General features: G+C 54.8%; 54 protein-coding genes and 1 riboswitch. Of the genes, 35 read left to right on the top strand and 19 right to left on the bottom strand.

The window, feature by feature from the left end; genetic code table 11:
• Positions 1–76 precede the first annotated feature (76 nt).
• Both C9I92_RS22855 and rarD read right to left on the bottom strand, forming a co-directional pair.
• Positions 77–871: an AraC family transcriptional regulator gene (locus C9I92_RS22855; protein WP_047887067.1), complete on the bottom strand. Its 795-nt coding sequence runs from the start codon at positions 869–871 to the stop codon at positions 77–79.
• 150 nt (positions 872–1,021) lie between these two features.
• Entirely contained in the window at positions 1,022–1,963 is a 942-nt protein-coding gene (gene rarD / locus C9I92_RS22850; protein ID WP_047887068.1) for an EamA family transporter RarD, read from the bottom strand.
• Positions 1,964–2,227: 264 nt separating this feature from the next.
• Between rarD and recQ the strand changes: the two genes are divergently transcribed.
• From recQ to C9I92_RS22830, 4 genes are all read left to right on the top strand, one after another.
• Positions 2,228–4,084 carry an ATP-dependent DNA helicase RecQ gene (recQ, locus tag C9I92_RS22845; protein ID WP_047887069.1) on the top strand — a complete coding sequence of 619 codons (1,857 nt, stop codon included), beginning with the start codon at positions 2,228–2,230 and terminating at the stop codon, positions 4,082–4,084.
• 389 nt (positions 4,085–4,473) lie between these two features.
• Entirely contained in the window at positions 4,474–4,776 is a 303-nt protein-coding gene (locus C9I92_RS22840; RefSeq protein WP_053061927.1) for a DUF3630 family protein, read from the top strand.
• A gap of 183 nt (positions 4,777–4,959) precedes the next feature.
• A complete protein-coding gene (locus C9I92_RS22835) occupies positions 4,960–5,640 on the top strand; it encodes a 7-cyano-7-deazaguanine/7-aminomethyl-7-deazaguanine transporter (protein ID WP_047887070.1) in 681 nt (226 codons plus the stop codon).
• Between the two features lie 127 nt (positions 5,641–5,767).
• Entirely contained in the window at positions 5,768–6,220 is a 453-nt protein-coding gene (locus C9I92_RS22830) for a GNAT family N-acetyltransferase (RefSeq protein ID WP_047887071.1), read from the top strand.
• 246 nt (positions 6,221–6,466) lie between these two features.
• Here C9I92_RS22830 and elbB read toward each other — a convergent pair whose 3' ends face one another.
• Complete coding sequence (elbB, locus tag C9I92_RS22825) at positions 6,467–7,117, bottom strand: isoprenoid biosynthesis glyoxalase ElbB (protein ID WP_047887072.1); 651 nt, start codon at positions 7,115–7,117, stop codon at positions 6,467–6,469.
• 407 nt (positions 7,118–7,524) lie between these two features.
• Between elbB and polA the strand changes: the two genes are divergently transcribed.
• The gene (polA, locus tag C9I92_RS22820) at positions 7,525–10,296 is read left to right on the top strand and encodes a DNA polymerase I (protein WP_047887073.1); all 2,772 of its coding nucleotides are present in this window, start codon (positions 7,525–7,527) and stop codon (positions 10,294–10,296) included.
• Between the two features lie 192 nt (positions 10,297–10,488).
• The gene (gene spfP / locus C9I92_RS25935) at positions 10,489–10,536 is read left to right on the top strand and encodes a small protein SpfP (RefSeq protein WP_438616993.1); all 48 of its coding nucleotides are present in this window, start codon (positions 10,489–10,491) and stop codon (positions 10,534–10,536) included.
• 791 nt (positions 10,537–11,327) lie between these two features.
• Here the strand turns inward: spfP and yihA are convergent.
• On the bottom strand, positions 11,328–11,987 hold the full coding sequence (yihA, locus tag C9I92_RS22815; RefSeq protein ID WP_047887075.1) for a ribosome biogenesis GTP-binding protein YihA/YsxC: 660 nt from the start codon (positions 11,985–11,987) through the stop codon (positions 11,328–11,330).
• A 158-nt stretch (positions 11,988–12,145) separates the two neighbouring features.
• On the opposite strand from yihA, the gene C9I92_RS22810 reads away from it, so the two are divergent.
• A complete protein-coding gene (locus C9I92_RS22810; protein WP_047887076.1) occupies positions 12,146–12,763 on the top strand; it encodes a c-type cytochrome in 618 nt (205 codons plus the stop codon).
• Between the two features lie 300 nt (positions 12,764–13,063).
• Here C9I92_RS22810 and C9I92_RS22805 read toward each other — a convergent pair whose 3' ends face one another.
• Positions 13,064–13,387 carry a hypothetical protein gene (locus C9I92_RS22805; protein ID WP_047887077.1) on the bottom strand — a complete coding sequence of 108 codons (324 nt, stop codon included), beginning with the start codon at positions 13,385–13,387 and terminating at the stop codon, positions 13,064–13,066.
• Positions 13,388–13,546: 159 nt separating this feature from the next.
• On the opposite strand from C9I92_RS22805, the gene C9I92_RS22800 reads away from it, so the two are divergent.
• The 4 genes from C9I92_RS22800 (at position 13,547) to hemN (ending at position 16,733) form a co-directional block, all read left to right on the top strand.
• Positions 13,547–14,188: a class I SAM-dependent methyltransferase gene (locus C9I92_RS22800; RefSeq protein ID WP_047887078.1), complete on the top strand. Its 642-nt coding sequence runs from the start codon at positions 13,547–13,549 to the stop codon at positions 14,186–14,188.
• On the top strand, positions 14,188–14,724 hold the full coding sequence (gene yihI / locus C9I92_RS22795) for a Der GTPase-activating protein YihI (protein WP_047887079.1): 537 nt from the start codon (positions 14,188–14,190) through the stop codon (positions 14,722–14,724). Before C9I92_RS22800 ends, yihI begins: the two co-directional genes overlap by 1 nt.
• Positions 14,725–14,736: 12 nt before the next feature.
• Positions 14,737–15,213, top strand: a complete 477-nt coding sequence (locus C9I92_RS22790) for a DUF2489 domain-containing protein (RefSeq protein WP_047887118.1) — start codon at positions 14,737–14,739, stop codon at positions 15,211–15,213.
• 146 nt (positions 15,214–15,359) lie between these two features.
• Entirely contained in the window at positions 15,360–16,733 is a 1,374-nt protein-coding gene (gene hemN / locus C9I92_RS22785) for an oxygen-independent coproporphyrinogen III oxidase (RefSeq protein ID WP_047887080.1), read from the top strand.
• Positions 16,734–16,799: 66 nt separating this feature from the next.
• On the opposite strand, the gene C9I92_RS25825 is transcribed toward hemN, so the two are convergent.
• The 6 genes from C9I92_RS25825 to glnA form a co-directional block, all read right to left on the bottom strand.
• The gene (locus C9I92_RS25825; protein WP_273858125.1) at positions 16,800–16,928 is read right to left on the bottom strand and encodes a hypothetical protein; all 129 of its coding nucleotides are present in this window, start codon (positions 16,926–16,928) and stop codon (positions 16,800–16,802) included.
• 265 nt (positions 16,929–17,193) lie between these two features.
• Positions 17,194–18,195, bottom strand: a complete 1,002-nt coding sequence (gene add, locus C9I92_RS22780) for an adenosine deaminase (protein ID WP_047887081.1) — start codon at positions 18,193–18,195, stop codon at positions 17,194–17,196.
• Between the two features lie 235 nt (positions 18,196–18,430).
• Positions 18,431–19,846 carry a nitrogen regulation protein NR(I) gene (glnG, locus tag C9I92_RS22775; RefSeq protein ID WP_047887082.1) on the bottom strand — a complete coding sequence of 472 codons (1,416 nt, stop codon included), beginning with the start codon at positions 19,844–19,846 and terminating at the stop codon, positions 18,431–18,433.
• A 39-nt stretch (positions 19,847–19,885) separates the two neighbouring features.
• Entirely contained in the window at positions 19,886–20,938 is a 1,053-nt protein-coding gene (glnL, locus tag C9I92_RS22770) for a nitrogen regulation protein NR(II) (protein ID WP_047887119.1), read from the bottom strand.
• Between the two features lie 119 nt (positions 20,939–21,057).
• A complete protein-coding gene (locus tag C9I92_RS22765; RefSeq protein ID WP_053061928.1) occupies positions 21,058–21,687 on the bottom strand; it encodes a DUF4124 domain-containing protein in 630 nt (209 codons plus the stop codon).
• Positions 21,688–21,785: 98 nt separating this feature from the next.
• A complete protein-coding gene (gene glnA / locus C9I92_RS22760; RefSeq protein ID WP_047887083.1) occupies positions 21,786–23,195 on the bottom strand; it encodes a glutamate--ammonia ligase in 1,410 nt (469 codons plus the stop codon).
• Positions 23,196–23,729: 534 nt separating this feature from the next.
• Here glnA and typA point away from each other — a divergent pair.
• Positions 23,730–25,559: a translational GTPase TypA gene (gene typA / locus C9I92_RS22755; protein WP_047887085.1), complete on the top strand. Its 1,830-nt coding sequence runs from the start codon at positions 23,730–23,732 to the stop codon at positions 25,557–25,559.
• A gap of 88 nt (positions 25,560–25,647) precedes the next feature.
• Complete coding sequence (locus tag C9I92_RS22750; RefSeq protein ID WP_047887086.1) at positions 25,648–26,190, top strand: AAA family ATPase; 543 nt, start codon at positions 25,648–25,650, stop codon at positions 26,188–26,190.
• Positions 26,191–26,194: 4 nt separating this feature from the next.
• On the opposite strand, the gene C9I92_RS22745 is transcribed toward C9I92_RS22750, so the two are convergent.
• The gene (locus tag C9I92_RS22745; protein ID WP_047887087.1) at positions 26,195–26,836 is read right to left on the bottom strand and encodes a DUF2959 domain-containing protein; all 642 of its coding nucleotides are present in this window, start codon (positions 26,834–26,836) and stop codon (positions 26,195–26,197) included.
• A gap of 77 nt (positions 26,837–26,913) precedes the next feature.
• Here C9I92_RS22745 and C9I92_RS22740 point away from each other — a divergent pair, with 77 nt between their 5' ends.
• The 3 genes from C9I92_RS22740 to C9I92_RS22730 are packed head-to-tail and all read left to right on the top strand — an operon-like array spanning position 26,914 to position 29,280.
• Positions 26,914–27,876, top strand: a complete 963-nt coding sequence (locus tag C9I92_RS22740; protein ID WP_047887121.1) for a virulence factor BrkB family protein — start codon at positions 26,914–26,916, stop codon at positions 27,874–27,876.
• Positions 27,876–28,313: a D-aminoacyl-tRNA deacylase gene (gene dtd / locus C9I92_RS22735; protein WP_047887088.1), complete on the top strand. Its 438-nt coding sequence runs from the start codon at positions 27,876–27,878 to the stop codon at positions 28,311–28,313. Before C9I92_RS22740 ends, dtd begins: the two co-directional genes overlap by 1 nt.
• Before the next feature lie 46 nt (positions 28,314–28,359).
• On the top strand, positions 28,360–29,280 hold the full coding sequence (locus C9I92_RS22730; protein ID WP_047887089.1) for a bifunctional GNAT family N-acetyltransferase/hotdog fold thioesterase: 921 nt from the start codon (positions 28,360–28,362) through the stop codon (positions 29,278–29,280).
• On the opposite strand, the gene C9I92_RS22725 is transcribed toward C9I92_RS22730, so the two are convergent.
• The 4 genes from C9I92_RS22725 to hslR form a co-directional block, all read right to left on the bottom strand.
• A complete protein-coding gene (locus C9I92_RS22725; RefSeq protein WP_047887090.1) occupies positions 29,235–31,373 on the bottom strand; it encodes an AsmA family protein in 2,139 nt (712 codons plus the stop codon). The two genes, C9I92_RS22730 and C9I92_RS22725, sit on opposite strands and share 46 nt — an antisense overlap.
• A 149-nt stretch (positions 31,374–31,522) precedes the next feature.
• The gene (gene pckA, locus C9I92_RS22720; protein WP_047887091.1) at positions 31,523–33,154 is read right to left on the bottom strand and encodes a phosphoenolpyruvate carboxykinase (ATP); all 1,632 of its coding nucleotides are present in this window, start codon (positions 33,152–33,154) and stop codon (positions 31,523–31,525) included.
• 319 nt (positions 33,155–33,473) lie between these two features.
• On the bottom strand, positions 33,474–34,352 hold the full coding sequence (gene hslO / locus C9I92_RS22715) for an Hsp33 family molecular chaperone HslO (RefSeq protein ID WP_047887092.1): 879 nt from the start codon (positions 34,350–34,352) through the stop codon (positions 33,474–33,476).
• A 95-nt stretch (positions 34,353–34,447) separates the two neighbouring features.
• Positions 34,448–34,858, bottom strand: coding sequence for a ribosome-associated heat shock protein Hsp15 (gene hslR, locus C9I92_RS22710; protein WP_047887093.1), 411 nt, complete (start codon positions 34,856–34,858; stop codon positions 34,448–34,450).
• Between the two features lie 295 nt (positions 34,859–35,153).
• Between hslR and gspC the strand changes: the two genes are divergently transcribed.
• From gspC to cysQ, 14 genes are all read left to right on the top strand, one after another.
• A complete protein-coding gene (gene gspC, locus C9I92_RS22705; RefSeq protein ID WP_047887094.1) occupies positions 35,154–36,083 on the top strand; it encodes a type II secretion system protein GspC in 930 nt (309 codons plus the stop codon).
• 38 nt (positions 36,084–36,121) lie between these two features.
• A complete protein-coding gene (gene gspD, locus C9I92_RS22700; protein WP_047887095.1) occupies positions 36,122–38,137 on the top strand; it encodes a type II secretion system secretin GspD in 2,016 nt (671 codons plus the stop codon).
• A complete protein-coding gene (gspE, locus tag C9I92_RS22695) occupies positions 38,137–39,639 on the top strand; it encodes a type II secretion system ATPase GspE (RefSeq protein ID WP_047887096.1) in 1,503 nt (500 codons plus the stop codon). Before gspD ends, gspE begins: the two co-directional genes overlap by 1 nt.
• A 3-nt stretch (positions 39,640–39,642) precedes the next feature.
• The gene (gspF, locus tag C9I92_RS22690; RefSeq protein WP_047887097.1) at positions 39,643–40,863 is read left to right on the top strand and encodes a type II secretion system inner membrane protein GspF; all 1,221 of its coding nucleotides are present in this window, start codon (positions 39,643–39,645) and stop codon (positions 40,861–40,863) included.
• A gap of 18 nt (positions 40,864–40,881) precedes the next feature.
• A complete protein-coding gene (gene gspG, locus C9I92_RS22685) occupies positions 40,882–41,316 on the top strand; it encodes a type II secretion system major pseudopilin GspG (RefSeq protein WP_047887098.1) in 435 nt (144 codons plus the stop codon).
• A 5-nt stretch (positions 41,317–41,321) separates the two neighbouring features.
• On the top strand, positions 41,322–41,915 hold the full coding sequence (gene gspH, locus C9I92_RS22680) for a type II secretion system minor pseudopilin GspH (RefSeq protein ID WP_047887099.1): 594 nt from the start codon (positions 41,322–41,324) through the stop codon (positions 41,913–41,915).
• A complete protein-coding gene (gene gspI / locus C9I92_RS22675) occupies positions 41,912–42,286 on the top strand; it encodes a type II secretion system minor pseudopilin GspI (protein ID WP_047887100.1) in 375 nt (124 codons plus the stop codon). Before gspH ends, gspI begins: the two co-directional genes overlap by 4 nt.
• Complete coding sequence (gene gspJ, locus C9I92_RS22670; RefSeq protein ID WP_047887101.1) at positions 42,273–42,926, top strand: type II secretion system minor pseudopilin GspJ; 654 nt, start codon at positions 42,273–42,275, stop codon at positions 42,924–42,926. Before gspI ends, gspJ begins: the two co-directional genes overlap by 14 nt.
• Before the next feature lie 9 nt (positions 42,927–42,935).
• Positions 42,936–43,943 (top strand): type II secretion system minor pseudopilin GspK, encoded by a 1,008-nt coding sequence (gspK, locus tag C9I92_RS22665; protein WP_047887102.1) that lies wholly within the window; start codon positions 42,936–42,938, stop codon positions 43,941–43,943.
• Complete coding sequence (gene gspL, locus C9I92_RS22660) at positions 43,912–45,219, top strand: type II secretion system protein GspL (RefSeq protein WP_248827396.1); 1,308 nt, start codon at positions 43,912–43,914, stop codon at positions 45,217–45,219. The genes gspK and gspL overlap by 32 nt, the downstream gene beginning before the upstream one ends.
• The gene (locus C9I92_RS22655) at positions 45,216–45,692 is read left to right on the top strand and encodes a type II secretion system protein M (RefSeq protein ID WP_047887104.1); all 477 of its coding nucleotides are present in this window, start codon (positions 45,216–45,218) and stop codon (positions 45,690–45,692) included. Before gspL ends, C9I92_RS22655 begins: the two co-directional genes overlap by 4 nt.
• A gap of 2 nt (positions 45,693–45,694) precedes the next feature.
• Positions 45,695–46,453, top strand: a complete 759-nt coding sequence (locus C9I92_RS22650; RefSeq protein ID WP_047887105.1) for a type II secretion system protein N — start codon at positions 45,695–45,697, stop codon at positions 46,451–46,453.
• Positions 46,454–46,589: 136 nt separating this feature from the next.
• The gene (gene nudE / locus C9I92_RS22645) at positions 46,590–47,141 is read left to right on the top strand and encodes an ADP compounds hydrolase NudE (RefSeq protein ID WP_047887106.1); all 552 of its coding nucleotides are present in this window, start codon (positions 46,590–46,592) and stop codon (positions 47,139–47,141) included.
• An 8-nt stretch (positions 47,142–47,149) separates the two neighbouring features.
• Positions 47,150–47,983 carry a 3'(2'),5'-bisphosphate nucleotidase CysQ gene (cysQ, locus tag C9I92_RS22640; RefSeq protein ID WP_047887107.1) on the top strand — a complete coding sequence of 278 codons (834 nt, stop codon included), beginning with the start codon at positions 47,150–47,152 and terminating at the stop codon, positions 47,981–47,983.
• A gap of 153 nt (positions 47,984–48,136) precedes the next feature.
• Here the strand turns inward: cysQ and sthA are convergent, their stop codons facing one another.
• Positions 48,137–49,552: a Si-specific NAD(P)(+) transhydrogenase gene (gene sthA, locus C9I92_RS22635; protein WP_047887108.1), complete on the bottom strand. Its 1,416-nt coding sequence runs from the start codon at positions 49,550–49,552 to the stop codon at positions 48,137–48,139.
• Between the two features lie 318 nt (positions 49,553–49,870).
• On the opposite strand from sthA, the gene fabR reads away from it, so the two are divergent.
• Both fabR and C9I92_RS22625 read left to right on the top strand, forming a co-directional pair.
• Positions 49,871–50,503: an HTH-type transcriptional repressor FabR gene (gene fabR / locus C9I92_RS22630; protein ID WP_047887109.1), complete on the top strand. Its 633-nt coding sequence runs from the start codon at positions 49,871–49,873 to the stop codon at positions 50,501–50,503.
• A 23-nt stretch (positions 50,504–50,526) separates the two neighbouring features.
• The gene (locus C9I92_RS22625) at positions 50,527–50,910 is read left to right on the top strand and encodes a YijD family membrane protein (RefSeq protein ID WP_047887110.1); all 384 of its coding nucleotides are present in this window, start codon (positions 50,527–50,529) and stop codon (positions 50,908–50,910) included.
• Positions 50,911–51,016: 106 nt separating this feature from the next.
• Here the strand turns inward: C9I92_RS22625 and trmA are convergent, their stop codons facing one another.
• Positions 51,017–52,123, bottom strand: a complete 1,107-nt coding sequence (gene trmA, locus C9I92_RS22620) for a tRNA (uridine(54)-C5)-methyltransferase TrmA (RefSeq protein ID WP_047887111.1) — start codon at positions 52,121–52,123, stop codon at positions 51,017–51,019.
• A gap of 149 nt (positions 52,124–52,272) precedes the next feature.
• Positions 52,273–52,497: riboswitch (cobalamin riboswitch) on the top strand.
• A 39-nt stretch (positions 52,498–52,536) separates the two neighbouring features.
• Here trmA and C9I92_RS22615 point away from each other — a divergent pair.
• The 3 genes from C9I92_RS22615 to murI all read left to right on the top strand — a co-directional run bounded on the left by C9I92_RS22615 (position 52,537) and on the right by murI (position 55,948).
• Positions 52,537–54,375, top strand: a complete 1,839-nt coding sequence (locus C9I92_RS22615) for a TonB-dependent receptor domain-containing protein (RefSeq protein WP_047887112.1) — start codon at positions 52,537–52,539, stop codon at positions 54,373–54,375.
• 37 nt (positions 54,376–54,412) lie between these two features.
• Complete coding sequence (locus tag C9I92_RS22610) at positions 54,413–55,078, top strand: Dph6-related ATP pyrophosphatase (RefSeq protein ID WP_047887122.1); 666 nt, start codon at positions 54,413–54,415, stop codon at positions 55,076–55,078.
• An 84-nt stretch (positions 55,079–55,162) separates the two neighbouring features.
• A complete protein-coding gene (gene murI, locus C9I92_RS22605; protein WP_047887113.1) occupies positions 55,163–55,948 on the top strand; it encodes a glutamate racemase in 786 nt (261 codons plus the stop codon).
• On the opposite strand, the gene C9I92_RS22600 is transcribed toward murI, so the two are convergent.
• On the bottom strand, positions 55,920–56,366 hold the full coding sequence (locus C9I92_RS22600; RefSeq protein WP_047887114.1) for an RNA recognition motif domain-containing protein: 447 nt from the start codon (positions 56,364–56,366) through the stop codon (positions 55,920–55,922). The genes murI and C9I92_RS22600 overlap by 29 nt on opposite strands.
• Between the last annotated feature and the right edge of the window lie 475 nt (positions 56,367–56,841).

The raw sequence follows: 56,841 nt of genomic DNA, 5'->3' as shown, positions 1-56,841 counted from the left end.
ATCTTGCCGGGTTTGGCCGTACGGCGCTTGTAGAAAATTCACACCGGAGCGAAAAAGTGGGCGGGAGGATGTGGGGCTAGCGGACCTGGGAGGGCGCAATGCCGAAAGTCTGTTTGAAGGTACGGGTGAAGTGCGCCTGATCGTAAAAGCCGACATGAAACGCGACGTCGGTGCTGCGGTAACCGGCCTTGAGCAGCGCCATGGCATGTTCCAGACGCAGCCGGGCGAGCCAGGCATAAGGGGTAAACCCGGTCGCGGCTTTAAACTGGCGCAGCAGTTGGGACGGGCTGAGGTCGCACAGTGACGCTAAATCGGCCAGGCTGATTTTTTCATCCAGGTGCGCCATCACGTAGTCGCGCAGTTGTTGCAGGCTGTAACGTCCAAGCCGATAAACCGGTTGGGGGCTGGTCTGGCCGTAACGGGTCAGCAGCAGCGAAAAGGTTTCCAGCGGCATACTGTCTTTGGCCAGCTGGGAGGTGTGCGGATCGCTCAGGCACTGGTGCAGGGATGTCAGGCGGCCAAACAGCGCCGGGTCGTCAAGGTGGTGGCGGTTAAAGCCAAAGTCGCGGTGACCGGAAACGGCTTCGGCCTGATCGGCCAGCCAGTCCGGGTCGATACTGAACACTTTCACCTGATAGCCGTCGCTGCCGATAGGAGTCCCATCATGCATCACATCCGGCGGCATCAGAATGGTGGCACCGGGACCGGCATAGTGACGGGTGCCGTGGCTGTAAAATGCCTGCTGGCCATGGGTAATCAGGCCGATGTGGTAATCCAGGTGGTAATGGCGTTTGAAGGCGAAGCTCTGGTAATGCCCGTCAATCAGGTTGATCGCCGCAATGTTACTTTTCTGATGGCTGATCTTGTCCATACTTTTTCCTTCATTCTCTGCCCTGTGCCGATGGAGTGATTCCCCCTTCGTCGCACAGCCTACCGCTGTCCTTCAGTCGAACATCATCAGTAGAGCATAATTGGCCGGTGCAGACTTGTAAAAAATTCACAACCGGCCATGGCGGGAAGGTCAGGCTTTGGCAGCCGAGTCGGCAGCGGCCTTGGCGGCGGCTTTCAGGCGTCGCTGGTGGCGGTGGCCTTTAATGCCGTCCACGCTGAACAGCACCAAGGCTGCCCAGATGAAGCCGAAGGTATACACCTTGTCAGCGGTGAACTGCTCACCGTACAGGGTGATGGCCAGCAGGAACATCAGGCTCGGGCCGATGTACTGGAAAAAGCCCAGGGTCGACAGTTTCAGCTTGGTCGCGGCACCGGTAAAGCACAGCAACGGCAGGGTAGTGACAATCCCCGCCGCCATCAGCAACAGGTTGGTGGACGGGGCGTTGGCCGTCCAGTCTGAGGTCGCGCTCTGAGCGATGAACAGGACATAAATGGCTGCCAGCGGCAGCAGCAGGCTGGTTTCCATAAACAGGCCGGTCTGGGCATCCAGGCTGATTTTCTTGCGCAGCAGGCCGTACAGACCGAAGCTGGCGGCCAGGGCCAGAGCAATCCACGGCAGCGAGCCAAACTGGATCAGCTGAACCGCAACGCCAATCCCGGCCAGTGCGACGGCCAGCCATTGCATCGGGCGTAACCGCTCGCCGAGAAACACCATGCCGAGCAGCACGTTCAGCAGCGGGTTAATGTAGTAGCCCAGGCTGGCATCCAGCATGTAGTTGTTGTTGACCGCCCAGATAAACATCAGCCAGTTACCACCGACCAGGGTTGAGGTCGCGACCAGCATCAGCAGGATTTTTTTCTGGCTCAGCACGGCCCGCACCTTGCCCCAGCCTTTACTCAGCATCACTAACCCGGCCAGGAAAAAAAACGACCAGATAATGCGGTGGCTGAGAATTTCCAGCGCGCTGACTTGCTGGAGCGCCTTGAAATAAATCGGTGCGATGCCCCACATGGTGTAAGCCGAAAGCGCGAGGATCACCCCCCGCTGGGTTTGTTTGCTTTGTTCGTCCATGTATTCCTGAGAACCTGAGAAAATTGTGCAGAAGGTAAGGACGGGTAACAGAATGCTTCACCCGTATATGTCAGGGCAGTATAAATCGTGATCGAAATCAATACTATTGTCTTTTTTCTCTGCACGTCTTGCTAAGCTCGGGGCGCGATCCGACCGGGTCTCAGCCGGTAGCTGTGCTCCCAATGGGTGGCGGATTGGTATAGAATAGCCAGCCTTATGACCCCCGCCGCCACGGCGGAAAGCTATCTTCAGTCGAGTCTATCTATGTCAGCCAGCCCAGCCAGTCAGTCCGAACCATCCCGCTCACCGTTAGAGGTGTTGCAGGCGGTATTCGGCTACCAGACATTTCGCTGTGGTCAACAGTCGGTGATAGAAGCGGCAACAGCAGGGCAGGACTGCCTGGTGATCATGCCGACCGGCGGCGGGAAATCGCTTTGCTATCAAATTCCGGCGCTGTTGCGCGAGGGCCTGACGCTGGTGGTGTCGCCCCTGATCTCGCTGATGAAAGATCAGGTGGACCAGCTGCGGGCCAACGGGGTCGCCGCTGCCTGCCTGAACTCGACCCAGTCACGGGAAGAGATGCAGGCGACCCTGGACGCGATGGCCAGTGGGGAGATCAAGTTGGTGTACGTGTCGCCGGAGCGCCTGCTGGGACGGGAATTCACCGAACGGTTGAGCCAGCTGCCGCTGAGCCTGCTGGCGGTGGATGAAGCGCACTGTATTTCCCAGTGGGGACACGATTTCCGGCCGGAGTATGCGGCGCTGGGCTCGATTCGCCAGCACCTGCCGACGGTACCGGTGATCGCTCTGACTGCGACCGCCGATGACACTACCCGCCAGGATATCGTGACGCGCCTGGCGCTGACCGAGCCGCACTCTTACTTGGGTAGCTTCGACCGCCCGAACATCCGCTACACCCTGCAGGAAAAGTACAAGCCGATGGTTCAGCTGATCCAGTATCTCAAGGATGTACGCGGCCAGTCGGGGATTGTGTATTGCAACAGTCGCAAGCGGGTGGAGCAGATCAGCGAAAAGCTCAATGAAAGCGGGATGCGCGCGGCGGCCTATCATGCCGGGATGGAGCATGATGAGCGGGCCTGGGTGCAGGAGGCGTTCCAGCGTGATGATATCCAGATCGTGGTGGCGACTGTAGCGTTCGGGATGGGCATCAACAAGCCCAACGTCCGGTTTGTGGTGCATTTTGATATTCCGCGCAATATTGAGTCGTACTACCAGGAGACAGGCCGGGCCGGCCGTGACGGACTGCCGGCGGAAGCGGTCATGTTCTATGACCCGGCGGATCTGAGCTGGCTGCGCCGCTGTCTCGACGAAAAAGAAGATGGCCCGCAGAAGCAGGTCGAGGGGCACAAACTCAATGCGATGGGGGCGTTTGCTGAAGCGCAGACCTGTCGTCGCCTGGTTCTGCTCAACTATTTTGGTGAAGCTCGGGAAGCCCCGTGCGGTAACTGTGATATCTGCCTTGACCCGCCCAAGCATTTTGATGCCCTGGAAGCGGCCCAGAAAGCCCTGTCCTGCGTGTATCGGGTTAACCAGAGTTTCGGTATCACCCATGTGGTGGAAGTGCTGCGTGGGATGCAAAACCAGCGTATCCGTGAACACGGCCATGACAAGTTGTCGACCTATGGCATCGGCCGCGAGCACAGCCATGAATTCTGGGTCAGCATTTTGCGCCAGCTGATCCATCGGGGCTTTCTCACCCAGAGTATTCTGCACAGTTCGACGTTGCAGCTGACCGAAAAGGCGCGCAGCGTGTTACGGGGAGATATCGCGCTGGAACTGGCCGTCCCGCGGTTGGATACCGCGGTGCGCAGTGCCAAAAGCAGCAAACTGGCTAACCGTCAGTACGATAAAAAGCTGTTTGCTAAGCTGCGGAAACTGCGTAAAGCGATTGCCGATGAAGAAGAGTTGCCGCCGTACGTGGTGTTCAACGATGCGACCCTGATGGAAATGGCTGAACGTCTGCCGACTTCAGCGGGGGCGTTGTTGACGATCAATGGGGTGGGCCAGCGCAAGCTGGAGAAATACGGCACCGCCTTCATGAACGTGATTGAAGATCACCTGACCGTGGGTCACGACATGCCGTATGCCGTGTCATCGTAATAGGTTCTTGTGACGGAGTCGGAGCGTTACTCTGGCTGCCGCGAGGGAGCGGCAAGGCACGGTATGCAGCACTACTATGCGAAAAAACCGGGCGAAAACATCGGGCGAAAAAAAACCGGGCATTTCCGCGCCCGGTCAAAATGCGTTATAGAGCAACGCCGGCAGGCCGCCGGAGTGCATCTTTCGCTACAAAACAGCTTGCGTATTTGGTGAGAATGTGAATTTTCACCGATGCTGGCCAGGTCACGCTCGACAGGGCGTGGCGGCAGCACGGCAATAAGACCATGGATTGCCATCCAAGAACAGCGCACGGATACCCCTTGATACGCATAGCAACACTTAGTTACAGGAAAGTATGCGCTGAAAGCACTACAAGAAGGAATTACCCTATGGCTTTGACTGCCCGTTTCACCTGCCGTCGCCTCGATATGGAGCATAACTTGCTGGAAATCGATGGCCCTGAGTTTGATTTTGACAGCTTTGCCAATGTCGTCGCGCCGCTGCTGACGCAGCTGGAACTGCAGGTGCTGGAGCGGGAGCTTAACGCCGACTTGCATGTCTGGCTGGTGGATTTTGAGGGCTGCCGCCTGATGCTTAAAGGCGAGCATTACAGTGGCCAGCTCTGGCTGGAAGGACTCGACAGTGAAGCCCGACCGACGCTGGCCTATCTGGCGACGATGCTGCAGGGCTGATGGGCTAAGCGCCGCTATGCTTTACAGCAGCCGGCGCTGAAATAACAGGTCAGGGGTGGAAATGGCAGGCGGCTGGCTAACCGAACTGATTGCTGTATAATCGCCGCCTTCGGTTGCTGCTCCGGTTCGGATCGGTGGCAGCGTTTTGGGTTCCCTCTCCCCCAATGACAAAAAGGTCTCACAATGACGACTTCGCAATTTACTCCCGCGCAACAGCGCAACGCTCTGTTTTACCTGGTGGCTTTCCACCTGCTGATTATCGCATCCAGTAACTATCTGGTGCAGCTTCCTTTCACCGTGATGGGCCTGCACACGACCTGGGGTGCGTTTACGTTTCCGTTTATCTTCCTGGCGACCGACCTGACCGTTCGGATCTACGGGGCGGCGATGGCCCGGAAAATCATTTTTTGGGTGATGCTCCCGGCGCTGGCGATTTCTTATCTGCTGTCGGTACTGTTTTTCCAGGGGGAATTTCAGGGACTGTCTCAGGTGGGTGAGTTTAATCTGTTTGTGGCCCGGATCGCGATCGCCAGCTTTATGGCCTATTTGCTGGGACAGATCATGGATATCTCGGTGTTCAACCGCCTGCGCCAGACCCGCCAGTGGTGGGTTGCACCGAGCTGTTCCACCTTGTTTGGTAATGCGCTGGATACCATCGCATTTTTCGCCATTGCGTTTTACCAGAGCCCGGATCCGTTTATGGCCGAGCACTGGGTGGAAATCGCACTGGTGGATTACGGCTTTAAACTGGTGATCAGTCTGGGGCTGTTTGTCCCAATGTATGGCGTGTTGCTGAACTACCTGATCCGCCGCCTGACCACGCTGGCGCCGGACAATCAGGCCGGGCGTTCGCAAGCCGCGTAATCGCCAGGTGGACAGCGGGGGATTTCCCGCAATAATGGGAACAGGTTTAGGTCGGCATCAGCCGGCCTTTTCTTTATTATTTTCTTTCTCTGCGTAACGGCGCAGCCTGACTCAATCGGAGGCAATCATGTCAGAGGGCATCATGAAGATACGCGAAGCAAGCATTGACGAAGCGGTGGTGGTACTGGCTCAGATTGCGGAGTTTGCGGCACCGGCTGACAAAGCCGCGCTGTCGGCGCGGCTGCGGGGACGACAGCCGCTGATTCTGGTGGCCGAGCGGGACGATGCCCTGATTGGTGTCAAGATTGGTTATCGCTTGTCCGAGACCTGCTTTTACAGCTGGCTGGGGGGCGTGGCACCGGCAGGCCGTTGCCACGGTGTTGCCCAGGCGCTGCTGGAAGCGCAGGAGCAGTGGGTCGAGCAGCAGGGGTATCAGGCGTTGCGGGTAAAATCGCGTAACCGGTTTCCGGCAATGTTGCGGTTATTGCTTCGCAATGGCTATCTCATTGAACATATGGAAAAAAAAGACGGCATTGAGGATTATCGCCTGCATTTTGTGAAGACCCTGACAAGCAAATGACAATAATTCGCAATAAAAAGCTTGCAAGTTAAATGAGAATGGTTATTATTAACTTGCACTCAGCGAGGAAGTCGAACAACTCTGACTCGTATGAAGGCACGACATTGCTCACATTGCTTCCAGTGTACTTCAGCTAAGGTGAGTTTTTAGTGTAGGGCTGAAAACGAAAACCTCTTCTGCTGAGCGGCAGCTACAACCCCTGAGAGGACTTGTAGCGCCGCTTTTTTCTTTTCCGGGCCCGGTAAATCAGGCCAGCTTCACCAGCTGCTGGACCAGCTTATCAATACCCGCAGCGGCTTCCGAAATACTGCCCGCCAGCATATAGGCCGGTGTCGACAGCAAACAGCGTTCCTGATCGAACACAAAATCATCGACCGGGCATTCGATATGCTCGCCACCCATCTGGTTGAACGCTTTGGCGGTTTCCGGATCATTGCCGATCGTGCCTTTTGCCCCTTCCCCGTAGATCAGCGGGATCAGCGCCGGAGAAATACACAGATAGCCGGCGGGTTTTTCTTCCTCGGCAAACTGCTGGCAGACCCGTTTCACGTCCGGGTGAATCGTACAGTTCGGGCCGGCAAAGGCGAAGTCAGACAGGTTTTTGGCAGCGCCAAAACCGCCCGGCAACAGCAATCCGTCGTAGTCGGTCGCATTGAGGGTGGCGATATCCTCAATGTTGCCGCGGGCAATACGTGCCGCCTCCACCAGAACATTCCGGGTTTCCGGCATTTCTTCCCCGGTGAGGTGGTTGATCACATGATGCTGATTCATATTTGGCGCAAAGCAGTGCCAGCTGGCGCCCGCTTTTTCAATGGCATGCAAGGCCAGCACCGCTTCGTGGATCTCCGCGCCGTCAAAGACCCCGGCGCCGCTTAAAATGACCGCGATTTTCTTCATAATGGTTTCCTTTATGGTCAGAGATGTCTGTTTTACACGCTATCCGGCTTATTTCATATCGGTCTGTTAACGTTTTCCACAATTAATGATCATTTTAGGATCAAAGATCTTTTTTGGGTTAATTTTGTAAGCTTATGTTTTTAATTGGATATTTTTGATTATTCAAGTTTTTTCAAAAACTTGATCAACGGCCCCGTTTGAACTACTAACAAAGTTATCCACAGGTTGGGGCAAATTGTGCAAAAACAGCGGTTAACAGTTGCAGGCTGTCATGGCATCCTAGAGCCTGTTGATTTTAACCGTGCTGTTGCTGCAAGAGCAGTAACGGCGTGTCCCGGTGGCGGGCGTGAATCAGTCACCCAGACCTCGACCTAACTCTTTCATCCCCCGGATATAAGAATATCTTTATGGCAACTATCCCAGAAAATCCACTAATCCTGATTGACGGATCCTCGTATCTGTACCGTGCCTACCATGCGGCACCGAATCTGACGAACTCAGACGGTGAGCCGACCGGCGCGGTGTTTGGCGTGGTGAATATGCTGCGCAGCCTGCTTCGTCAGTTCTCGACCGAGCATATCGCGGTGGTGTTTGACGCCAAAGGCAAGACGTTCCGTGATGACTTGTATGCCGAGTACAAAGCTAACCGTCCGCCAATGCCGGATGATCTGCGTGCGCAGGTTGAGCCACTGCATGCGGTGATCAAAGCGATGGGACTGCCGCTGATCGCGGTAACCGGGGTGGAAGCCGATGACGTGATCGGCACGCTGGCCACTCAGGCGTCGAAAGCCGGTATGCCTGTGCTGATCAGTACCGGCGATAAAGATATGGCGCAGCTGGTGGATGAAAACGTCACTCTGATCAACACCATGACCAACGTGGTGATGGATCCGGAAGGCGTCGTGGAAAAGTTCGGCATTGGCCCGGAGCTGATCATTGACTACCTGGCGCTGATGGGGGACAAGGTCGACAATATTCCGGGTGTACCTGGAGTGGGTGAAAAGACGGCGAAAGCCCTGCTGACCGGCATTGGTGGTCTGGATGCGTTGTACCAGAACCTGGATGCCATTCCGGCGCTGGGTTTCCGCGGCTCGAAAACCATGGCGCAGAAGCTGCTGGATAATAAAGACAAGGCGTACCTGTCGTATGAGCTGGCAACCATCAAACTGGATGTAGAGCTGGACTTTGCCCCGCATGAGTTGGTGAAGGGCGAGCCGGATACTGATGAGCTGACCCGTCTGTTCGGCAAATTGCAGTTCCGTCGCTGGCTGGCCGAAATGCTCGATGGCAGCGATGGCCGCATTGTTGCGGATGAATCTGCAGCGCAGGCCGCAGCACCGAAAAAAGACGTGGCCCCGGTGATTGACCGCAGTGGTTACGAGATTGTGCTGGATGAAGCGACGTTTGAAGCCTGGTTGACCACCCTGAACAACGCCGAGGTGGTGGCGTTTGATACCGAAACCGACAGCCTGGATTACATGGTCGCGAACCTGGTCGGCGTGTCGTTCGCGGTTGAAGAAGGCAAAGCGGCGTATGTGCCGGTCGCGCACGATTATCTGGATGCACCGCAGCAGCTGGACCGTGACTGGGTGCTCGCCAAACTGAAACCGCTGCTGGAAGATCCGAACAAAGCCAAGGTCGGCCAGAACCTGAAGTACGATGCCAGTGTGCTGGCCCGCTACGATATCGAGATGCAGGGGATTCGGTTCGATACCATGCTGGAGTCTTACGTTTATAACAGCGTGATTGGCCGCCATGATATGGACAGCCTGTCGTTGCGTTACCTGGAGCACAAGACCATCAGCTTCGAGGAAATTGCCGGCAAGGGCAAGAAACAGCTGACCTTCAACCAGATCGATCTGGCAGAAGCGGGCCCGTACGCGGCCGAAGATGCGGATATTACTCTGCGTCTGCATAATCTGCTGATCGCCAAAGTACACGCAGATGACAAGCTCAAGTCGGTGTTTGAAGATATTGAAATGCCGCTGGTCCCGGTCCTGTCTCGCATGGAGCGTACCGGGGTTCTGATTGATACCAAGAAACTGGGCACCCAGTCGGCTGAAATTGCCAAACGTCTCGACGAGCTGGAAAAAGACGCCTACGAAGTGGCTGAGCAGGAGTTCAACCTAAGCTCGCCGAAACAGCTGCAGGCGATCCTGTTCGAGAAAATGGGACTGCCGGTCCTGAAGAAAACTCCGTCCGGCACGCCGTCAACGAACGAAGAGGTACTGCAGGAGCTGGCACTGGATTACCCGCTGCCGAAACTGATCCTGGAATACCGCGGCCTGGCCAAACTGAAATCCACCTACACTGACAAACTGCCGAAGATGGTGAATCCGGCGACGGGGCGTGTACATACGTCTTACCATCAGGCTGTGACAGCAACTGGTCGTTTGTCTTCCAGCGATCCGAACCTGCAGAATATCCCGGTTCGAAATGAGGAAGGACGCCGTATCCGCCAGGCCTTTGTGGCACCGGAAGGTTACAAAATTCTGGCCGTCGACTATTCCCAGATTGAGCTGCGCATCATGGCGCATCTGTCTGGGGATCAGGCACTGCTTGACGCTTTCCGTCACGGCAAGGATATCCACGCTGCGACGGCGGCTGAAATTCTGGGGATTGCACTGGACGAAGTCAGCAGCGAGCAGCGTCGCCGTGCTAAGGCCATCAACTTTGGCCTGATTTACGGCATGAGCGCGTTTGGCCTGGCTAAGCAACTGGGAATGGGCCGAAATGAGGCGCAGGACTACATGAATGTTTACTTCGAGCGCTACCCGGGCGTGCTGGAGTACATGGAAAGCACCCGTACTCAGGCCAGCGAGCAAGGGTATGTAGAAACCTTGTTTGGCCGTCGCCTGCATTTGCCGGATATTAAGTCGCGTAACGGGATGCGCCGCAAAGCCGCAGAACGGGCCGCGATCAACGCCCCGATGCAGGGCACTGCGGCAGACATTATCAAACGGGCCATGGTGCTGGTCGATGAATGGATTGGTCAGCAGCCGCAAGATCGGGTCCGTTTGCTGATGCAGGTGCACGATGAACTGGTGTTCGAAGTGAAAGCGTCGGATGTGGAGCAGGTGTCTGCAGATGTTCGCCGTCTGATGGAATCAGCGGCAGAGTTGGATGTGCCATTGATTGCCGATGCCGGCATGGGGGATAACTGGGATCAGGCCCATTAATACCGTCTGACGGATACAACATGCGTCATAAGAATAGCCAGCGTTGCTGGCTATTTTTTTAGGCAAAATTACACCCGTAATTAATAGTGTTATGTATAAATTAATTACGGTTATATGAAAAAAAACTACAGAAAGGTCTTTTCAATGCTGAGCAATTGATATACAGTTAGCGACGTAGGGTACAGAGGTAAGATGTTCTATCTTTCAGACCTTTTGTTTCACGTTATTGGATTTGGCTGATTCAGCCGCCCTGACCATTTGGTCAGGGCGTTTTTTATTGGGCCAAATAACCCGCATCGTCTCCTTTCTGCGCTGTTTTTCCTGTTCGCTGACGTTTAGTTTCTCCCCGATACCGCGTACCGGCTGCTTTGACACCCCCTTTTTCCGGTCAATATTCTTAGACACTGAATGCCATACCACCAATCCGATGATTTATCAGGCAAAATGTCTGAGTAAGCATCATTTTATCTGTTTCTAGAGTATTTACTTTAAAAAGGGCGAGGGGCTCGGTATAATGCAGTCTGCTTCTTGTTCATATTTGTTTCTGGTAGCGGGTCTGTGGCCGGCTAGCCAACAAATCCATGAATTAGCCACCTCACATTTGAGGTGGCTTTTTTTTATCTGTCACTGCTCGTTTATGTAATTTTATTCCAGTATTGGTCTTTAATGAGATTGTCTGGACCGCTTAATTCTTCTCAACAAAGAACTTTTCCGGAGCCTTATGCCGGGTTGCTGGCCGCATGAGGCTGTAGCCGACGCGAAGGTGAAGGAAAGGGATGGTAAAGAGTGAAAATGAGGAGTGGAACGGGAGCTGAGGCGGAGAGGTAACCAGCCCCGAGCAGGAACCGACCGGGAAAAGGCTTGCGTTACCGGGGGAAATCACAGATGCTTTTCGGACAATAAAAGAAAAAACCTCCTATTTCTCTCCCGTTGCCCCACCCCAGCGGTGGGGATATTTTTCAACATCGCACACCAAATAAAAAAGCTCCCGGGCGGGAGCTTTGTCTTGGGATGATTCGAGCCATTCAGGATCACTCCTGGTCGTCGATACCCTCATTTTCTTCCAGCAGTGCCAGCTGACGGGCCAGCTCGGGCGCAAACCAGCTGTCCAGTTTACGGCGCACCTGATCCACCCCAATGCCTTTCAGTGAGGAGAAGGCTTCAACGTCAATGTCGCCGCCAAACGTGGTAACGGTTTCGCGGACTTTCAGCAGCTGTTGTTTACGGGCACCGCTTTTCAGTTTGTCGGCCTTGGTCAGCAGAACCAGTACCGGCAGGCGACTTTCCACGGCCCACATGATCATTTGCTGGTCGAGATCTTTCAGCGGGTGGCGGATATCCATCAGGACAACCAGACCTTCCAGGCACTCACGTTTTTGTAGGTATTCACCCAGTGACTGCTGCCATTTCAGTTTCATTTCCAGCGGAACCTGAGCATAGCCATAGCCCGGCAGGTCGATCAGGTTGCAGCCCGGTACCACTTCAAACATGTTAATCAGCTGGGTACGGCCCGGGGTTTTAGAGGTACGCGCCAGACTCTTTTGGTCCGTAATGCGGTTTAGCGCACTGGACTTCCCCGCATTGGAGCGGCCAGCAAATGCAATCTCAACGCCTGTATCGTTCGGCAAGTGTCGGATAGTAGGTGCACTTGTGATAAATCCTGTATTTCTATAGTTGAGAGGTTGATTCACTGTTAACTCCGTCAAGTCTTGATGTAGTCGACTGATTACTTTTATGTGAAATTGTGTAAAATGGACCAAAACCGTGCTTGGTGTGTGGTCGCATTGTATACCATGTCACCGAGCATTACTTGTGGTACTGGAAGCTCAATAATTATAAACGGAATGTCATGAAGAAATTAGCACTGATATTGACTCTTCTGGCCAGTTGCTCAGCCTTGGCCCAGGGAGATGCGGAAGCCGGAAAAGCAAAAGCTGCAACTTGTGCCGCCTGCCACGGTGCAGATGGTAACAGTATTATGGCCCAATACCCGAAAATTGCTGGTCAGCACGCGGGTTACCTGGAAAAACAGCTGAAGGAATTCAAGCTGGCGATGAGCACTGGCGGCAAGCAAGGCCGTAACGATCCTGTGATGGGTGGCATGGCAATGCCGCTGTCAGAGCAGGACATGGCGGACTTGGCAGCCTACTACTCCTTACTGCCTATCTCAGACAACACATCGACTGAAGCCTCTGTTGGTATCGCCCAGTCTCTGTACCGTGCCGGTGATCCGGAGCGTGGCATTACAGCCTGTACGGCCTGTCATGGTCCACGTGGTAATGGTACCAGTCTGTCAGGATTCCCGAAAATTTCGGGCCAGAACGCAGAATACGTGAAGCTGCAGCTGGAGAAATTCCGCTCAGGTCAGCGCACTAACGACATGAACAGCATGATGCAATCAGTAGCCGCGAAGCTGACTGATGATGAAATTGCTGCCTTGTCTCATTATGTTGGTGGTCTGCACTAATTCACTAACGCCACAGGCTTCCAGTCGGCGGTGAGTAAGAAGGTAGCTTCGGCTACCTTTTTTCTTGGCTGCGATTTATTGCGGCAGATCCTGCAAGAAAACAACACTTTCCGCTTGCTCCTGGTCCCTCTATCGGCAATGGCTGACAGGATTGTAAGAGATCGCCGATTTCTGCTTCGGGTTGTCACTGAATCTTTATGTGATGCCTGACTTCTTCTCTTTACATCACAACCGGTTAGGTGAGCTGAAATAAAGTTTCAGCGTAGCCGTGGGCTCCCTGTCATTGTTCCTCTGCACATTTCACGTAAAGTAGGCTCCGTCTTCAGGAGGAAGACCGTAGGCCGGAGTGCTTACGACCGGACGGCATACCGGTTCGACAGACAGGAAGCCAGGACTGCAGCGGCAGGAGGTCACCGCAGTCTGTGTCAGGACAGACACGCCAAGAACACAAACCGCTTTTCCCACGGACGACCACAAGTCATCAGGAAGATGAACAACAACAAAAGGTTGGCAGGGCAGCAACAACAATAAAAGAACAGTGCTGACCAGGGTGACACTCAGGTGAGGATCAACCAGACAGGTTAACGCCAGCAATGGCGGCACCAACAGGCGACAGGGTGGCAAACCTTGTCGCCTTTTTTCTTGCCATCTCCTTCCCGCTATTTCTTATCCGGCAGGCTCGATAGGGTGTGCACATTTCGTTCGCAATTCATGCTATGATACCCGGCTTGATCGAGTTCAGTGGCGAGACCCGGCATGGGGCGCCAATATCGGAGAGCTGTAATGCAAACATGTCCGCTGTGCCAGACGGAAGGCGCGAGCGCATTCCATCAGGACAAGCGCCGTCAGTATTTTCGTTGTGGTGAGTGTGCACTGATTTTTGCTGATCCGGCGGCTCGACTGAGCCCGGAAGAAGAAAAAGCGCACTATGATCTGCATGAGAACAATCCGAATGACGACGGTTACCGACGATTTCTCAACCGTCTGGCTGAGCCGCTGACCGAGCGCCTGGGCCAGCCGGCATTGCACGGACTGGACTTTGGTAGTGGCCCGGGGCCGGCGTTGTCATTGATGCTGACCGAAGCCGGTCATAACATGGCGATTTACGACCCGTATTTTGCCGCGGATCCGGCGGTGCTGGCCGAATCCTACGATTTCGTGACTTGCACTGAAGCGATTGAACATTTTTACACGCCTGCCAGGGAGTGGGGGCTGCTGCTTGGACTGGTGAAACCCGGCGGTTGGCTGGGCCTGATGACCAAGTTGGCAACGGATGCAGATGCCTTTTCGCGATGGCATTACAAGAACGACCCGACCCACGTCAGCTTTTTCAGCCGTGAGACGTTTCGCTATCTGGCGCAACGGGATGGCCTGAATGTCGAGTTTGTCGGAAATGATGTAATTTTGCTGAGGAAAACCCAGTAATGACCCGTAAGAAAAAGACCCGTAAACCAGGTTCGGAAGGCCCTGCTGTTTATACCGATAAATCCCGTAACCAGCTGGATATCGAAGGCATCAAGCGCAAGAAAGAGCGCAAGCGTAAAGGCCTGAAATCCGGCAGCCGCCATTCTGCAGAGCAGGCGGCGACAGGACGTGCTGCCGGGCAGCGCAAAGATCCTCGTCACGGCAGCAAAAAGCCGGTGCCATTGATTGTGGACACCAAGCCGCAAACGAAACAGCAACGTCGCATGTCGGCTGAGCAAGAACTGGCGATGCTGGAAAATGATGCGCAACTGATGGTACTGCTGGACCGCATTGAAGCCGGTGAAAAACTGGGTGCCGGTCTGCAGAAGCAGGTTGACCAGAAGCTGGATCGCATCGAGCAACTGATGAGCCAGTTGGGTCTGCTGGAGGACGATGAGCCTGAGCTGGAAGCGCAGCCAAAAGCTTCGCGCCGCAGTGACGATGACCTGCTGGATCAGTTTGAAAATATGGATTTTGACGACTTCGACAAGGAGTAACCCTTGCAGGATATGACGCTATGGCTAGGGCTGGCCGGTTTGATCATTGCCGGGCTGGCCAGCTATGCCGGTTATTTATTGTTTAAACTGTATCAGCAAACCCAGCGCCACAAGGCGTTCATTGCCCGCGCAGAGCGTCTGCAGGAAGAGGGCATTAAACAGCGCAATGCCAATATTATGGAAAGCGTGCTGATTATTGCTCAGGCCGGCAAGCAGGACGAGTGCGATATGTCGGAAATCTCGATTCGTCTCTACAAGCTGATGGAAGTGCTGCAGGGCGAATTGCAGGTTGATTTTGCCGCTCAGTACCCAGCGATGTATGAGCTGTATCAGGTGGTGAAAGACATGCCGCGCGGTGATTCGCGCCGGACTCTGGAGAAGAAAGAGCGCATGAAGCTCGATATGATCCGGATGAAAGCCGAAGCCCGTCTGGTTGATGACATTAAAGTTGAGCTGGATCGAATCTTAGTAGCCAACGTCACGGCATAATAACCCGCAGAATCTTCCCCTGGTTGTCCCGCAGCCAGGGGATTTCTGATCTGGGTGGCACTTTAGTTCTCTTTTAACTACATCTTTAATCAAGTTGTGGCACACTTGGGCCATCGCAATATCCCCAATCTTAGTGGAAGTATGTCATGTCAAATGAACAGATAATCTGGGATCAGGCCCTTATCGAAAAGTACAACTACTCGGGCCCGCGCTATACCTCATACCCAACCGCCCTGGAGTTTCACGAAGCCTTTACGTCGGCTGAATTTGATATGGCCTGCGCTCGCTATCCGGATCGCAAGCTGTCGCTGTATGTGCACATCCCTTTTTGTCACAAACTTTGTTACTACTGCGGCTGTAATAAGATCATTACCCGTCACCAGCATAAAGCGGATCAGTACCTGGATGCGTTGGAGCAGGAAATCCGCCAGCGTGCCAGCCTGTTGGGCGATCGCGATGTCAGTCAGCTGCACTGGGGAGGCGGCACGCCAACGTTCCTGACCAAACCACAGATCAGCCGACTGATGGGCTTGCTGCGTGAGCAATTCCGGTTTGCCCCGGATGCCGAGATCAGCATCGAAATCGATCCGCGGGAAATTGAGCTGGATATGCTGGATCACCTCCGGGCAGAAGGGTTCAACCGTCTGAGTATCGGGGTGCAGGATTTCAACAAAGAAGTTCAGAAACTGGTGAACCGCGAGCAGGATGAAACTTTCATCTTTGCACTGGTTGAGCGGGCCCGTGAACTGGGATTCCGTTCCACCAACCTGGATCTGATTTACGGTTTGCCGAAGCAGACCCGTAGTGGCTTTGCGGACACTTTGGCGCAGGTGCTGACCATGCGTCCGGGCCGTCTGTCAGTCTTTAACTACGCCCATATGCCGACCTTGTTTGCGGCGCAGCGGAAAATCAAAGATGAGGATCTGCCGCAGGCCAACGAGAAGTTGGCCATTTTGCAGGACACTATTGCTACGCTGACCGGTGCCGGTTACCAGTTTATCGGGATGGATCATTTTGCTCTGCCGGACGATGAGCTGGCCGTGGCCCAGCGCCAGGGCGTGCTGCACCGCAACTTTCAGGGTTACACCACTCAGGGGGATTGTGACCTGCTGGGCCTCGGGGTATCCGCCATATCCATGATTGGCGACTGTTATGCCCAGAACCAGAAAGAGCTGAAAAAATACTATGCCAGCGTGGGCGAACAGCGTGAAGCGTTGTGGAAAGGGGTGTCGCTCGACAGTGATGACCTGGTGCGCCGGGAAGTGATTAAGTCCCTGATTTGTAACTTCCAGCTGGATAAGGCCGCGATTGAGGCGCAGTACGGCGTGGCATTTGACACGTACTTTGCCGAAGATCTGGCGTTGCTCAAAACGTTTATTAATGATGAACTGGTCACCGTGGATGCCGGTAGTATCCGGGTGGCTCCCAAAGGTCGTCTGCTGATCCGCAACATTTGCATGTGTTTCGACAAATACCTGCGCGATCGGGCCCGTCAGCAACAGTTTTCCCGGGTTATCTAATCCCTGGGAAGGCAAAAGCCCCGCGTCCTTAACGGCGCGGGGCTTTTTTATGGCTGGCCATCACGGTTAACCATTTAGCATGTTCACCGCGGCAATCAGTGCCAGTACACCGGCAGCAAAGTGACCCGGGCCGGCGGCCACAAGTTCGCTGACGGCAGGCATTGCCACGCTGATTGAAAACAGACTTTCCAGCATGGTGGGGTTCCCACTGTTGTTTCTTGTTGGTTGTTGAGTGCAGGGTAATTCCAACCCATGACCCGATTCAGGTTTGTACCTTCAGTGCCTGCTGGCAGGGCCAGCCTGAAGTTGGGGGTATTTTACGCAAAAACCCCGGTGATGGAATGGGGTTAGTTCAAAAAGTGAACACTATTGGTAAAATAATTGATAATTTACGGGCCGGATGAAATCCTGCTCCCGCCTGAGCGGGAGCAGGGGATGAGGTGAGGATGAAGCTGGCGACTTAGCGCTGTGCTGCTTTGTCTCGCAGTGCCTGCTTGTCACTGTCTGACAGGAATGCCAGCTCCAGGCCGTTGATCTGTGCCTGGCGAATTTGTGCTTCGGTCAGACCCGCCTGAGGCGCGGCGACTTCGTATTCGTAAGGCAGTTCAATGCCTTCGACCGCCGGGTCATCGGTATTCAGACACGCCAGAATACCGTGATCCAGAAACTGCTTAACCGGGTGAGAAGCCAGCGAAGCAACGGTGCTGGTCTGAATGTTCGACGTCAGGCACGACTCGATACCGATGCGGTGCTCTGCTAGATAGTCCATCAGGGCAGGATCTTCAATCGCTTTTACGCCGTGGCCGATACGCACTGCGCCCAGTTCCTGAATGGCCTGCCACATGCTTTCCGGCCCCGCGGCTTCACCAGCATGAACTGTGACTCGCAGTCCGGCATCACGCACTTGCTTGAAGTGGTTGACGAACTGTACGCCCGGCTGGCCCAGCTCGTCACCGGCCAGGTCAATCGCGACCAGATGATTTTTCTGGGTCAGCAGCGCATCCAGCTCCTGCTGGCAGGCAGCCGTCCCGAAAGTGCGGCTCATGATACCGATCAGGTTCGCTTGAATACCGAAGTCCCGGCATCCGGCCTGTACCCCGTCCACCACGGCTTCCACCACACCAGCAACCGGCAGGTTGTGTTTCATCGCCATGTAATACGGCGAAAAACGCAGTTCCGCGTAGTCAATCTGGGCGTTCAGCGCATCTTCAACGTTTTCGTAAGCCACGCGGCGGCAGGCATCCAAATCGCCCAGCACGGCAACGCCCCAGTCCAGCTTGGACAGGAACGCGACCAGTGACGGCTCGGCTTCCACGATCTGGACGTGGGGACGCAGGGATTCGATATCTGTAGCCGGCAGAGCCATGTTGAATTTCTGGCCCAGCTCCAGAATGGTCTGAATGCGGATGTTGCCATCGAGATGGCGGTGAAGGTCAGTTAACGGCAGGTGCTTGCTAATCATAGTTATCGGTATCCCAAGAAAAGCGTCAGTATACGCAAGTCGACTATGACATTCATTATAGTTAGCCCTGGAATCCACCGGGCCGGGAAGAATGGGTGGGCACGCTTACCCGGGCTGTTGATCGGTATGGGAGTTGGCTGCTTGTGGTCAAGCCAGTGGTTGTGATGGGTTGCGGTGCCTTGTGCCTTGTGATCTGTGCCCGGCCCCGGAGTAACCGGGGCTGGGCGGCGATCACTCAGTCGTTGGCAATGTTGAGCTCCTTAAGTTTGCGGGTCAGGGTATTGCGCCCCCAACCCAGCAGCCGGGCGGCTTCCTGCTTGTGCCCGTGGGTATGCTCCAGCGCGGCTTCCAGCAGAATTTTCTCAAACTCCGGCAGAGCTTCGCCGAGCAGGTTCTGGTTGCCCAGACGCAGGTTCTCGGTAGCCCATTTTTCCAGCGCCTGGTGCCAGTGTGGATCGGTACTGTCTTCGTCCTGGCTACGGGTGGAGGTGGTCAGCTCCGGGGGTAAATCGGCCGGTAGGATTTCCGACCCGCTTGCCATTACGGTGAGCCAGCGGCAGGTATTTTCCAGCTGGCGAACGTTACCCGGCCAGTCGAGAGTGGTGAGCGCGTCCTCGGTTTTCGGATGCAGAGTTTTGACTTCGACCCCGAGCTCGTCAGATGCCCGTTTCAGGAAATGGCGGGCCAGCTGAGGGATGTCCTGGCGGCGGTCTTTGAGTGCCGGCAGGTGCACCCGAATCACATTGAGGCGGTGAAACAGATCTTCCCGGAAATCACCCTTGGCAACCAGCCGTTCAAGGTTCTGGTGGGTCGCGGCAATGATGCGGACATCCACATTGATGGGCGAATGCCCGCCCACCCGGTAAAACTGGCCATCGGCCAGCACCCGCAGCAGCCGGGTCTGAATATCCAGCGGCATGTCCCCGATTTCATCCAGAAACAGGGTACCGCCATTGGCCTGTTCGAAGCGCCCTTGGCGAATGTTGTTGGCGCCGGTGAAGGCTCCTTTTTCATGACCGAACAGCTCCGATTCAATCAGATCTTTTGGGATGGCCGCCATGTTCAGGGCGATAAACTCTTTGTGGCTGCGTGGGCTGTGGCGGTGCAGGGCATGGGCAACCAGCTCTTTACCGGTCCCCGATTCACCGTTGATCAGGACGGAAATGGAAGAGCGTGACAGCCGGCCAATGGCGCGAAACACTTCCTGCATGGCCGGTGCTTCGCCAATGATCTCCGGGGCATTTTTTTCCAGAGACACCGGCGCTTGCTGGCGTTTTTGCTCTTGGCTGTGGGTGACGGCACGCTCAACCAGGCTGACTGCCTCGTCAATATCAAACGGCTTGGGCAGGTACTCAAAGGCGCCTTCCTGATAGGCATTGACGGCGGCATCCAGGTCCGAGTGGGCGGTCATGATGATGACTGGCAAGGTCGGATAATCTACCTGCAAGTTGCGCAGCAGGGTCAGGCCGTCAGTGCCCGGCATCCGGATATCCGAGACCAGAACATCCGGGACGCTGCGTTCCAGGGCGTCCATGACACTGTCGGCATCGGCAAAGGTTTCACACTTCAGTCCGGCGGCATTCAGGGTGCGTTCCAGTACCCAGCGGATCGAACTGTCGTCATCGACGACCCAGATTAGTCCTTTGCTCATAGTGAATCCTCTTGTTGTTCGGCGGGTCGGTTGCCCGCTTTATGACTTAATCGGTAAATACAGGGTGAACTTGGTATGGCCGGGCCAGCTCACCACTTCAATCTTGCCGTGATGCTGGTCGATCAGATTCTGGGCGATCGACAGTCCTAATCCGGTGCCGCCTTCACGGCCGGTCACCATGGGGTAGAACAGGGTGTCCTGAATATCACTCGGGATCCCCGGGCCGTCATCAATGATGTCTATCTTGGCGGCAACCCGGTAGCGGCGGCCATGGATCAGCGTCTGGTGGGCGGTCCGGGTTTTCAGGGTGATGTTGCCGCCGCCGTGCTGCTGCAGCACCTGGGCGGCATTGCTGACAATATTGAGAATGGCCTGCTCCAGCTGTTCGGGGTCCATGTCAAACGGTGGCAGGCTGGGATCGTAGTCCCGGTGCAGGTAGATATTGTCACCGCAGTCGACGCTGACCAGCTGGCGGACTTTTTCCAGCACAACGTGGATATTGTCTTCGTGGCGGACACCGGGCCGCTGCGGGCCAAGCAGGCGGTCGACCAGATTCCGCAGGCGGTCGGCCTGCTCGATAATCATCTGGGTGTACTCGGTGTAGCTCGGGTCCGGGAGGGTTTTTTCCAGCAGCTGCGCCGCGCCGCGCAGGCCGCCCAGCGGGTTTTTGATCTCGTGGGCAAGGCCGCGTACCAGCTCTTTGGCTGCCTGTTGCTGGGCATGCTGGCTCAGCTCCTGACTGATCCGGCGTTGCTGGTCAATCGGTTTGAGCTCGAGCAGGATCAGCAGCTCCCGCTGCCAGGATAGCGGGCTGGCACTCAGCTCCAGGGTATGATGGCGGCTGTCGATCACAAAGGTGACTTCACTGTCTGCCAGCCCCTGACCGCTTTGCAGGGTGGCTTGAACCAGACTCAGGTCGAGCGAGGTATGTTGCAGCAAATCCGGAAAGCGGGTGTTATCGAGCCGCCGTTTACTGAACGACAGCAGCTGCTCCGCCGCCGGATTGACGTAACGAATCGTCAGGGTTTCATCAAGCAGTACGACTGCGGTAACCAGATTGTCCAGAATCAGGGGAGAAAACTCGTCCGTCACAATTACCATCCTTGTCCATATTCTCATCATGGTGCATGGAACTGGCGATGCACCAACTTGGTGCAATCAAGTGTAGCCTGTCTGTCTGGTAACGTGAACGAAAAATTCAGCCTTGCCTGTTACTTGGGCATTGGCTGGGGCTGGGTTCGCTGCAGGACGCTGGCACGGTGCAGAAAGACAGTGACTGTCTCTGAAGATGCAATAACCTTGCCGTATTTTAAGAGTTCGACCTGAAGCGTGTGCTCGCCGCGATCAATATTGGTGAGCTGCCAGTCCAGATCTGTCTGAGCGCGACCGATGACCTTGCCATCCAGCCGCAGGTGGGCAGTATGACCTTTATTGAGTTTGCGATTACTGGTGGCGGTCACTGTAATGGTGCCACTGTTGTCACGGATCGTCTGCTGGTGGGCCGGTGTCAGCATGCTGATGATAGGCTGGATCAGGGCATCATCGCTGGGGCTGGCCGGATCCGCGTCGGTTACGCTGGGGTCAGAGACGCTGTCGGACGGACTCACCTCAGACGTGGTATCCAGTATGGTGTCGGGCTCAGCGGCCGGGGGCTCGACTTCCGGGGCTTTGAGTGCTAGCGGTTTGGCTCCGGGACGGGGTTGATCGCTGAAATGGACGACGCCATCGGCATCTTCCCAGGTATACAGTGTCGACTGAGCCCATGCCGGGGCGGCAAGCAGGCTGATAAGCAGCAGGGTCGTGGGTTTCATAGCAGCACCGGTGAAGGTCGTCGTGGACATATCTCCATTGTTGGACCCGGTCTGACCAACGGCAAGTGTAAAAAGGCCGGCTTGTGAAGCCGGCCTAAAAGTAACGCTGTGATTACACTGCGAATTTCTTATACAGAGTAGTACAGTTCGAATTCCAGTGGGTGCGTCGCCATGTTGATCTTCTGCACGTCCTGAGTTTTCAGAGCGATGTAAGAATCGATGAAGTCATCAGAGAACACGCCGCCAGCGGTCAGGAACTCACGATCTTCGTCTAGGCACTGAAGCGCTTGTTGTAGTGATTCTGCAACCTTTGGAATCTCTGCTGCTTCTTCAGCTGGCAGATCGTACAGATCTTTATCCATCGCTTCCCCTGGGTGGATCTTGTTCCGGATACCGTCAAGACCCGCCATCAGCATGGCTGCAAACGCCAGGTATGGGTTTGCTGCTGGGTCTGGGAAGCGCACTTCGATACGACGCGCTTTCGGGCTTGGTACCACAGGGATACGGATAGAAGCAGAACGGTTACGCGCTGAGTAAGCCAGCATTACTGGTGCTTCGTAGTGAGGAACCAGACGCTTGTACGAGTTGGTCGACGGGTTAGTCAGTGCGTTCAGTGCACGTGCGTGCTTGATGATACCGCCGATGTAGTACAGAGCCATTTCAGACAGGCCGCCGTATTTGTCGCCTGCAAATAGGTTCTGACCGTCTTTCGCCAGAGACTGGTGTACGTGCATACCAGAACCGTTGTCGCCCACCAGTGGTTTAGGCATGAAGGTCGCGGTTTTGCCGAAGGCGTGCGCGACGTTGTGTACAACGTATTTGTAGATCTGAATTTCGTCCGCTTTGGTTGTCAGCGTGTTGAAGCGCGTGGCGATCTCGTTCTGACCTGCAGTCGCGACTTCGTGGTGGTGTGCTTCAACAACCAGGCCCATCTCTTCCATGATCAGACACATGGCTGAACGGATATCCTGAGAAGAATCAACCGGCGCCACTGGGAAGTAACCGCCTTTCACGCCTGGACGGTGACCTTTGTTACCGCCTTCGATGTCAGAACCTGTGTTCCATGCTGCTTCGATGTCGTCAATCTTGAAGAAAGAACCAGACATATCGGTCGAGAATTTCACGTCATCGAACAGGAAGAATTCTGGTTCTGGACCAACCAATACAGTGTCAGCGATGCCAGTTGAGCGCATGTAGTCTTCTGCGCGTTTAGCGATAGAACGTGGGTCGCGATCGTAGCCCTGCATAGTCGCAGGTTCCAGGATGTCACAACGAATGTTCAGAGTGGCATCTTCTGTGAACGGGTCCAGTACTGCTGATGATGCGTCTGGCATCATTACCATGTCTGATTCGTTGATGCCTTTCCAGCCAGCAACAGAAGAACCGTCGAACATTTTACCTTCTTCAAAGAAGTCGGCATCAATCTGGTGAGCTGGGATAGAGATATGCTGCTCTTTACCTTTGGTATCGGTAAAGCGTAGGTCAACAAACTTGACTTCGTTTTCCTGGATCAGCGCGAGTACGTTTTCAACTGACATCTTGAGTAACCTCCGGTGTTAGATTGGGCAACGGGCCACAAAATAGGTAATGAGCATGCATTGCTCAGCTAAAATCTATTAAGCGAGAACCGTGCCAACTTTTAAAAGCCCCAAAACAGCGCATTAGCGTGAGTAAAAGGGCAAATGCGCACTTCTGATGCACCAACTTGGTGATGCTGTGCACCATTGTGGTGCGATTGGTGACAAGTCCCGTCTTTCCTGGTGCGCGCCATTACTATTAGTCCATGGTCGCATATTGTCAATTGCTGCTGGCGGGAGTTTCAGGAAAAAGTGGTCGGTTTCATGGAAACGTCAAATAAAGAGGGGAACGGCCGGAAGTCGCTGCCATTATTCAGCTTAAATCGCCCAAACGGCGGGGGATACGGGGGCATGGTGCGCTTGAGCGCAAAAAAGGCGGTGATATAAATCACATAATAGGTGGGTTTTGACGTAAAATCTGTTAGATTATGAGCCGTTTTTTTAACCACGTGGCAACCGTCCGGTCGCTGCATGTTCTGAGTGAATGTAAAACACATGTCAAATCCACAGATCGATAAATTAAGAAATATCGCAATCATTGCGCACGTTGACCACGGTAAAACGACTCTGGTTGACAAATTGCTTCAGCAATCTGGCACGTTAGAGTCTCGCGGTGAAGTAGAAGAACGCGTAATGGATTCCAACGACATCGAAAAAGAGCGTGGTATTACCATTCTGGCTAAGAACACAGCGATCAACTGGAACGATTACCGCATCAACATCGTTGATACTCCGGGACACGCCGACTTCGGTGGTGAAGTTGAGCGTATCATGTCGATGGTTGACTCAGTACTGCTGATCGTTGATGCCGTTGACGGTCCGATGCCACAGACGCGTTTCGTAACGCAAAAAGCGTTTGCTCACGGCCTGAAGCCAATCGTGGTAATCAACAAAATTGACCGTCCGGGCGCACGTCCTGATTGGGTTATGGATCAGGTATTTGACCTGTTCGACAACCTGGGTGCGACTGACGAGCAGCTGGATTTCCGTGTAGTGTACGCATCGGCTCTGAACGGCTGGGCAACATTGGAAGAAGGCGAAACTGGCGAGAACATGGAACCTCTGTTCCAGGCTATCGTAGATAACGTTGCTGCGCCAAACGTTGACGTTGATGGTTCGCTGCAGATGCAAATTTCTCAGCTGGATTACAGCTCATACGTGGGTGTTATCGGTGTTGGCCGTGTTACACGTGGCTCGGTGAAGCCAAACCAGCAAGTTACCGTTGTGGGTGCTGACGGCACTAAGCGTAACGGTAAAGTTGGTACAGTACTGGGTTACCTGGGTCTGGAGCGTCACGATGTTGCGCAGGCGACAGCGGGTGACATCATCGCAATCACAGGTCTGGGCGAGCTGAAAATCTCTGACACTATCTGTGACGTGAATGCTGTTGAAGCGCTGCCAGCTCTGTCTGTTGACGAGCCAACAGTTACTATGACCTTCCAGGTAAACACCTCTCCGTTTGCGGGTAAAGAAGGTAAGTTCGTAACGTCACGTAACATTCTTGAGCGTCTGCAGAAAGAACTGGTTCACAACGTTGCACTGCGTGTAGAAGAAACGGATGACCCGGACAAGTTCCGCGTATCAGGCCGTGGTGAGCTGCACCTGTCTATCCTGATCGAAAACATGCGTCGTGAAGGCTTTGAGCTGGCAGTATCTCGTCCGGAAGTAATCCTGAAAGAAGAAGATGGTCAGCTGATGGAACCGTATGAAACGGTGACTATCGACGTGATGGAAGAGCACCAGGGCGGCATCATGGAAAACATCGGTCTGCGTAAAGGTGAGCTGACTGATATGGCACCGGACGGCAAAGGCCGTGTACGTATGGACTTCATGATGCCTTCTCGTGGCCTGATTGGCTTCCAGACAGAGTTCATGACCCTGACTTCAGGTTCTGGCCTGCTGTACCACACGTTTGATCACTACGGTCCGCACAAAGGTGGCGAAATCGGCCAGCGTGTGAACGGCGTACTGATTTCTAACGCAACCGGTAAAGCCCTGACTTACGCACTGTTCAACCTGCAGGAGCGTGGCCGTCTGTTTGCTGAGCACGCAGATGAAGTGTACGAAGGTCAGATCATCGGTATTCACAACCGTTCAAACGACCTGACAGTAAACTGTCTGAAAGGTAAGCAGCTGACTAACGTTCGTGCTTCTGGTACGGATGAAGCACAGGTTCTGACTCCGGCGATCAAGTTCACTCTGGAGCAGGCGCTTGAGTTCATCGATGATGACGAGCTGGTAGAAGTAACGCCAGAAAGCATCCGTATCCGTAAGAAACTGTTGACGGAAACCGATCGTAAGCGTGCAAGCCGTTCAGCGAAATAATCGCTAACCGCATGTACTGAATCAATCCCTCCATCGCGCAAGCATGGGGGGATTGTTTTATCTGGCCAGGTAAATGGAAAACTGACCTATGCAACCGATAATCATCACCGGCGGCCCGGGTGCCGGCAAAACCACACTGCTGCAGGCGCTGGCCCAACGGGGCTACCTGACGTACCCGGAAGTGTCCCGCGCCCTGATCCGGGAAGAATCAGCCCGTGACGACGGCATTCTGCCTTGGACCGATTTACCGGGTTTTGCTGCGCTGTGCCTGGATCGCATGAGCAGCCAGCGTGAGCAGGCAGCGTGCAGTACGATGCCGGCGTTTGTGGATAGGGCGATTGGGGATATTTGTGCTTACCTGAAAGTCGGCGGTTTGCCGGTGACGGCGAATTATCTGGCGGCGGCCAAAGGCTATCATTCCACTGTGTTTTTCTGCGCGCCGGAAGCGTCGATTTATGTGCAGGATGATGAGCGTCCCCATAACTTCGCTGAAGCTCAGGCGATTCACCGCGAGCTGGTGACGACCTATCAGGCGTTGGGTTACGCAGTGGCAGAGGTGCCTTGGGGGACCGTGGAAGCGCGGGCCAACTGGGTATTGGCCCGGCTGCGGGATGGGCAAATCGGCGAGTAGTCGGTTAGGCTTTTTTCAGCTGTGCGATAAAACGCTCGGACTCGCTGATGGCGGCTTCCATGTCGGTAATGGCCCGCTGAATATCGCGCTGCAGGGAATTAAATTCGCCCTGTAGTGAACCAATCGCCGCGGCATTAAGATTATGCTTAAGATATAGGGTATTATCACGCAACGTGTTGAGTACCGGCGTCATTTTCTGCTCTGCGCGGTGCATTGCACCAAGCATGCGTTTGTAGGAAGCCTGGGTGCTGCGCAGCTTGCGTTCGCTGTCCCGGCGCAGGGTTGCGCTGGTATAGAGCGTCAGTTCGTCTTCCCATTCGTCGAACAGCGCATCGGCGACGTCTTCAATGGCCGCGATGCGATCGCTGACTTTCTCTGCCGCTTTCTGGCTGGCCAGATACTCATCATTAATGGAGTTGTACACGCGCTCCAACTCACCGCCATCAAACTGGTTCAGGGCTTTAAGGGCGGTCAGGGCATCGGTGAATTTTTCCTGGGCATCGGCTTGTGCTTCATTGGCCTCTTCCACCCGGTCTACCATGATGTCGCGTTTGTGGATCCCGACTTTTTCCATGGCTGAATAATAAGCGCTTTGACACCCTGTCAGGGTGGTCAGCGCTAGCAGGATGGCAAGCAAATAGGGCATATTGGTCTCCGGTTGTCCTAGAATTTATTGAATCTTCGAATATTTTAAAAACAAACAAGAAAATTAGTGACATGACTATGGCTGACAAAAAGACAACTGGCAAGCACGATTGGCAGCAGCAACTGCGCACGACGTGGGCCTATATCCGTTATCTTCATCAACGTGTCGGGCACGATCGCCTGACGGTGACCGCAGGCTCTATGGCGTATGTAACCCTGCTGTCATTAGTGCCACTGATCACTGTGGTGCTGTCCGCATTGTCATCCTTTCCGGTGTTTGCCGGGTTGGGCGACATGCTGCAGAATTTCGTGATTGAAAACTTCGTTCCGGCTGCCGGGGAAATCCTTAAAGAGTACCTCAACGAGTTTGTGGCCAATGCCGGTAAGATGACGGCCGTAGGTATCGGGGCACTGTTTGTGGTGGCGATGATGCTGATTTCCACCATCGATAAGTCGCTTAACTATATCTGGCGGGTGACGGAAAAGCGCCGTCCAGTAATTTCGTTCTCGATCTACTGGATGGTCCTGACGCTGGGGCCGATTCTGGTCGGGTCCAGTATTGCGGTCAGCTCTTATCTGGGATCGCTGAACCTGCTAAACAGTGATGCCGTCAATGGCCTGTTGCAGCGCAGCCTGCGCGGCCTGCCTGTGCTGATGTCCAGTGCCGCCTTCCTTGGCCTGTACCTGCTGGTACCCAATACCAAGGTGCGTCTCAGCCATGCCGTGATTGGTGCCGTGACGGCCAGTGTGCTGTTTGAACTGAGCAAGAAAGGGTTTGCCCTGTACATCACCAACTTCCCGTCGTACCAGGTGATTTACGGTGCACTGGCTGTGGTGCCGATTTTGTTTGTGTGGGTGTATCTGTGCTGGTGTATTGTGTTGTTTGGCGCGGAGATCACCGCCAGCCTTGGCGAGCGGCAGTACTGGCACCCGATCGACAAATCCCGTGATGAAACGGTGCCGACCGCCGAAGAAATGGCCGTGCAGGAAAGCGGACAGGCCACAGAAAGTGAACACAAAGAGGTAGAAAGGAAAGAGTAATGATTGCACTTATTCAACGAGTCAGCGAAGCCAGCGTAACGGTGGATGGCAAGGTAACCGGCGCGATTGGTAAGGGACTGCTGGTATTGCTGGGTGTCGAGAAAGGCGATGACGAAGCCAAAGCGCAGCGCCTGCGCGACAAAGTGCTGGGGTATCGTGTCTTTGAAGACGATGCCGGAAAAATGAACCTCAATGTGCAACAAGCCGGTGGTAGTGTCTTGGTGGTTTCGCAATTTACGCTGGCAGCCGATACCAAAAGTGGGATGCGGCCAAGTTTTTCTGCTGGTGCGACACCATCGGAAGCCGAACGGCTGTATGATTACTTTGTCACCTGCTGTAAGGATAAGGATATTCAGACAGAAACCGGTATTTTTGCTGCGGACATGAAAGTCGCGCTGCTCAATGACGGACCGGTCACTTTCTGGTTGCAGGTATAATTATGGATGGGGGCTGCAGGCCCCCTGAACAGTGGAGAAGGATTTCATGTTTCGATTGATCACCCCGGCAACAGACGCAGAACTGGCGCAATACTATGACTTCCGTTGGCGGATGCTGCGTGAGCCCTGGCATATGCCGGTTGGCTCGGAGCGTGATGCTTATGATGAACTGAGTATTCATCGGATGATTGTCAGTGACGATGGCGAAGCGATTGCGATTGGCCGTTTGTACATGACACCTGACAATGAAGGTCAGATCCGTTATATGGCGGTGCATCCCGATTACCGCCATCAGGGGATGGGGGCGATAGTGCTGATGGCGCTGGAATCGCTGGCCCGGCAGGAAGGGGCCAAGCGCCTGGTCTGTAACTCGCGCGAAGACGCGATCCCTTTTTACCTGCGCAACGGTTTTACCAGCCAGGGCGAGCTGAGTGAAGAGCGCGGCCCGGTTCGGCACCAGCAGATGCTTAAGCACCTGGATCCGCTGACGGAATTCGTGCGCCATCCGGACTGGTGTCAGGAGCTGCAGGAGCTGTGGCAGTCCCAAATTCCCATCAGTGAAAAAATGGGGGTACGGATCAGCCAGTACACGGGGTATCGCTTCGAGGTCAGTGCCCGCATCAATGCCAACCTCAATCCCAAAGCCAGCATGTTCGCCGGCAGTATCTTTACCATGGCGACGCTGGCCGGGTGGGGATTTGTCTGGATGCTGCTGAAAGAGCGCAAGCTGCCCGCCGACATTATTCTGGCTGACAGCCACATCCGTTATCAGCATCCGGTGACCGAGCGGCCTAAAGCCGTGGTCACGGTTGAAGATCTCAAGGGCGACGTGGACCGACTGGCCAAACGCCGTAAAGGCCGGGCTGTGGTGCAGGTGCAGGTCTATAGCGGTGAGACGTTAGCCGCCACCTTCACCGGTACCTATATGTTGTTTCCTTCGCAAGGCGACAACAACACCGTGTGCTGATCCCCCTGCCACCGTTGTACTAACTGTTGACGTGAGCCGGTACTGGCCGACCGGTTTTCACTGTCTGGCTGCCGACACGGGTAGCTGGCCTGCCATTCCAGCTGCTGCGCTGCCGGATCCGCCATATCCCATTTCCCTTCCAGTCCTGCCTGTAACGGCCCACTGTGCAATGACATCGGTGCGACGGTGATGCGTCCCCGATCGCTGGTGATAGCCAGCGGAGTAATGGTCACGCTGGCGGCTGGTGCTTTTGCGGGAGTCGTGTTGGTCGCTATCGTGGCAACAGCAGGCTTGTCGGTGGCTGTTTCAGTGGTCGTGATCGCCTGAGCCGGTGCGGCGCTGAGATCCGTCGGTTCGGTTACTATTGGCTGCCCGGTTTGTTGCCAGTGCTGCCACAGTTGAGCGGCAGGCTGGCTCAGGGTGCCTTCACGCAGGCTCGCCGTGAGGTTGCCGTCGAGGCTATGGGCCAAACTGAGGCGATTGGCGGCCAGCCCTTTCAGTTGTCCTTGTGTATCGAGTTTTCCTTTTACCGGCAGCGGCAACTGAAGCCATTGCGCCAGCAGGGCGGCGGGCAGGCTGTCACCCTGCCACTGCAGCGACCACGGGCGCCCGGCGGTATTCAGGTCGATTGTTCCCTTTGCGTTAAGCAGGCCATCGGCGAATGGCAGGGTGGCTTCGCTCAGTTGCCATTGGCCCTGTTCAGCTGCCATTGCCAGATAAGGCCCGGTTAGGTTGATCGTGTTGAAACTGGCCGCGCCAGCACCGGCGGTCAGGCTACCTTGCCACAGACCCGGTTGGTTCTCCCGGCGCAGCAGCAGATCCTGTCCTTTGAGGTTAAGCCCGGTCAGGTGCCAGGGGGAAGCGGGTGCCGTATCCACGAGCTGGCTGTAGCCGATATCCAGGCTATCGATACGAATGGTCGGCCAGTGGGCAAAGGCGGTGCGGGCAGTTTGCTGCCAGTGCGGTGGCAGGAACACTTTGAGTCCCTTCAAGACTAAGCTGTCAAGCTGAAGGCTCTCTGGGGTCAGGATGCCAGCGGCTCGGCCATAGCCTTCCAGCGCGTTGACCGAGGCGCCTTTGATGGTGACTTGGGCCGGAGTAAAAGCCAGCTCCAGCAACGGGTCAGTAAAGGTGAGCGCCTGCCAGCTGCCGCTTTCTGCACTGAATGACAGCCAGGCCTCCGGTTGTTGGTAGGCACTTTGCGGCCAATGCCAGTTTTCCAGCGACAGGCTGGCATGGTTAAGGGCCAATGAGGGTAATTCGAGGCTAATGTCGAGCATGTCGAGACGGCCAAGTGTTGCTGTCCCGCCAGCCTGCGTCCAGTGGTGCAGCCATGTCTGCAAGGCGGCGAGTTCATCGCCTTGCTGGAGTTGTAGATCGCTCACGGTTAACTGGTGCAGCTGAAGTGCCTTTACGCGGGTATCCAGTTCCAGCTGGCCATTCACACCGGCGTGCTGCCAGTCAAAGGAAAACCCGTATAGGGTCAGGGCTGGTGCGGTGTAGTTGCCGTCGAGCAGCAGCTTTTCCACCGGGAACTGCTGCCAGCGCAGAGTACGGGCCGCAATTTGGAAGTTGCCCGTAAACTGCTGCCAGAACGGGCGGGGATCTGAGGCGCGGAAATGCCAGTTATCAAGCTGGACTTCACCTTCTGACAGCGTGATATCGGCGCTGTGCCAGGTCAGATTGCTCAGGGCCAGTCGCTGGCTCGATAGCTCGGCAGGCACTGGCAGCGACGCGCTGTCGGCGCTCAGGTTCAGGCCGTCTAACAGGATGGTGTCAAAATGCCAGTGCCCGGCCAGCAGGCTGGACGGGCTCAGCCACAGGGTCAGCTGGTTTGCGGTAAATGGAGTCTGTGGCTCAGAGGGCGTCTCCGCCGCACGAGGCTGCAGACGTAACTGGTTCAGGGACAGGCGCCACGGCTCCTCGATGTCGTAGACCACCTGCTCAGCCTCCAGCTGATACGGGCTGACGGTATTGAATAGCCATACCATCATCGGGGTGGCAAAGCGGGTATGCATCATGGTCAGGAAGACCGTCGCGCCCAGCAGGATGAGGACGAGCAAAGTAGCAACGAGTTTCCCGATGAGGCGCATGTGGGCTCCTGAGGCAGTAAAAGAGTGGGCTGGTTAATATTAGGGCGCAAATTACCCTGTGCTGCAAGTATGGCAGCCGGAAATGGCGAGCGGGCAACGAAAAAGCCCCTCGTGTGAGGGGCTTGGCATTGGTTGTGGCGCGTTGCGGATTAGTCCAGCTGAGGACCTGCAGCAACCAGCGTCGAACCTTCGGCAGTATCCGTGTACTTCTCGAAGTTATTGATGAAGCGCTCTGCCAGATCTTTGGCTTTGCTTTCCCACTGCAGTGGATCCACATAGGTGTCGCGTGGGTCCAGAATGCTTGGGTCAACGCCAGGCAGAGACGTCGGTACTTCCAGGTTGAAGATCGGCACGTGCTTCGTTTCGGCATGCTCGATAGAGCCGTCCAGAATTGCGTCAATAATGCCGCGGGTATCCTGAATTGAGATACGTTTGCCGGTGCCGTTCCAGCCGGTGTTGACCAAGTAGGCTTCAGCGCCTGCCGCTTCCATACGTTTAACCAGTACTTCGGCGTATTGTGTTGGGTGTAGCGTCAGGAACGCGTTACCGAAACATGCTGAGAAGGTTGGCGTCGGCTCAGTGATGCCGCGCTCAGTACCGGCCAGTTTCGCAGTGAAGCCTGACAGGAAGTGGTATTTGGTTTGCTCTGGCGTCAGTTTAGACACCGGAGGCAGCACACCGAATGCGTCAGCAGACAGGAAGATCACTTTGTTAGCGTGACCGCCTTTAGAGACCGGCTTAACGATGTTTTCAATGTGGTAGATAGGGTAAGACACACGGGTATTTTCGGTCTTCGAGTTGTCGTCGAAGTCGATAGAGCCGTCGCTGCGTACCGTTACGTTTTCTAGCAGTGCATCGCGACGGATCGCGTTGTAGATGTCTGGTTCTGCTTCTTTCGACAGGTTGATGGTTTTCGCGTAGCAACCGCCTTCGAAGTTGAATACACCGTTGTCATCCCAGCCGTGCTCGTCATCACCGATCAGGGCACGTTTCGGATCGGTAGACAGGGTTGTTTTACCGGTACCGGACAGGCCGAAGAACACCGCTACGTCACCGTCTTTACCCAAGTTCGCGGAACAGTGCATTGAGGCAATGCCTTTCAGCGGCAGGAAGTAGTTCATCATTGCGAACATACCTTTCTTCATTTCGCCGCCGTACCAGGTACCGCCAATCAGCTGCATTTTCTCGGTCAGGTTGAACACGGTGAAGTTTTCAGAGTTCAGACCTTGCTCCTGCCACTTATCGTTGGTGCATTTGGCACCGTTCATGACCACGAAATCAGGCTCGAAGTTTTCCAGCTCTTCTTCACTTGGACGGATGAACATGTTTTTCACAAAGTGTGCCTGCCAGGCCACTTCAGTGATCACACGAATGCACAGGCGGGTGTCCGGGTTCGCACCACAGTAACCATCAACCACAAACAGGCGCTTGCCAGATAGTTGATTCGTTACCAGGTGTTTCAGATCCTGCCAGACTTCCTGAGAGATCGCTTTGTTGTCGTTGGCGCCCTGGTCAGCCCACCATAGGGTATCTTTGGTGGTGTCATCTTTGACGATGAACTTATCTTTTGGTGAACGACCTGTAAAAATACCGGTATCAACGGCGACGGCACCCAGCTCAGTAACGATACCTTTTTCGTATCCCTCCAGGCCCGGCTTGGTCTCTTCTTCAAATAGCAGTTCATAACTTGGGTTACGAACCACCTCTGTAACATTGCTGATACCGTATTGAGATAGGTCGATATTTTTTGCAACCTTTTTATCGACGTTCATGACGGTCATAGGTGCTCCTTGGGTAAGATGTTGTTTAACTGTTGACCATGCTAGCAACCCTAAAGGGGTAATTCAGGGAGGTTTATCAAAAATTAACCATTTAAAAGTTAGGGTTAAGTAAAATAGTTAGAGTAATTGTAGGCCTTTATTTTATCCTGATGTAAAACGTTTGCGCTAGGCCTAAAAATTAATATTTTCCTTGAAAAAAGCGTAATTTAGCGCGTTATTGACTTACGAGCTGGCGGGGAAAAGTGTGCTTCAGGTAGAAAAAAAGCCGGATGTCATCCGGCTTTTGTAAGAATGTTTCAGGCTTAATAAGAGGGGATAATTAATGAACCTGCTTACTGGTGTCGTTCGCGGCGTGTTCGAACAGGGCAGCAACATCAATGCTGTCAAAGTCATACGTTGTGCCACAGTAGTCACAGTGCAGGGAAACTTTCCCCTCTTCTGCCACGATGCGATCGATTTCGCTGCGCTCGATAGAAACGATAGCTGATGCGCTGCGCTCACGGGAGCAGCCACAATGGAAGCTCACGTCCTGCGGTTCGAACAGCTTCACTTCTTCCTGGTGGTACAGGCGGTACAGTACATCCTGCGCGTCCAGGCCGAACAGCTCTTCGTCTTTCACTGTCTCTGTCAGCTGCTCCAGGTGCTCAAAATCCCCTTCATGGCCTTTACCATCCGGCAGGATCTGCAGCAGCATACCGGCCGCTTTCGCTTCACCGTTCAGTTCGCCGGAGCGCAGCCAGATACGGGTTTGCAGCTGTTCGGAGTTTGCGAAGTACCCTTCCAGACAGGTTGCCAGTGAGTCGCCTTCCAGGCCAACGACGCCTTGGTAGCGCTCGCCTTTTGTTGGGGTAATGGTGATCACCAGGTGACCTTTACCCATCAGGTCGTGGATGTTGCCGCTTTCCGGTACATTACCTTCCCAACGTGCAACGCCACGCAGTTTCTGGTCGTGGTCGCCGTTGATCACTGCCAGTTTTACCGGGCCGTCACCTTGCAGTTGCACAGTGATCGAGCCTTCAAACTTCAGGGTCGCGGTCAGCAGGCTGGTGGTCACCAGCAGTTCGCCCAGCAGGGTTTTCACCGGTGCCGGGTATTCCTTGCTGGAAATGATTTGCTGATAAGTTTCGCTCAGCTGAACCAGTTCACCACGTACGGACACACCGTCAAACAGGTAACGGTATAGACTGTCTTTTGTCATTAGCTTGTTTTCTCCAGCAGAAGGTCAATCGCCAACATTTGCATCACTTTCGCCATCGTAACGAAACTATCGGCCGTTATGATGACCTAATGCCATTAATTGGAATTACTTTTAAACTTAATTATATCGCGTCGCTGTTTTTTATCCGGACGCTTGTCCGGACTCGGGCTGCCAAAGGCATGGAGCTTGCGCATCTGAGTGTGTTCTTCACGCTTCTTGATGCTGTCGGCTGTCTCCCGATACAGGGTTTGTGCTTCTGGCGCACCGCGGCGTGTATCCGATAGCTGCTCAACAATGACGGTTTTTTCCTCATTGCCCTGACGCAACCGGATTTCGGCACCGACTTCGACCAGCTTGCTGGGCTTGGAGCGTTGTCCGTTGTATTGCACTTTGCCGCCGTCAACCATGTTGCGGGCAAGTGAACGGGTTTTGTAAAAGCGTGCCGCCCATAACCATTTATCCAGACGGACCTGTAGGTTGTCAGAATTGGACTGATGTTGGCCCACTGTCTGCTCCTTACCCCAAAGGGCGCTAAAAGTACCACAATGCCGACACGGCGTCAGCAGGCGTTGAGAGTAAATAGATGGTGATAAGGTACTCAGATTTCAACGATAATCTGGGGAATAAATGACACTTAATGGCTAGTGTATTGATAGTAGATATAAATTTTCCGTGATCTCTTTTGGTATTATGTGATCATTTTAGTATTTAACGGTGCCGTTTTTAGCTTCTAACGGTATCCTGTGTAGTCCGGCCCGGTAACTGGCCTTTACTTTATTTCCGCAGGACGATGGACGTTTCATGGTAGCAGCAAATTGGATGGGGACATTGCAGTCTAAACGCTGGTTCTCCGTAACATCACTGACCCGTTTCCTGACCTGGTTTTTGGTCGTGATTCTTGCCTGGGTGCTGGGTCGCATGATCTGGGCCGCTGTGCAGCCGGCACCGCAGCCTGTGCGCTGGCAAGCGACGCCAGTCGCCCCCGCGTCGTCGGGACAAGAAAAAGGCAATGTTTCCGATGTGCTGGCCATGAACTTGTTTGGGCGCTATCAGGCGGATACGCCGGTAGTAGCGCCGAAGCAACCGGTGCAGAAGGATGCTCCGCAGACCAAGCTGCGGCTGACGCTGGTGGGGCTGGTGGCCAGCTCCAACCCGCATACCGCGCTGGCGGTAATCACCAATCAGGGGAAACAGAACACCTACGGTATCGGCGAGGTCATCGACGGTACGCGGGCCACGTTGCAGGCCGTGTTTGCTGACAGGGTGATTATCCGTAACAGCGGCCGGGATGAAACCCTGATGCTGGACGGTGTCGATTTCGGCAAGTCCGCCTCAGTCGCCACTCCGGCTCCTGTGGCGCGTCAACGTCCGGCTCCGGAGCCGGCTCAGCCTGCTGCCTCAGAACCCGGCGCTGAACCAGCCTCGGATTTGAGTCGCATTAAGCAGGAGATTCTCGAAAAGCCGCAGAACCTGTTCAGCTATATCCGGCTGTCTCAGGTACAGCGTGACGGCAACCTGATTGGTTACCGGGTGAATCCGGGCAAAGACCGTGCGCTGTTTGATGCGGTGGGGCTGAAAGCCGACGATCTGGCGGTGAGCCTGAACGGCAACGACCTGACCGATCCGGCCGTGATGGCCAAACTGTGGACTGAGCTGTCCAATGCCACAGATTTTACTCTGACTGTCGAGCGGGACGGTCAGCTACATGATATTTATATTGAGCTGCAATAGCGGCTCAAGGCGAACATGCGATAGCGCAGGAGTTTTGTGTGAAAAAATGGATGGGTAAAAGTGCCCTCTGGCTGGCGGGCAGCTTGTTGTGCAGCTCGGCAATGGCCAGCGAGTTTAGCGCCAGTTTTAAAGGGACCGATATACAGGAATTCATCAATATTGTCGGCCGGAATCTACAGAAAACGATTATCGTCGACCCGGCTGTGCGCGGCCAGGTGAATGTTCGCAGTTACGATTTGCTCAACGATGAACAGTACTACCAGTTCTTCCTGAATGTTCTGGAAGTGTACGGCTTTGCCGTGGTTGAAATGGACAACGGCGTGCTCAAGGTCGTGCGCGACAAAGATGCCAAAATCTCCGCCATTCCGGTGGTCGGTGACAGTCGGGTTAAAGGTGATGAAGTCGTGACCCGGGTGATTGCCGTGCGCAATGTCTCGGTACGTGAACTGTCGCCGCTGCTGCGCCAGCTGAACGACAACGCCGGGGCCGGTAACGTGGTGCACTACGACCCGGCGAACATCATCATGATCACCGGCCGCGCCGCGACCGTCAATCGCCTGGCTGAAATCATCGAGCGGGTGGACCGTGCCGGTGATAAAGAGATCGATGTTGTCGAGCTGCGTAATGCTTCGGCCGCCGAAATGGTGCGGGTCGTGGAAGCGCTGAACAAGACCGCCGATGCCAAGTCTACCCCGGAATTCCTCCAGCCGAAGCTGGTGGCTGACGATCGCACCAACGCGGTGCTGCTGTCTGGTGACCCGCAGGTGCGTAACCGCCTGAAACGCCTGATTCGCCAGCTGGATAAAGAAATGGCCTCGTCCGGAAACAACCGGGTGGTCTACCTCAAGTACGCCAATGCAGAAGACATGGTGGATGTGCTCAAGGGCGTGTCGGATAACCTGCAGGCGGAAAAACAGGGCAATGCCAAGACCCCGCCGGTCGGTAAAGCTGATGTCATGATTTCCGCCCACGTTGAAACCAACGCCCTGATTCTGACGGCGCCGCCGGATATTATGCGGGCGCTGGAAAACATCATTGCCCAGTTGGATATCCGTCGTGCGCAGGTGCTGATTGAAGCGATGATTGTGGAGCTGTCGGAAGGTGACGGCCTGAACTTCGGGGTGCAGTGGGGGTCGACGGACGGCGGCGTGATTCAGTTCGGTAACTCCGGCGTGCCGATTTCCCAGTATGCGGTCGGTCTGGAAGAAGCCAAGGAAACGACCCGTACCGAAACCTACATTGATGCCAACGGTATCGAGCAGACCCGTACTATCAGAGAAGACGGTGACTTCAGTACCCTGGCCAGCGTGCTGGGTGGCGTCAACGGCGCCGCGCTGGGGATCGTGATGGGCGACTGGACCATGCTGATCAATGCCGTGGCCTCTGACCGCCATTCCAACATCCTGTCATCGCCAAGTATCACGGTGATGGACAACGGCGAAGCATCCTTCATTGTCGGTGAGGAAGTGCCGGTGGTGACCGGTTCGACCTCCAGCGCCAACAACGATAACCCGTTCCAGACCGTCGAGCGTAAGGAAGTGGGGATCAAGCTGAATGTGACACCGCAGATCAACGAAGGGGACTCGGTGCAGCTGAAAATTGAGCAGGAAGTGTCCAACGTGCTCGGGGCCAACGGGGCCGTGGACGTTCGCTTCTCCAAGCGTCAGCTGACCACGTCCGTGCTGGTGAAAGACGGCCAGATGATTGTGCTGGGTGGCCTGATTCAGGATCAGGTCAATGAGAACGAGCAGAAAATACCGCTGCTGGGTGATATTCCGATTCTGGGCCACCTGTTCAAGTCCACCAACACCACCAAGGGGAAAACTAACCTGATGGTGTTCATCAAGCCGACCATTATCCGTGATGGCGTGACCGCCGATGGCCTGACCCAGCGGAAATACAACTATATCCGTGCTGAGCAGCTGTACCGGGCGGACAAAGGGCTGAAGCTGATGCCGGACGCCAAGGTGCCGGTATTGCCGAAGTACGGCAGTGATATTTCGCTGCCGCCGGAAGTCCGTGCCTTCGTGGCGCAGCTGGAGGAGGTTCAGTAATGGCTGAGGCAAGTCTGTCAGGTGAAATGCAACCGCTGGTGCGGTTGCCGTTCTCCTTTGCCAAGCGCCACCGGGTTGTGCTGGAAGCGGGTGAGCAGGGCATCACCCTGTATCACGGCGGCACTCTGTCTGCGGTGGTGCTGGCGGAAATCCGCCGGGTGACAGGCCGAAGCTTCTCACCCCAGCCGCTGGACGACAAAGCGTTTGAGCTCAAGCTGACTGAAGCGTACCAGCGGGATTCATCGGAAGCCCGTCAGCTGATGGAAGATCTCGGCTCCGACAGCGATGATTTCTTTGCGCTGGCAGAGGAGCTGCCGGAAACCGAGGACTTACTCGAGTCCGAAGACGACGCGCCGATCATCAAACTGATCAATGCCATGCTGGCAGAAGCCATCAAGGAAGCGGCGTCGGATATCCATATCGAAACGTTCGAGAAAGCGCTGTCCATCCGTTTCCGGGTGGACGGTGTGCTGCGTGAGGTGCTGCAGCCAAGCCGCAAGCTGGCTCCTTTGCTGGTGTCGCGGATTAAGGTAATGGCGCGCCTTGATATCGCGGAAAAACGGGTGCCGCAAGATGGCCGGATTTCTCTGCGGATCGGTGGCCGGGCGGTGGATGTGCGGGTATCGACCATGCCGTCATCGCACGGTGAACGTGTGGTACTGCGTCTGCTGGACAAAAATGCCACCCGTCTGGATCTGCACAGCCTTGGGATGACCCCTGCCAACCATGCCAGTTTCCGCCGCCTGATTGAGCGTCCGCACGGTATTATTCTGGTCACCGGCCCGACCGGTTCGGGTAAATCGACCACCTTGTATGCCGGCCTGCAGGAACTTAACGGGCACGAGCGCAATATCCTGACGGTCGAAGACCCGATTGAATTTGATATCGACGGCATCGGCCAGACCCAGGTTAACCCGAAAGTTGACATGACGTTTGCCCGGGGCCTGCGTGCCATTTTGCGTCAGGACCCGGATGTGGTGATGGTCGGGGAAATCCGTGACCTGGAAACCGCTTCCATTGCGGTGCAGGCATCCCTCACCGGTCACATGGTGATGTCGACCCTGCACACCAATACCGCGGTCGGTGCGATCACCCGTCTGCGCGATATGGGGATTGAGCCGTTTCTGGTGTCGTCGTCACTGCTGGGGGTACTGGCCCAGCGTCTGGTCCGGACCCTGTGTCCGAAATGCCGCCAGCCGTACGAAGCGGATGCCGAGCAGAAGAAATTGTTTGGCCTGGCACCGACTGACCCTTTAACCCTGTACCATGCCGGTGGCTGTGAAGCCTGTAATGCCAAAGGTTATCGCGGTCGGACCGGGATTCACGAGCTGTTGCTGGTAGATGAAAAAGTGCAGGAGCTGATTCACGCCGATGCCGGTGAAATGGCAATTGAAAAAGCCATTCGGGCCCATACCCCGAGTATTCGTGATGACGGGCTGGCGAAAGTCAAAGCCGGGATCACAACCCTCGAAGAAGTGATGCGCGTCACCAGGGAGGGCTAACGGATGGCGGCATTTGAATACAAGGCACTGGATGCCCGAGGCCGACAGAAGAAAGGCGTGCTGGAGGGCGATACTGCCCGCCAGGTTCGCCAGCAACTGCGTGAGCAGGGGCTGATCCCGCTGGAAGTGGCGCAATCGCATGAGCGGGAGAAGAAAAAAGCCAGTGGCGGTTTTCATCTCCGGCGCGGGATCAGCACGACTGAGCTGTCGCTGATCACCCGCCAGCTGGCGACGCTGGTGCAGGCGGCGATGCCGCTTGAAGAGTGCCTGAAAGCCGTTGCCGAGCAGAGCGAAAAGCCCCGTCTCAAGAACATGCTGCTGGCTGTGCGTTCGCGGGTGGTGGAAGGCTACACCCTGTCAGACTCAATGGCAGAGTATCCGCATATCTTCGACCAGCTGTTTCGGGCGATGGTGGCGGCCGGGGAAAAATCCGGCCACTTGGATACCGTGCTAAACCGGCTGGCAGATTACACCGAGAACCGCCAGCATATGCGCAGTAAACTGCAACAGGCGCTGATTTACCCGACCATGCTGACCCTAGTGGCGGTTGCGGTGGTGTCGTTCCTGCTGGCGACTGTGGTTCCGAAAATCGTCGATCAGTTCGTTCAGATGGGACAGGAGCTGCCGACCGTCACTGAAGTGCTGCTGGCAGCCAGTGATTTTGTCCAGAACTGGGGGCTGGCTGTCGTGATCGGGCTGGTGTGTCTGTTTGCGCTGCTCAAAGCGGCACTGCGGCGGCCGGATTTCCGGCTCAAGTGGGATCGCTGGGTCATGCACCTGCCGGTGATCGGCAAAGTTGCGCGGGGCCTCAATACCTCACGGTTTGCCCGTACTTTGTCGATCTGTACCTCCAGTGCTATCCCGCTGCTGGAAGGGATGAAAGTGGCCTCTGATGTCATGACCAACACCTGGGTCAATCAGCAGGTTCGCGAAGCGGCCGACAAGGTGCGTGAAGGCTCGAGCCTGCGGGTCTCCCTGGAGCAGACCCGCCTGTTCCCGCCGATGATGCTGCACATGATTGCCAGCGGTGAGCGCAGTGGGGAGCTGGAACAGATGCTGACCCGCGCCGCCGATAACCAGGATCGGGATTTCGAATCGCTGGTGAACATGGCGCTGGGCATTTTTGAACCCTTATTGATCGTCGCGATGGCTGGCATCGTGATGTTTATTGTTATTGCTACCCTAATGCCGATCATTGCTTTGAACAATATGGTCGGAATGTAATTTTTGGAGGTCTTTTCAATGCAACGCAAACAACGCGGCTTTACCCTGCTGGAAGTGATGGTTGTGATCGTCATTCTGGGCGTTCTCGCCAGTCTGGTGGTTCCAAACCTGCTGGGCAACAAGGAAAAAGCCGATCAGCAGAAAGTCGTGACTGACATCAGTGCGCTGGAGCAGGCACTGGACATGTATAAGCTGGATAACAGTGTGTACCCGACGACCGATCAGGGTCTGGAAGCGCTGGTAACTAAGCCGGCTTCAAGCCCTGAACCGCGCAATTACCGCAACGGTGGCTACATCAAGCGTCTGCCGCAGGATCCATGGGGGAACGATTACCACTATGTGATGCCGGGTGAGCACGGTGCTGTGGATATCTTCAGCCTAGGGGCGGACGGTCAGGAAGGCGGTGACGGGGTGAACACCGACATCGGCAACTGGAACATGCTGGACTACTGATCCCGATGACCAATCAACGCGCTGCCGGGTTTACCCTGATTGAAATTCTGCTGGTGCTGGTGCTGCTGGCAACCAGTGCCGTCGCGGTCATGATTTCCCTGCCAGAAAGCCGGGAAGACACCGTTCGCGAGGAGGCAGCGCGTTTTCATCACCTCATCCAGTTGCTGGGTGAGGATGCCCTGCTCAACGGCACCGATTACGGGGTCCGTATTGAGCGTCATGGGTACCAGTTTCTTCAGCTAACCGGTAGTGACTGGCAGCCGCTGACGGAATCCCGTTTTTTCACCAAAGTGGACGTGGATGAGTCGGTGCGGTTGGATCTCGAGGTCGGCAGTTTCTCCTGGCAGGATCAGGACAGGCTGTTCAAACCCGGCTCGCTGTTCAACGAAGACTTGTTTGCTGAACAAACTGATAAAGACAAAGTGAAACCGCCTCAGGTGGTCGTGATGGCCAGTGGGGAATACACCCCCTTTACCCTGAACTTTGAAGTGGAAGGGGAAAACCAGTTCTGGCGGGTTCAGGCGGATGAAGTCGGGCGGGTCTTTTTATTGCCGCCGGGCGAATCCATCAAGAGCCAGACCGAGCAGGAGGGCTTATGATACGTAAGCACCCGTCGCGCGCGCGCGGCATGACTCTGCTGGAAGTGCTGGTGGCACTGGCTGTGTTTGCGACCGCGGCCCTGAGCGTGATGAAAGCGGTCAGTCAGCACCTCAATACGCTGGGGTATCTGGAAGAAAAGACGTTTGCCGCTATGGTCGCGGACAACGAACTGGCTAAGGTCAGGCTGTCCGGGGAGATCCCGACTGCCGTTAAGCTCGGGAAATCCGAACTGGCCGGCCGGGAGTGGTACTGGTCCATTAAAAGCACCAAAACCGCTGACGGTTTTCTGCGGGCGCTGGATGTTACCGTCGCGACCGACGCTGAGCGTAAGCAGTCTATCGTGACCCTGAGAACTTATGTTGAGAATTAACCCATCAGCTCGCTCGCGAGTGAAACAAGCGGCGGGGTTTACCCTGCTGGAAGTGCTGGTTGCCATCGCAGTGTTTGCCATGCTCAGCCTGTCCGCTTATCAGGTGATGAACGGGGTGCAGCGCAGTGATGCCCAGTCTCGGGATCACAACGAACGGCTGCAGGAAATTCAGCGGGCGATGGTGATGCTCGACAACGATTTTCGGCAGGTGGTGCCGCGTAAGGTGCGGGATCAGGGGGAGCTGGTCAGCGATACCCTGCTGCGCAGCGGGGAGTACCTGCTGGATTCGTCCAGTCAGGGTATTCTGTTTACCCGTCTCGGCTGGCAGAATCCGCAGCAGATGTTTCCGCGCGGCGAAGTACTGAAAGTCGGCTACCGGGTGGTCGAGGGGACTCTGGAGCGGGTGTGGCTGCGCTATCCCGATACGGTGGTCGGTGCAGAGCCGCTGGTGCGGCCGATCCTGACCGGGGTCGAATCGGTCACTTTCCGTTTTTACAGTGACAAAACCTGGTCTGATGAATGGACTACCCCCGCCGCCCTGCCGGAAGGCGTGATGGTCAGGCTGACCCTGAAAGACTACGGTGAAATCGAGCGGGTGTATATGTTGCCGCACTCGGCGCTGGAAGCCAGTGATACGTAAGGGGCTGAGATGAAACAGCAAAAAGGTGTCGCCCTGATCGTCGTGCTGATGTTAATGGCGCTGATGACGTTGTTGGCGGTACAGATGAGTGAACGGCTGCACCTGAATTTTTATCGGGTGGAAAACCAGATCCAGAATCAGCAGGCGTTCTGGTATGCCCAGGGGATGGAAGCGTTAGGCAAAGTCGCCATCGAGAAAAGTCTGGCGGACAGCGAGACGGTGAACCTCAGTCAGGCATGGGCAACCCGTGGGCAGCGTTATCCGCTGGAAGGCGGCGAGGCCATTGGTGATATTGTCGATCGTCAGGCGTGTTTCAACGTCAATGCATTGTCCGGCATCCGTCCGGTGACGGGCAGCTCCGCCAAACCTTTTGAAGTGCGTGCGTTGCAGATGATTCTGGAAGAAGCCGGGGTCGAAAGCTACGACGCAGAAGTGGTGGCCGACTCGGTATGGGAATATGTCGATCCGGATGAAGCGGTGAATGCGGCTTTCGGGGCCGGTGACAGTACCTACGAAGGGTTTCGTCCGCCTTACCTGCCGCCACGTGACTGGATGGCAGATATTTCCGAACTGCGGGCGGTCAATGGCGTTAGCGCCGAGATTTACCAGTTAGCCCGGCCGTTGCTGTGTGCCATTCCCAGCAAGGAGTTGCGGGTGAATGTGAATACCCTGGATGAGAAACAAGCCGCCATTCTGGTGGGTCTGTTCTCTCCCCGGCTGGCGCTCAGTGATGCGCAGAAGCTGATTGCGGAACGTCCTTATGACGGCTGGAACAGTGAAGATGATTTTCTGGCTGATCCGGTGCTGTCCAGCATGGATGCCGAGGTGAAGAAACAGGTAAAGGCATTTATCAGCGTCAAAAGTGATTATTTTCAGTTAGACACAGAGATCCTGGTGGATCGTGCCAGGGTCCGGTTGGTGGCCTTGCTCAAACGAGATAGTGATAACAAGGTGACGGTTGTGCGTCGTCGTTATGGAGGAATCAGTGAGCGAAATTCTGACAATCAGGCTCAGTAGCCGTGCTGAACAGCCGGTGCAATGGCTTGTCTGGTCGCCACAACAACATGAAGTGATTGCTTCGGGCCAACTGGCGGATATCAGCCAGTTGGGCGAGATCGCGGAGTATGCTACCCAGCGTACGGTATATGCATTGGCCCCGGCCTGTGACGTGCTGCTGACGCAGGTGACGATCCCGGCCGGCAGCAGCCGTCAGCTTGGAGCGGTATTACCGTTCCTGCTGGAGGAAGAGCTGGCACAGGACGTTGACCATCTGCATGTGCATTTGCTGAAAAAAAGCGGTGACAGTGCTCAGGTCGCGGTGCTGGAACATCGTAAGATGGAGCACTGGCTGGCTGCATTGAGTGATGCCGGGATTGAAATCAAGGCTGTGGTGCCGGATTGTTTGTGTCTGCCGCTGTTTGATCAGGGGTACACCGCGGCTGAACTGGATGGTCTCTGGTTGATCCGTCAGTCTGAGATGCTGGGCATTGGTGCCGAAGCCGCGTGGCTACCGGCCTGGTTGTCTGCGCAGCAAACCCCGATAGTACCGCGGGCGGATGACGCGGATGAGGAAGCGCTTAACGAGCCAGCGGCGGATACTGCGTCAGATGACGCCACCGTGGCGTCCGGGACAGAGCTGCCGCGTGATCCGGAGCACCGGATTCACCACTACACGCCAGCACCGGCCGGGATGCCGGGGCTGTGGAAAGCGGAAACACCAGAGCTGGTGATGCAGTTGCTGGCACAGGGCGTCATCGGCCATAAGGCTAACTTATTGTCTGGCCCGTACAAGCTGCAACCGGCCTGGCGCAAGTACCTCAAACCGTGGCGGAAAGTGGCGATTGCAGCCGCTGTCTTGCTGGCGGTGGTGGGCACCGAACATGTGGTGTCGGTTCAGGCCAAAGACGCGCAGGCTGACGTATACCGGGCTGAGAGCGAGCGTATTTTCCGTCAGGTTCTGCCGCAGTTTCAGCGTATTCCGTCGGAGAGTTACCTGAAGCGTCAGATGAGCAGTGAATTGACCCGGTTGGGAGGTGGCGCCAATGACAGTGGTCTGCTGCCGTGGCTGGCCCAGCTGCAGCCATCGCTGGCGAAAGTTCCGCAGCTGACGGTGCAGAGCCTGAAATACGATCAGAATCGGGGCGAAATCCGGTTCCAGGCGGTTGCCGCCGAGTTCCAGCATTTTGAGCAATTACGCACCTTGCTTACCGAGCAGTTTGAGGTTGAGCAGGGGCAGTTGAACCGGGAAGGTAATCAGGTTACCGGCGCCGTCGTGGTAAGGAGAAAATCATGAAAGCCTGGTGGAACGGGCTCAGCCTGAGAGAACAGCGACTGGTTCTGGGGGGCGGTATCGCCCTGTTCATCGCGATATTGTACTGGGGGATCTGGCAGCCGATGGCTAACTCGGCTGCCAATGCCGAAACGCATCTGCAGCGGGAACGCCAGCTATTAAGTTGGGTCAGCCAGAAAGCGGATGAGATCGTCGCCCTGCGCGGGACATCCGGCTCAACCGGTTCGGTCAGTGATAAAGGGCTGAATCAGGTGATCAATGAAACAACCCGCCGGTTCCAGATTGAAGTGATTCGGATGCAGCCCCGCAGTGAAGCGGTGCAGGTGTGGGTGAAACCCGTGCCGTTCAACACCCTGGTCAACTGGCTGGCGTTTTTGCGTGATGAACATGGCATTGATACGCAGTTTCTCGATGTGACCAAAACCGACAGGACGGGTATGGTCGAAGTTAACCGCTTGCAGTTAGGGCGGGGGTAAGTGTGAAGTTTAAAGTCTTAACCGGCGTTTCATTTGGGGTGGTACTGCTGGGCAGTGCTGTGGCACATATTCCGGCCAGCTGGGTCTGGCAGCAGATACCGGCCGTACAGGGGCTGGATGTCGGCGGCATCTCCGGTACGTTATGGCAGGGCCGCGCGAGTCAGATTCGCTGGCAAGGAAAGAATTTTGGGCGTCTGCAATGGGACATGCATGTGCTGTCGTTGCTGACGGCCCGCTTGCAGTTTGATGTGCGATTCGGGCAGGGCAGTGACATGAACCTGACCGGCCGCGGGTTGGTGGGCTACAGTAGTCAGGGAGCGTTCGCTGAGAACCTGCTGGTGTCTTTGCCGGCCCGTGAAGTGATGCGCAATGTCCCAATGGCCCTGCCGCTGACCGTGGCGGGTAACCTGGAACTGACGGTGCGTGATTACCAGTTTGCCGCGCCGTATTGTGCGGAGCTGAACGGTGCACTGGCCTGGAGCGCAGCCAATGTGGGCTCGCCGATGGGCGGCGTGAATCCGGGACCGGTACTGGCTGATCTTCGCTGTGATCAGGGGAAAGTGCTGGCCGATATCCGCCAGTCTTCCACGGAGGTGTCGAGTGAATTTGCCCTGTCGCTGGAGCCGGGCAACCGCTATACCCTCAATGGCTGGTTTAAGCCGGGCGCTGAGTTTTCCCCGCAATTAGGCCAGCAGCTGAAATGGCTCGGTAATCCGGATCCCAAAGGGCAGTATAAAATCACCTACAGCGGACGCTTTTAACCAATACCCGACTCGCACAGTCGGGTTTGGGTTAACGTTTTCTTCATAAAATGCTTTATTTCCCCTCTCCGTTGCCATTAAATACGGTTTTCCCCTGGCTGCGGCGGTTGGCAGCAGCAAGTAGACAGGACAGGTCATGGCAGCAGACAAAAACAAACCAGAAATTCTGGCTACGGAAGTAGTCGCTCAGTCGCGGCTGTTTAAAATCGAGTCGCTGGATCTGCGCTTTTCAAATGGCGTTGAGCGAACCTATGAGCGGATGAAACCGTCAGGTCGTCATGCCGTGCTGGTGGTCCCGGTGACCGCGGAAGGTGATCTGTTGCTGATCCGCGAATATTCAGCCGGGACGGAGCGATACGAACTCGGCTTTCCGAAAGGCTTGGTGGATCATGGCGAACTGCCTTCCGAGGCCGCAAACCGTGAGCTGAAAGAAGAGATTGGCTTTGGTGCCCGTCAGCTTCAGCCGATGAAAGAGGTCGTGTTGGCCCCGTCGTATTTCTCCAGCAAAATGACCCTGTTTCTGGCGCAGGAACTGTACCCGGAACAACTGGAAGGGGACGAGCCTGAGCCACTGGAAGTGGTACGCTGGCCGGTCAATCAGGCAGAAGAATTGATCAGCCATTTGGATTTTGCCGAAGCGCGGAGCATCACCGCCCTGTTCCTGGCGTTGAAACATCTCGTGAAATAGGAGCGACAATGGACTTATCGAACCTATTACCTCAAGTAATTGATATTGCCCGTTCGTCCGGGCAGGTCATTCTTGATATTTACCAGCGTGGCCAGTTTGAAAAGCAAATCAAACAGGACAATACGCCGGTGACCAGTGCGGACTTAGCCGCGCATAAACTGGTGGTGTCCCGCCTGAGCGAACTGACTCCGGATATTCCGGTGCTGTCAGAGGAAGCCGCCGACATTCCGCTGGCAGAGCGCAGCCAATGGCAGCGTTACTGGCTGGTGGACCCGCTGGACGGGACGCAGGAGTTTATCGCCCGCAGCGGTGACTTCGCCACGATCATCGCGCTGGTTGATAACCACAGGCCGGTGATGGGGGTCGTGTATGCTCCGGTATCCGGCGTGGTGTATTACGCTTATCAGGGCAAGGGCGCCTGGAAGACCACCCCGGAAGGGGAAACCGTGCGGATTTCAACCCACAAACATGAGTTGCCGACACAGTCCATCGCGGTGGCGATCAGCCGCCGCCAGAACATTCGCGCCATTACCAGCCGGCTGGATCCGGCGCTAAATTACGATCTGGTCCCACTGGGGTCAGCCGCGCTGAAAGCCTGTTTGGTGGCCGAGGGTGCTGTTGACTGCTATTTGCGGTTGGGGCCAACCGGGGAGTGGGATACGGCAGCCACCCAGTGCATTGTCGAGGAAGCTGGCGGACGTATCCTCAATACTCACCTGACGCCGCTTTCCTATAACGAGCGGGATACGCTGGAAAACCCGAACTTTATTACCCTGGGTGACGAGAGCTTGCCATGGGCATCCATTCTGACGCCGGACAACCGGATGATGGAACTGAAGTAAGCCTGCGCGCAAACCCCATCCACAGACAGCGATTGAATAAAAAAACGGAGCCTTTTGGCTCCGTTTTTTTATGGGACAGTGACAGGGGGCAGAGCATTGAGGACAGCGAGGTTAACGATGATCTTCGCTGACTTCAGCGGACCCATGCTGCTTTCAGAACAGCCGGTTCAGGCCATTAAGCGCCGCCACCCGATAGGCTTCTGCCATGGTCGGGTAGTTGAAGGTGGTATTGACGAAATATTCAATGTTATTGCCTTCGCCTTTCTGCTCCATGATCGCCTGACCGATATGGATGATCTCGGCGGCACGCTCACCAAAGCAGTGGATCCCGAGGATCTCTTTGGTTTCGCGATGGAACAGGATCTTCAGGCTGCCGACGTCGGTGCCGGCGATCTGGGCCCGGGCCAGGTGTTTAAACTGGGAACGGCCAATCTCATACGGCACTTTCTCGGCGGTCAGCTCCTGCTCGGTTTTGCCAACGGAGCTGATCTCCGGGATGGTGTAGATACCGGTCGGGATATGATCGATAAGCTTGCCTTCGGCCTCACCGTTGGCGATGGCCTGAGCCACGAAGCGCCCCTGATCGTAGGCGGCACTGGCCAGGCTTGGGTAGCCAATGACATCACCGACCGCGTAGACGTGCTCGGCATCGGTGCGGTAATTCTGGTTCACTCTCAGCTGGCCGCGGGAGTCCGGGGTCAGGCCTACCTTGCTCAGGTTGAGGCGATCGGTGTTACCGGTTCGGCCGTTGGCATAGAGCAGGCAGTCAGCCCGCATTTTTTTGCCTGACTGCAGATGCAGAATCACGCCGTCACCGGTATCTTCAATCTTCTCGTAAGTTTCCCCGTTGCGGATCATCACCCCGTTGTTCCAGAAGTGATACGACAGCGAGTCAGAAATTTCATTGTCGAGGAATTCCAGCAACCGGTCACGGGTGTTGATCAGATCGACCTTGACCCCAAGGCCGCGGAAAATCGAGGCATATTCGCTACCAATAACCCCGGCTCCGTAGATGATGATATGGCGCGGGTCATGCTTGAGCTTAAGAATAGAGTCGCTGTCGTAAACCCGGCTGTGGCTGAAATCCACATCAGACGGGTGATACGGACGTGAACCGGTGGCGATGACAAATTTGTCGGCGCTGTACTGCTCGTGGGTACCGTCCGGTTTGCGCACGCTGATGGTGTGGCTGCCGGTGAAGCTGGCTTCGCCAAAAATGATGGTGCACTGATTACGGTCGTAGAACCCCTGGCGCATTCGGGTCTGCTTGCTGATCACATCTTCGGCATGCCCCAGAATCTGGCTGAATGTACTGTGCAGACTGGAGTTATTCTTGCAGTACAGCGGATTTTGGTTGAACTCGATGATCCGGCTGACGGCATGGCGCAGGGCTTTAGAAGGAATGGTGCCCCAGTGGGTACAGCCTCCGCCGACGCGATCTTCCCGTTCAATAATGGCGACATTGAAACCGGCTTTGGTCAGCCCCATCGCGGCTCCTTCGCCGCCCGGACCGCTTCCGATGATAATGGCGTCAAAGTGTTGGGTATGGGGTTGTTTGCTGTTTATCATTGCTGAGCCTTTCTTATCATCCTTGCAACATTGCTGTGTGGTCATTTTAACTTTTTATAAAAGCAGGTAAAATCAGCGGGCAGTGATAGATAGGGAATGATCACGTTGTGACGTCAATAAGCCGTGAAAAGTGACGGATTTTGACGGCGGGGTTTGTTGCGGGGCTTGCGATGGAGAGTGTGAGCCAGTAGAAAAACTGGCAAATCGTGCTTTGATAAAGGTTCTGTCAGGAATTACTATGTTTTGATGGCTGTAGGAAAGCGCGTATAGTGGGCATCAAACTTGACGCAAGACAATCATAAGAGAAGCAACAAATCCATGGGTATCAGGGCTCAGCAAAAAGAAAAAACCCGCCGCTCACTGATTGACGCTGCATTTAACCAGTTAAGCGCTGAACGCAGTTTTTCGAACCTTAGCCTGCGGGAAGTGGCCAGAGAGGCCGGGATTGCCCCAACATCGTTTTATCGTCATTTCAAAGACATGGATGAACTGGGTTTAACCATGGTGGACGAAGGGGGGTTGATCCTGCGCCAATTGATGCGTCAGGCTCGCCAGCGTATTGCCAAAGAAGGCAGTGTAATCCGCACCTCGGTAGAAACCTTCATGGAGTTTATCGAGAGCAGCCCGAACGTATTCAGGTTACTGCTTCGCGAGCGCTCCGGAACGTCGCCGGCGTTTCGGGCCGCCGTTGCTCGGGAAATTCAGCATTTTGTGGCTGAACTGACGGAGTACCTGGAAGCAAAAACCGGGGTGACGCATGATGAAGCCTATACCCAGGCGGAAGCATCGGTCACGCTGGTGTTCAGTTCCGGTGCAGAAGCACTGGACTTAGATAGCCATGCTCGCGCTGAGCATGCTGAAAGATTGATTATGCAATTGCGAATGATTGCGAAGGGTGCCTATTGGTATCGCAAAGAGCGTGAGCGTCGAGAGCTCAGGCAGAAACTCTAACTTTATTATCTTGGTGAAAGGATATGAACAAGGATCAAATTAAAGCTGAACGCAAAACACTGGTGCTGTCGTTGCTGGCTGGTCTGTGTGGTAATGCGACCCTGGCTGTACTGACTTCAAGCGCTGTGTCTTTCTCTGTCTTCCCTGTGATTGCGTTTGCGCTGGCTGTGTACTGCCTGTATCAGGAGTACCTGAGCAAACCAATGGCAGAAGGTACGCCGGCGATTGCTTTTGCCTGCTTCCTGGTAGGTGCGTTCGGTTACTCTGCGTTCTTGCGTGCGCAGACGCCGGAAATGGGCTCAAACTTCTTGCCGCTGATGATCGCGCTGGGCCTGCTGTTCTGGGTAGCCTACAAGCTGGGTATCATGAAAACAAAAGCAGAAGTTCAGGCAGAAGCGGAAGCGTAAGCCCCTTCTTTCAGACACGGTTCTGTAAAAACTCAAAAGGCACCTTTCGGTGCCTTTTTGCTATTTGGGGTTAATGCTTTTACCCAAATGGTGGTTTGCTCGGCGGTTATTTGCGCTCTAGCAGTACACCGGCTTCCATGTGATGGGTGTAAGGGAACTGGTCAAACAGGGCAAAGCGCGTAATGCGGTGCGTCTCGCCAAGGATCTCCAGGTTCTCTTTCAGGGTGTCCGGGTTGCAGGAAATGTACATGATACGCTCATAGCCCTGAACCATACGGCATGTGCCTTCATCCATGCCCGAACGCGGCGGATCGACGAAGATGGTGTTGCAGTTGTAGCTCTGCAGATCAATGCCCTGATCTTTCAGGCGGCGAAACTCGCGGCGGCCTTCCATCGCTTCGGTGAACTCTTCCGCTGACATACGGATGATTTGCACGTTCTCAATCTGGTTTACCGCAATGTTGTACTGTGCAGAGTCAACGGACGGCTTTGCCAGTTCGGTAGCCAGCACGCGGTCAAAGTTCTTGGCCAGTGCCAGCGAAAAGTTGCCGTTGCCGCAGTACAGCTCCAGCAGGTCACCATCGCTGTCTTGGGTGCAGTCAACGGCCCATTCCAGCATTTTCTGCGCAACTTCGCCGTTTGGCTGAGTGAAGCTGTTTTCAACTTGTTTGTACGTCAGAACCTGATCGTGAACGTTCAGTTTTTCGATCACGAATTCCTGATCCAGTACGATTTTCTGTTTGCGTGCGCGGCCAATGAAATTCAGCTTGAAGCCTTCATCGTTCAGGCGCTGTTTCAGTGCTTTGGCTTCACGAACCCATTCGTCATCCAGTTGACGGTGATACAGCAGGGAAACCAGAATCTCACCGCTCAGGGTAGAGAGAAAATCAACCTGGAACAGCTTGTGGCGCAGGGCTTTGACCGGTTTCAGGGCGTCAACCAGCAGAGGCATCAGATCATTAATCAGGCGGCTGGCCGCCGGAAACTGATCCACGCGGTATTTCTCGCGGGTTTCCTGATTGAACATGATGTAGTACAGGTCTTCGCCTTCATGCCAGACCCGAAACTCGGCACGCATGCGGTAGTGCTCAGCAGGTGAGGCAAAAACCTCCAGTTCCGGGGTATCGAAATCTGCGAAGATATTCTGGATACGCGCTGCTTTCTCATCAAGCTGAGTCTGGTACTCAGCCGGATTGATTGCGGTGGTTGCCATAGTGGTTGCCTCAAACTGCTCAAAATAAGAGCGCAAGATTTTATTGCATTGTTGACCGATGTCCAGTGTTGAGCCGGATAAAAATGGTGTTACGAGCGATTATTCATAATCAATAGCAAACGGAACTAGACATTAAGGGAAGGGATAACTAGCATTCGCAGTGCGCTGGTTTGCCTGATAACAGGCAGGGGAATGCGGTGAGAATCCGTGACTGACGCGCAGCGGTGATAGAGAACGAAAGCACAAGGACGTTAGTTCCGAACACTGCTTCTGCAGACGGTGCAATGCTGTCGATTGAAGTGGGAAGTTGTTGCCTAGGTGGTTGTCCAACCATGCTCTTAAGTCCGAAGACCGACCAGTGTACCGAGTAGCCCCGCTACTCAGTAATTAACGCGACTTAAGGTATCCAAATAATGAAAAAAACGCTTTTAGCAGTGGCGTTGGCACAAGTGTGTCTGTCGTCTGGTGTCATGGCCACCCAGCAAGCCGATGAAGTCATGGTGGTGACTGCCAACCGTTTTGAGCAACCTGTCAAAAATGTGATTGCTCCTGTATCTATTGTCACCAAGGAAGAGATTGATGCCATCCAGGCGAAATCGTTGTCTGAAGTGCTGCGTCGTCTGCCGGGTGTGCAGGTTGTTTCCGCAGGATATGGCCAGACAACGGAAGTGTATGTGCGGGGTACTTCATCCCGTCATTTGCTGGTGATGATCAACGGTGTCCGTATTGGCAGTGCCACGCTGGGCTCGGCGGATTTCAGCCAGATTCCACTGACCGGCATTGAGCGGATCGAGTTTATCCGTGGTGCACGTGCGGCGCTGTATGGCTCTGATGCGGTCGGTGGGGTGCTGAATATCATTACCACTTATCAGCCGGGTGAAACACTGGCCGAAGTTACCGCTAGCGCGGGTAGTGATGACTACTATCAGCTGGGCGGTTCTGTTGCCGGTAGTCTGGGTCAGCAAAGCTGGGGTAAGCTGGCGGTCAAAGGTGAGGAAACCAACGGGTTTTCGGCACGTAAAGCGCCTTATGAGCAGGACAAAGACGGTTATGAGAGCCGTAACGTCGTGGCGGAGATTGGTACCCACCTGAATGACAACCTGAAAGTCAGCCTGCAAGGTTATTACCATGAAGGTGAGACCGAGTACGACGGTGGTTTCTTCGATTCGTCCGGTAACCTTATTTCCACACCGGATGCCCAGAATGAAAGCAAACTGTATAACGTGGCCGCTAAGGCAGCGTATCAGCGTGATCAGTGGCAGAGTGAGCTGACCATTGCTCAGAACCAGGATGAAGCCCGTGACTTCAGCGCGGTGAGCAGCGGCAGTACCATCAAAACCAAACGCAATGTCGTGAACTGGCAAAACCACTACCAGCACAATGAGTCGCTGGAGTTTGGCGGGGGTGTTGAGTGGTACCGTGACAAAGTGTCCAACACGACGACCAATTACAGCAAGGACGAGCGTGATAATACTGCGGTGTATCTGACCTCGGTGCTGCGGGATCCGAGCAGTCTGCAACTGGAAGGCAGTGTGCGGTATGACGATAACGAAAGTTACGGTGACCACACTACCTGGCAGGTTGCCGCAGCCTATGATGTTGTGTCTGCCATTCAGTTGTCTGCCAATGTCGGGACGGCGTTTAAGGCACCGACCTTTAATGACCTGTACTGGCCAAACTCAGGAAACCCGAACCTGACACCGGAAGAGTCAACCAACTATGAGCTGGCTCTGGCAGGATCTTATTCTCTGCTCGACTGGCGGGTTGCTGCGTATCGCTCTGAGATTGATGATCTGATTGCCTGGGCACCTGATGCGACTAACCCGAGCATCTGGAAACCGATGAATGTCAATGAAGCGACGCTGCAAGGGGTAGAGTTGACGGCAGGCTTTGCGACTGGGCCTTTATATCATGATGTCAGCTACGACTATCTGGATGCAGAAGACAAGGCAACCAAGAATCAGTTAGTACGCCGTTCTCGTCATAGTGCGAAGTGGAATGTCTCTTACCTGCTGGAACAGTGGCAGTTTGATGTCAGTGCGATTTACAAAGGCACCAGCTATGAAGACGCAGCCAATACCAATAAGCTGGATGCTTATACGCTAGTGGATGTGGCTGCCAGCTATAACGTCAGTGATAACCTGATTTTGCGTGGCCGGGTCGCCAATCTGTTTGATCACGATTATGTGGCCAAAGAGTCGTACAATGTTCAGGAACGCAGTTACTTTGCTACTGTAACCTATCAGTTTTAATCTGCCATGGAGCCACCTTCGGGTGGCTTTTTACATTATGAAACCTATCAAAACTATGGTCAGCTGGTCTTCCGGCAAAGACTCGACATTGACACTGATTCGTTTGCTTGAAGACCCGGCTTTTGACGTGGTCGGTCTGTACACCACCTATCTGGAAGATGAAGTCCCGTTTCAGGCCACGCCCATTGATGTCGTTCGTCGTCAGGCGGCATTGACCGGGTTACCTCTGGTGATGATTCCGTTGCCTGAGATTTTTCCGCCGAATGAGGTATACCAGGCATGTGTGGTCGATGGGCTGCGGAGCAGTGGGCTGGAGATAGAAGCTGTCGCGTTTGGCGATATGTTCTGTAATGGTATTGCCGAATACCGGCGCAGTTATATAGAGCCTGCCGGTTGGCAGTGTGTGTTCCCGTTGATGGGCGAAGACAGCGCTAAGCTGGCCGATGAGATTCTGGTACGCGGAATCCGGACACTACTGACCACCGTGGATACCCACCAGTTACCTGGCGAGTTCTGTGGGCAGTGGTATAGTCGGGAGCTGATTCATCGTCTGCCAGCTGGCGTTGATCCCTGCGGTGAAAACGGAGAGTTTCATACCCTGGTAACGGAAGCCCCGTGCTTTCAAGGCGTACTCAAACTGACGCTCTGCCATATTGAGCGTCAACATCGGTTCCATTACCAGCGTTATTTACCGAATGCATGATGACAGTAAAATGAGGAAGGCTTTTGTGCGCCGGCAGGGTTTCGCAGTATTATTAGCGTTCTCAGAGAATACAAAGCTAGGTTAATCGTGAAGCGGGTACTGATTTTTGATTCTGGCGTCGGAGGCCTTTCTGTTTATCAGGAGATCTATGCGCAGCTGCCGGACGTTCAATATATCTACGCATTTGATGATGCAGCGTTCCCATATGGTGAACTGCCGGAATCAGAGTTGATTGAACGTACCTCATATATAGTGAACCTGCTGGTGGCACGGCATCAGATCGATTTGGTGGTTGTGGCTTGTAATACCGCCAGTACTATAGTGTTGCCCACCTTACGGGGTCAGCTGACTATCCCGGTAGTCGGTGTGGTACCTGCGATTAAACCCGCGGCGTTGCTAAGTCAGCAGAAAGTGATTGGTTTACTGGCCACGCCCGCGACTGTTCAACGCGCGTATACCGACAGCCTGATCCGCCAGTTTGCCCGCGACTGTGAAGTGTTGCGAATTGGCTCAACCCGTTTAGTGGAAATGGCAGAACAGAAACTGCGAGGAGAGGCTGTTGACCTTGAGGAGTTACGGGAGATTCTATCCCCGTGGCGTCAGAGAGTAGACTGCATCGTGTTAGGCTGTACCCACTTTCCGCTGATCAAAGCTGAAATCCAGCAGGCATTTGAACAACCGGTCCAGATTGTAGATTCCGGGAAGGCGATAGCCAATCGGGTAAAAGCCCTATTAGGTGAGATACCTTGCGAGCGGAAAGAGCCTAACCTTACATACAACAGTGCCGCCGTTTTACCGGCGGCACTGAATACGAGTTTGCAGGCTATGCAGCTCCAGACGATTAAAAGTCTGGATTATCCTCGTTCTTAGGTTCGTTCGCTTCACGCACTTTGAGTGTCCGCTGGCCGTATTCTTTGTTATTCAGTGCCGCAACGGCCTGATCGGCATCCCGGATATTCATTACCACAAAGCCAAATCCCCGACGTTTACCCGTTCGCTTGTCTTTCATCAGGCGGACGGCAAACACTTCCCCATACTCAGCAAACAAGTCTTTCACATCACTTTCGTTAGCTCGATAAGGCAGGTTTCCGACATAGAGCGTTTTACTGGCCTGGTTGATATCGTCAGGAGATGAGGTTGAAGTTGGAATGACTGAAAGGATAAAAGCAGTACAGATAGAACCTAACGCAAAAGCAATACCGGAGGAAAAAGGCAGGAAACTAAAAATAATGCCCCCGACAACTGCGATTGCGAGAATCGGCATGAGAGTTTGATTGGATAATTTCATAATAGAACTACATCGTCATAAGAATTATAAGAAGGCGTTATTGGTTATTTTAACAACAAGGTCACATTGATATTACTTTCATTGACTTGGAATTACTAGCAAGTCAATGTGACGATCCTCTAATGTTGATTTTAGAGGCGTATATTTCACATTAGTTGAAATAATGACCGCTCGATATTTTTTTTCAAAAAAACACTTGTCAGTGTGCGCGAAGTCTCTATAATGCCGCCTCACTGACACGGAGCGCGGCGAAATAAGCCAGCGACGTGAAAGAAAAGTTCTTTAACAATTTGACCATGCAATCTGTGTGGGCACTCGTGAACTGATAGTCAAAAAGATTTATCGATAAACTGAGTGACCAATTCAAAATGACTTCGGTTATTTTGGCACAGTCAATTTAATTCAGTATTCATCGAGCCAAAACTTTAATTGAAGAGTTTGATCATGGCTCAGATTGAACGCTGGCGGCAGGCCT

It is taken from the genome of Photobacterium ganghwense, assembly GCF_003025595.1.
GTDB lineage: Bacteria > Pseudomonadota > Gammaproteobacteria > Enterobacterales > Vibrionaceae > Photobacterium > Photobacterium ganghwense.
This window is presented reverse-complemented; position numbering and strand designations above follow the sequence as displayed.

Excerpts from the sequence above, each read along its gene's own strand:
- gspH (WP_047887099.1), top strand. The coding sequence starts at position 41,322 with ATGACCAATCAACGCGCTGCCGGGTTTACCCTGATTGAAATTCTGCTG.
- gspC (WP_047887094.1), top strand. The coding sequence starts at position 35,154 with ATGGTAGCAGCAAATTGGATGGGGACATTGCAGTCTAAACGCTGGTTC.
- nudE (WP_047887106.1), top strand. The coding sequence starts at position 46,590 with ATGGCAGCAGACAAAAACAAACCAGAAATTCTGGCTACGGAAGTAGTC.
- gspF (WP_047887097.1), top strand. The coding sequence starts at position 39,643 with ATGGCGGCATTTGAATACAAGGCACTGGATGCCCGAGGCCGACAGAAG.
- yihI (WP_047887079.1), top strand. The coding sequence starts at position 14,188 with ATGACCCGTAAGAAAAAGACCCGTAAACCAGGTTCGGAAGGCCCTGCT.
- glnA (WP_047887083.1), bottom strand. The coding sequence starts at position 23,195 with ATGTCAGTTGAAAACGTACTCGCGCTGATCCAGGAAAACGAAGTCAAG.
- C9I92_RS22745 (WP_047887087.1), bottom strand. The coding sequence starts at position 26,836 with ATGCCCTATTTGCTTGCCATCCTGCTAGCGCTGACCACCCTGACAGGG.
- sthA (WP_047887108.1), bottom strand. The coding sequence starts at position 49,552 with ATGATAAACAGCAAACAACCCCATACCCAACACTTTGACGCCATTATC.
- C9I92_RS22830 (WP_047887071.1), top strand. The coding sequence starts at position 5,768 with ATGTCAGAGGGCATCATGAAGATACGCGAAGCAAGCATTGACGAAGCG.
- C9I92_RS22855 (WP_047887067.1), bottom strand. The coding sequence starts at position 871 with ATGGACAAGATCAGCCATCAGAAAAGTAACATTGCGGCGATCAACCTG.
- pckA (WP_047887091.1), bottom strand. The coding sequence starts at position 33,154 with ATGACCGTCATGAACGTCGATAAAAAGGTTGCAAAAAATATCGACCTA.
- recQ (WP_047887069.1), top strand. The coding sequence starts at position 2,228 with ATGTCAGCCAGCCCAGCCAGTCAGTCCGAACCATCCCGCTCACCGTTA.
- C9I92_RS22730 (WP_047887089.1), top strand. The coding sequence starts at position 28,360 with ATGTTTCGATTGATCACCCCGGCAACAGACGCAGAACTGGCGCAATAC.
- C9I92_RS22655 (WP_047887104.1), top strand. The coding sequence starts at position 45,216 with ATGAAAGCCTGGTGGAACGGGCTCAGCCTGAGAGAACAGCGACTGGTT.
- hemN (WP_047887080.1), top strand. The coding sequence starts at position 15,360 with ATGTCAAATGAACAGATAATCTGGGATCAGGCCCTTATCGAAAAGTAC.
- C9I92_RS22750 (WP_047887086.1), top strand. The coding sequence starts at position 25,648 with ATGCAACCGATAATCATCACCGGCGGCCCGGGTGCCGGCAAAACCACA.
- C9I92_RS25825 (WP_273858125.1), bottom strand. The coding sequence starts at position 16,928 with ATGCTGGAAAGTCTGTTTTCAATCAGCGTGGCAATGCCTGCCGTCAGC.
- polA (WP_047887073.1), top strand. The coding sequence starts at position 7,525 with ATGGCAACTATCCCAGAAAATCCACTAATCCTGATTGACGGATCCTCG.
- C9I92_RS22625 (WP_047887110.1), top strand. The coding sequence starts at position 50,527 with ATGAACAAGGATCAAATTAAAGCTGAACGCAAAACACTGGTGCTGTCG.
- C9I92_RS22790 (WP_047887118.1), top strand. The coding sequence starts at position 14,737 with ATGACGCTATGGCTAGGGCTGGCCGGTTTGATCATTGCCGGGCTGGCC.
- trmA (WP_047887111.1), bottom strand. The coding sequence starts at position 52,123 with ATGGCAACCACCGCAATCAATCCGGCTGAGTACCAGACTCAGCTTGAT.
- glnG (WP_047887082.1), bottom strand. The coding sequence starts at position 19,846 with ATGAGCAAAGGACTAATCTGGGTCGTCGATGACGACAGTTCGATCCGC.
- C9I92_RS22765 (WP_053061928.1), bottom strand. The coding sequence starts at position 21,687 with ATGTCCACGACGACCTTCACCGGTGCTGCTATGAAACCCACGACCCTG.
- C9I92_RS22835 (WP_047887070.1), top strand. The coding sequence starts at position 4,960 with ATGACGACTTCGCAATTTACTCCCGCGCAACAGCGCAACGCTCTGTTT.
- gspG (WP_047887098.1), top strand. The coding sequence starts at position 40,882 with ATGCAACGCAAACAACGCGGCTTTACCCTGCTGGAAGTGATGGTTGTG.
- C9I92_RS22610 (WP_047887122.1), top strand. The coding sequence starts at position 54,413 with ATGAAACCTATCAAAACTATGGTCAGCTGGTCTTCCGGCAAAGACTCG.
- dtd (WP_047887088.1), top strand. The coding sequence starts at position 27,876 with ATGATTGCACTTATTCAACGAGTCAGCGAAGCCAGCGTAACGGTGGAT.
- gspI (WP_047887100.1), top strand. The coding sequence starts at position 41,912 with ATGATACGTAAGCACCCGTCGCGCGCGCGCGGCATGACTCTGCTGGAA.
- C9I92_RS22740 (WP_047887121.1), top strand. The coding sequence starts at position 26,914 with ATGGCTGACAAAAAGACAACTGGCAAGCACGATTGGCAGCAGCAACTG.
- add (WP_047887081.1), bottom strand. The coding sequence starts at position 18,195 with ATGATTAGCAAGCACCTGCCGTTAACTGACCTTCACCGCCATCTCGAT.
- cysQ (WP_047887107.1), top strand. The coding sequence starts at position 47,150 with ATGGACTTATCGAACCTATTACCTCAAGTAATTGATATTGCCCGTTCG.
- fabR (WP_047887109.1), top strand. The coding sequence starts at position 49,871 with ATGGGTATCAGGGCTCAGCAAAAAGAAAAAACCCGCCGCTCACTGATT.
- rarD (WP_047887068.1), bottom strand. The coding sequence starts at position 1,963 with ATGGACGAACAAAGCAAACAAACCCAGCGGGGGGTGATCCTCGCGCTT.
- gspJ (WP_047887101.1), top strand. The coding sequence starts at position 42,273 with ATGTTGAGAATTAACCCATCAGCTCGCTCGCGAGTGAAACAAGCGGCG.
- C9I92_RS22840 (WP_053061927.1), top strand. The coding sequence starts at position 4,474 with ATGGCTTTGACTGCCCGTTTCACCTGCCGTCGCCTCGATATGGAGCAT.
- C9I92_RS22600 (WP_047887114.1), bottom strand. The coding sequence starts at position 56,366 with ATGAAATTATCCAATCAAACTCTCATGCCGATTCTCGCAATCGCAGTT.
- C9I92_RS22800 (WP_047887078.1), top strand. The coding sequence starts at position 13,547 with ATGCAAACATGTCCGCTGTGCCAGACGGAAGGCGCGAGCGCATTCCAT.
- gspE (WP_047887096.1), top strand. The coding sequence starts at position 38,137 with ATGGCTGAGGCAAGTCTGTCAGGTGAAATGCAACCGCTGGTGCGGTTG.
- typA (WP_047887085.1), top strand. The coding sequence starts at position 23,730 with ATGTCAAATCCACAGATCGATAAATTAAGAAATATCGCAATCATTGCG.
- gspK (WP_047887102.1), top strand. The coding sequence starts at position 42,936 with ATGAAACAGCAAAAAGGTGTCGCCCTGATCGTCGTGCTGATGTTAATG.
- elbB (WP_047887072.1), bottom strand. The coding sequence starts at position 7,117 with ATGAAGAAAATCGCGGTCATTTTAAGCGGCGCCGGGGTCTTTGACGGC.
- hslO (WP_047887092.1), bottom strand. The coding sequence starts at position 34,352 with ATGACAAAAGACAGTCTATACCGTTACCTGTTTGACGGTGTGTCCGTA.
- C9I92_RS22615 (WP_047887112.1), top strand. The coding sequence starts at position 52,537 with ATGAAAAAAACGCTTTTAGCAGTGGCGTTGGCACAAGTGTGTCTGTCG.
- C9I92_RS22725 (WP_047887090.1), bottom strand. The coding sequence starts at position 31,373 with ATGCGCCTCATCGGGAAACTCGTTGCTACTTTGCTCGTCCTCATCCTG.
- C9I92_RS22810 (WP_047887076.1), top strand. The coding sequence starts at position 12,146 with ATGAAGAAATTAGCACTGATATTGACTCTTCTGGCCAGTTGCTCAGCC.